This window comes from Azospirillum brasilense, assembly GCF_022023855.1.
Classification (GTDB): domain Bacteria; phylum Pseudomonadota; class Alphaproteobacteria; order Azospirillales; family Azospirillaceae; genus Azospirillum; species Azospirillum brasilense_F.
Genome location: NZ_CP059453.1, coordinates 577,501 through 634,696, shown reverse-complemented (window position 1 = coordinate 634,696; position 57,196 = coordinate 577,501). Strand labels below are relative to the sequence as shown.

The following is a 57,196-nucleotide window of genomic DNA, read 5'->3' as shown; positions in this document are numbered from 1 at the left end:
GGGTGAGGCGTTGCAGGCGTTACGCAATTGGGACGCCCGCGCTGCGCTCACCGGCCCGGTGCTGGCCCTGGCGGGAGCGCAGGACCCCATCGTCCCGCCGGCCATGACCGAACAGATGTTTCGCGGCCACTCTGCCCCTCGCCCCTCCGGGGAGAGGGGGGCGCCGAAGGCGCCGGGTGAGGGGGGTCTCGGGGAACCGGACGATCAGGCATTGCGCAACCCCCTCACCCTAACCCTCTCCGCGGAGGGGAGAGGAAATCGCGGATACCATGGGGTTTTGATCGAATGGCACGCCGAAGGCGGGCATCTGCTGCCGCTGACCGCGCCGGGCTGGTGCGCCGAGCGTATCGCCGCCTTCGCCGCCGGACTGACGGCATGACCGTCGACCCGCGCAAGGCCGCCATCGCCGCCGCCTTCGGCGAGGCCGCCCCCCGCTACGAGGAGCACGCCGCCGTGCAGCGCATCGCGGCGGAGCGTCTGGCGGAGCGCGTCGCCCGCCTCCCCTTGCCGCCCCGCCCCCGCGTGCTGGAGATCGGCTGTGGCACCGGCTTCCTCAGCCGCGCCCTGCGTGAGCGGATCGGACCGGCGGACTGGCTGCTCACCGACCTGTCGCCGGACATGCTGGCGCGCTGCCGCGCCACGTTGGGCGACCCGGCTGATTCCGCGTTCCGGATCGTGGACGGGGAACAGCCGGACCTCGACGGCCCCTTCGACCTGATCGTCTCCAGCCTCGCCCTGCAATGGTTCCGCGACCCCGCCGCCGCTCTGGCGCACTGGGTGGGGCTGCTGGCGCCGGGAGGGCGCATCGCCGTCGCAACGTTGGCCGCCGACAGCTTCCGCGAATGGCGGGAGGCCCACCATGCGCTCGGGCTGGAGGCTGGGATTCCCGCCTACCCCACCCGCCACGCCCTCGACCGGCTGTGGCCCGCCGGCGGCGCGGGATCGGTCGAGGAGGAGCGGCTGCTCCGCCGTCACGCCGACGGGCTGGAGTTCCTGGCCGAACTGAAGGGCATCGGCGCCCATCTGCCGGCGGAGGGCCGCCGCCCCCTGCCTCCGGGCGCCCTGCGCCGCGTGCTGCGCCGGCTGGAACGGCCGGAAGGACTGACCATGACCCATCACATCGCCTACGGCCTGTTCCGCAAGGACGGCGCCCAGCCCCGCGGGGTGTTTGTCACCGGCACCGACACCGGCGTCGGCAAGACGCTGGTCTCCGCCCTGCTCGCGCGGGCCTGGGACGCCGCCTATTGGAAGCCCCTGCAAACCGGCCTGAAGGACGAACCGGGCGACACCCCCACCGTCGCCTCCCTCGCCGCCCTGCCCGCGGAGCGCGTCCACCCGCCGGCTTGCGCACTGGCCGAGCCGCTGTCCCCGCACGCCGCGGCGGAGTTGGAGGGCGTCGCCATCGACGCCGGCACCCTGGCTCTGCCCGACACCGACCGCCCGCTGGTGGTGGAGGGGGCCGGCGGGCTGATGGTGCCGGTGACGGAGGACGTCTTCATCATCGACCTGATCGCCCGCTTCGGCCTGCCGGTGGTGCTGGTGGCGCGCAGCACGCTCGGAACCATCAACCACACGCTGCTCAGCCTGGAGGCGCTGCGGGCGCGCGGGCTGGCGGTGGCCGGAGTGGTGCTGAACGGCCTGCCCAACCCCGGCAACCGCGCCGCCATCGAGCGGTTCGGCAAGGTCCGCGTGCTGGCCGAGATTCCCACGCTCGACCGTCTCGACTCCGAAACCGTCACCGAGGCGGCGGCCCTCATTCCTTCCTTCGACAGCGTGTTTCCATGACCGACACCGTTTCTCTCGACCGGCGCCACGTCTGGCATCCCTTCACCCAGGCGCAGACCGCGCCGGAGCCGCTGGCCGTCACCCACGGCAAGGGGGTCAGCCTGTTCACCGAGGACGGGCGGGAAATCCTGGACCTCATCTCCTCCTGGTGGGTGAACCTGCACGGCCACGCCCACCCGGCCATCGCCGGGGCCATCGCGGAGCAGGCGCACCGGCTGGAGCAGGTGATCTTCGCCGACTTCACCCACAGCCCCGCCGCGCGCCTCGCCGCCCGGCTGGCCGAGGTGCTGCCGGGAAATCTCGACCGCGTCTTCTACTCCGACAACGGCTCGACCGCGGTGGAGGTGGCGCTGAAGCTCGCTTGGCAGTACTGGCGTAACAAGGGCGAGGGCCAGCGCCGCCGCTTCCTCGCCTTCGAGGGCAGCTACCACGGCGACACCTTTGGCGCGATGGCGGCGGGGGTCGGCTCCGGCTTCTACGAGCCGTTCCAGGAGTTGCTGTTCGCCGTCGACCGCATGCCCTACCCGGCCACCTGGGACGACGACCCGGAGGTCGAGGCGAAGGAGGCCGCGGCGCTGGCCTGGCTCGACCGCTGGCTGGCTGCCAACGGGACGGAGATGGTCGCCGTCATCATCGAACCGCTGGTCCAGGGCGCGTCGGGCATGCGCTTCTGCCGTCCGGAGTTCCTGCGGGCCATGGCGGCGCGGGTGCGGGCGGCGGCCGGTCTGGTGATCTTCGACGAGGTGATGACCGGCTTCGGCCGCACCGGCGCCCTGTTCGCCAGCCAGAAGGCCGGGGTCGCGCCGGACCTGATCTGCCTGTCCAAAGGGCTGACCGGCGGTTTCCTGCCGCTGTCGGTCACCGCCTGCGGCGCTTCGATCTACGAGGCGTTCCTCGGCGCCGGCTTCGACCGGGCCTTCGCCCACGGCCACAGCTTCACCGCCAACCCGCTGGGCTGCGCCGCGGCCCTGGCCTCGCTCGACCTGACCACCTCGGCGGAGACCGCAGCGAACCTCGCGCGCATCGAGGCGCGGCACCGCGCCGCCATCGCCGATCTGTCCGGCCACCCGAAGCTGTCGCGCGGGCGCGTCATGGGCACCATCGCCGCCATCGAGGTGACCGACGCCCAGGGCTACACCGCCGCGGTCGGGCAGACGCTGAAGCGCTTCTTCCTGGAGCGGGGATTGCTGCTGCGCCCGCTCGGCCCCGTGATATACCTGCTGCCGCCCTACTGCGTGACGGACGGGCAGCTGGACCGCGCCTACGCCGCGATCCGCGACGCCGCCGATACCCTTCTCTGATTCGCTTTTCCCGAGGACCGACCATGCCCGACACCGCCATGCAGACCGCGGATCCCACTGCCGCCTCCACCACCGCCCGGCGCTGGACCCGCGAGGACATCCTGGCCCTGTTCGAGCTGCCTTTCATGGAGCTGCTGCATCGCGCCCACGAGACGCACCGCCAGCATCACGACCCGAACAAGGTCCAGCTCTCCACCCTGCTGAACATCAAGACCGGCGGCTGTCAGGAGGACTGCAAGTACTGCGCGCAGAGCGTGAAGTACGACACCGGCGTCGAGGCGGAGAAGCTGCTGGACCGCGCCCAGGTGCGCGCCGCCGCGGAGAAGGCCAAGCAGGCGGGCGCCGGCCGCTTCTGCATGGGTGCTGCGTGGCGCGAGCTGAAGGACCGCGACGTCGAGAAGCTGGCGAACATCGTCCGCGACGTGAAGGATCTGGGGCTGGAAGCCTGCATGACGCTGGGCATGCTGACCCGCCCGCAGGCCGACGCGCTGAAGGACGCGGGCCTCGACTACTACAACCACAACCTCGACACGTCGGAGGAGTTCTACGAGCAGATCGTCTCCACCCACAGCTACCGTGACCGGCTGGACACGCTGGCCAACGTCCGCGACGCCGGGCTGAAGGTCTGTTCCGGCGGCATCGTCGGGCTGGGGGAGAGCCGGGTGGACCGCGCCGGCCTGCTGGAGACTCTGGCGAACCTGTCGCCGCAGCCGGAAAGCGTGCCGATCAACAAGCTGGTGTCGGTCGCCGGCACCCCGCTGGGCGGCGTCGACGCGCTGGACGCCTTCGAGTTCATCCGCACCATCGCGGTCGCCCGCATCCTGATGCCGCGCTCCTACGTCCGCCTGTCGGCGGGCCGCCGCTCGCTCAGCGACGAGGGGCAGGCGCTCTGTTTCTACGCCGGCGCGAACTCCATCTTCTATGGGGACAAGCTGCTGACCACCGGCAACCCGGAGCATGAGGCCGACCGGCGGCTGTTCGACCGGCTGGGGCTGGAGGCCGACGGCGGCGCCCACTGACGCGCCGGCGTCCCCGGCCCCTGCGCAAGAAAAAGCCAGGGGGAGGACGCCGAGCATGGACGACATCGCCGCCAAAGCACCCAAGACCCACTACACCTCGGCGGAGGTCACGGCCCTGTCGCATCTCTACAGGGCCGAGATCTACCGCAGCACCGTCTGGCGCACCCGGCTGGACGCCACCACCAACTGGGCGGTGGTGACCACCGGGATCGCCCTGTCGCTGACCTTCAGCAGCGCCACCGCCTCCCCCCTGCCGCTGGTGCTGGTGGGGCTTCTGGTCGCCGTGTTCCTCTACATCGAGGCGCGGCGCTACCGCTTCTTCGACTTCTGGCGAATCCGCGCCCATGTGCTGGAGCTGTACTTTCTCGGCCCCATCCTGCGCGGCCAGGGCGACCAGTTCGCCCGGGGCTGGAACGAGACGCTGTTCCAGGACTATCAGAACCCCAACCTGCACATCACCTACCTGGAGGCGGTGGGCCGCCGGCTGCGGCGGAACTACGGCTGGATCTTCCTGATCCAGGTGGTGGCCTATCTGGGAAAGCTGATGATCCACCCGGTCCCGCTGTCGAGCCTGGACGAGCTGTTCGCGCGGGCGACCATCGGGCCGGTACCGGGGGAGATCGTCCTGCTCTGCGGCCTCGCCTTCCACGGCACTTGGATGGCCATCGCCTTCCGGACCTTCCGCAGCCGCCGCGGCGCCGATCGCGAACGCCCGCCCCCGCCCACCACCGACGCCGTGCTCGATCTGGCCCGCGGTCCATGAGGGCCAGGGCGAATTTCCCTTTTCGCGCAAGGGATAAGGGGTAGTTTTCCGTCTGGCCTGCCCCTTTCGCGCGCCGTGGCATAAATGGGATCAGCACCGTCGCGCTCACGCTATGCAACGGATCGTCTTGTGTTCTCCTTCCGCGGGGGGCTAGAAGGGGCTCCATCGGATGCGGTTGCGCGGTCATACCAGAAGGACACCCGTTCGCAGGGCTGATCTTCACCGGTTCCCCGCACAGCCGACGGCCGGACGACCATAGAGGTGAACGAGGATTTCACGATGGCGAGCCAGGGCGAGAACAAGTGGGTTTACTGCTTCGGTGCCGATGCCACCGAAGGCCGGGCGGACATGAAGAACCTGCTCGGCGGCAAGGGAGCCAATCTGGCCGAGATGGCCAATCTGGGCCTCCCGGTTCCTCCGGGTTTCACCATCACAACCGAGGTCTGCACCTATTTCTATGCCAACGGCCGCAACTATCCGCCGGAGCTGAAGGCCCAGGTGGACGCCGCGGTCAAGCAGCTGGAGCAGGCCATGGGCGCCACCTTCGGCGATCCGGCCAACCCACTGCTGGTCTCGGTGCGCTCCGGCGCCCGCGCCTCCATGCCGGGCATGATGGACACGGTGCTGAATCTCGGCCTGAACGACGCGACCGCCGCCGGCCTCGCCAAGCGCTCGGGCGACGCCCGATTCGCCTACGACAGCTACCGCCGCTTCATCCAGATGTACTCGAACGTGGTGCTGGACGTTGACCACCACCACTTCGAGGAGATCCTGGACAACCACAAGCGCGACAAGAACCACAACCTCGACACCGATCTGAGCGCCGCCGACTGGCAGGCCGTCATCGAGGACTATAAGAAGGCCGTCGAGCACGAACTCGGCAAGCCCTTCCCGCAGGACGTGCAGGAGCAGCTGTGGGGTGCCGTCGGCGCCGTGTTCGGCTCCTGGATGAACGCCCGCGCGATTACCTACCGCAAGCTGCACGACATCCCCGCCGACTGGGGCACCGCCGTCAACGTGCAGTGCATGGTGTTCGGCAACATGGGCAACGACTGCGCCACCGGCGTGGCCTTCACCCGCAACCCGTCCACCGGCGAGAACGCCTTCTACGGCGAATACCTCGTCAACGCCCAGGGCGAGGACGTGGTGGCCGGCATCCGCACGCCGCAGCACCTGACCATCGCCGGCAAGGAGGCCAACAAGTCCGACCTGCCCGCCATGGAAGAGGTCATGCCGGAGGTCTTCAACCAGCTCAATGAGGTCCGCCTCACGCTGGAGAAGCACTACCGCGACATGCAGGACATCGAGTTCACGGTCCAGCAGAACAAGCTGTTCATGCTGCAGACCCGCAACGGCAAGCGCACCGCCCCGGCGGCGCTGAAGATCGCCGTCGATCTGGCCGACGAAGGCCTGATCGACAAGGCCGAGGCCGTGCGCCGCATCGATCCGGCCTCGCTCGACCAGCTCCTCCACCCGACGCTGGACCCGAAGGCGGAGCGCAAGGTCATCGCCAAGGGCCTGCCGTCGTCGCCGGGTGCGGCCTCGGGCAAGGTCGTCTTCACCGCCGACGAGGCGGAGACGCTGGCCGGCCAGGGCGAGGCGGTCATCCTCTGCCGCGTGGAGACCTCTCCGGAGGACATCCACGGCATGCACGCCGCCCGCGGCATCCTGACCACCCGCGGCGGCATGACCAGCCACGCCGCCGTGGTGGCCCGCGGCATGGGCCGCGCCTGCGTGTCGGGCGCCGGTGACCTGCGCGTGGACTACAAGTCCAGGACCATGTCGGTCCGCGGCGTCACCATCAAGGAAGGCGACATCGTCACCATCGACGGTTCGACCGGCGAGGTGATGCTGGGCGAGGTGCCGACGATCCAGCCGGAGCTGTCGGGCGACTTCGCCACGCTGATGGGCTGGGCCGATTCGCTGCGCCGCATGAAGATCCGCACCAACGCGGAGACCCCGCTGGACGCCCGCACCGCGCGGAAGTTCGGCGCGGAGGGCATCGGCCTGTCGCGCACCGAGCACATGTTCTTCGACCCGGACCGCATCCTGGCGGTGCGCGAGATGATCCTGGCGGAGAGCGAGGCCGGCCGCCGCGCCGCGCTTGCCAAGCTGGAGCCCTTCCAGAAGAAGGACTTCGCCGAGCTGTTCACGATCATGTCGGGCCTGCCGGTGACCATCCGCCTGCTCGATCCGCCGCTGCACGAGTTCCTGCCCAACACCGAGGCGGAGATGGCGGAGGTCGCCAAGGCCACCGGCACCGACCAGCTCAAGGTAAACCACCGCGTGGTGCAGCTCCACGAGGCCAACCCGATGCTCGGCCATCGCGGCTGCCGCCTCGGCATCACCTACCCCGAGATCTACGAGATGCAGGCCCGCGCCATCTTCAGCGCGGTCGCCGAGGTCTCCCAGACCACGGGCGAGACGGTGATGCCGGAGGTCATGATCCCGCTCATCGGCACCAAGAAGGAGCTGGACATCCTCAAGGCCGTCGTCGACCGCGTCGCCAAGGAGGTCATGGAGCAGACCGGCGTCACGTTCGAGTACATGGTCGGCACGATGATCGAGCTGCCGCGCGCCGCGCTGAAGGCCGGTGAGATCGCCGAGACGGCGGAGTTCTTCTCCTACGGCACGAACGACCTGACCCAGACGACCTTCGGCCTGTCGCGCGACGACGCCGGCGCCTTCCTGCCGGAGTACCAGCGCCAGGGCATCCTGGAGCACGACCCGTTCCAGACGCTGGATCAGGACGGCGTGGGCGAGCTGATCGCCATCGCCACGGAGCGCGGCCGCAAGGTCCGTCCGAACATCAAGCTCGGCATCTGCGGCGAGCATGGCGGCGACCCGGCCTCCATCTCCTTCTGCGAGAAGGTCGGGCTGGATTACGTGTCCTGTTCGCCTTACCGCGTGCCGATCGCCCGTCTGGCCGCCGCCCAGGCGGCGCTCGACGCCGACACGGTGAAGCGCGACTGACCGGTACCCGACGACGCGAAGGCCCCCACCCCTGGGGGCCTTCGTTTTTTGAGGGATGGTTCCGTGGACACTGACCCCGCCCTTCCGACCTCACACATCGACCGGTTGACCGACCGTCTCGTCGCCTGCCTCGACGAGGGCGACGGCCCCGCCGCGGCCCACGCCGCGGTGGTGGCCGTCCGTTCGGGTCCGCGTTCCTGGACCGCCGGCCTCGCCCGCGGCGGCGCGGCGCCTCCGCCGGTCACGGCCCGCTTTCTCGTCTACAGCATCACCAAGACCCTGACCGCCGCCGCCCTGCTGCGGCTGTGCGAGCGGGGCCTGATCGACCTCGACGCTCCGCTGGATCGCTGGTTGCCGGACTTCGCGGCGGCCGACCGGATCACCCTGGCCCAGCTTCTGGCCCACCGCGCCGGGCTGCGCAATTACGGCGGCAGCCCCGCCTACCACGCCGCTGTGCGGGCAGGCGAGGAGCCGTGGAGCGAGGATGGCTTCCTGGAGCGCTGCCGCGCCGCCGACTTGTTCGCCGCGCCGGGGCGGGAATTCTCCTATTCCAACATCGGCTATCTGCTGGCGAAGCGGGTGCTGGAGCGAACCTCCGGCCTGCCCTTCGCACAGACCCTCGACCGCGAGCTGTTCCGCCCGCTCGGCTTGACCGGCTGGTCGGTGCCGACGGAACGCGACGACCTGTCCGGCCTATGGACCGGTCCCAGCCCCTATCTCGGCGGCAAGGACGGTCCGCCCGCCGATGTGGCCGCCCTCTACCATCCCGGCTGGGTGGCCCATGGCGTCGTGGCCGCGACGGCGCAGGACATCGCCGGCCTTCTCCACGCGCTGTTCGCCGACGGCCTGCTGCCCAACGCCATGGCGGCGCGCATGCTCGACTCCGCCCCGGTGCCGGGAACCATGCGCGGGCGCCCCTGGGTGGAACCGGGCTACGGCCTCGGCCTGATGGTGGAGCGCGACGGGCAGGCTGGGCCCTATTGGGGACACACCGGCGGCGGGCCTGGCGGGTCGGCCTGCGCCTATCACTTCCCCGCCCGCAAGCCGGGGGAGGAAGCGGTGACCGTCGCCCTCTTCACCGATGGCGAGGACAACGACCAAGCGGAATGGATGACCGTGGAGGCCGCGGAAATCCTGCGCGAGTGATTTCCGTCAGCGCCGCTCGAACAGCTCCATCTCTCCCTCCACGGGGGTGCGCCGCAGCGCCTGGAGATAGTCCATCTCCTGATGAACCGTCTCCCGCTCCGCCTCGGGGCGCAGCAGACGGCGGAAGGCCCGCCCGGTGGTCGGGAAGAAATGGACGCGCCGCCCCTTGTCCCCGCCCAGATCCTGCACGGCCAGCGCCAGCCCCTCCCGCCGCACATAGTCCACCGCGAAGGCGGCGTTGGCGGCACCGACGTCCAGGCTGGTGTCGATGACGCGCGCCGCCCCGAACAGCTTGACCTCCATCCGCTCGCGCCGGGCGCCGCGTGTCAGCAGGTCGTTGATCAGCCATTCCATCGCAACGCTGCCGTAGCGGGTCGCCACGCCGAAGCCCTCGCCGCCGGACGGAGAGCCGGGCAGCAGGAAGTGGTTCATGCCGCCGACCTGGGCCTCCGGATCGTTGATGCAGGCGGCGACGCAGGAGCCGAGCGTGGTCACCAGCATGTCGTCGTCACGGCTGGAGATCCGATGATGACCCAGCACCACCGGCACCACGTAGGCCCCGAACTCGCGGTCCAGATAGCTGCCGTCCGCGCGCGGCCCGTCGACATCCACGCTGCGGCGCTCGATTCCGGCGGAGGATTGGAAGTGAAGCGGTCCGGACAGGGGCATCACCGTCAGCCTGAATAAGGCAGAAGCGTCGACGATGGTATCCCGTGGCACTTAAAGAAAATACAACAAGTCCGTATGCCCCGCCGTCCGACCCGACGCCGGGAGGATGTCACAGCAGAACGACCCAGGAGGCCTCCCGCCCCTTCGGCGCGGCGCGCGCCCGCAGCAGCACCCGCTGGCCGGAGTCCAGTCCGGTCAGGTTGCAGCGGCGCAGAACGCTCTTGTGGACGAAGACGTCCTTGCCCCCGTCGTCCGCCGTGACGAACCCGAAGCCCTGCTCCGGCTTGAACCACTTCACGGTACCCGTCAGCTCCTCCTCGGGGCCGGACGCTGGGTCGCGGCGCGGGGCGCGGCTTTCGGCGGGCGTGCCGGTGCTCAGCACCTCCAGGATGTCGGCCACCTGCGGCCCCTTGGCCCCCGGAACCAGCCGGCACAGAAGCTCCGCCCCCTCGCCGACCTCGTGCAGCCCGATCCGGTTCAGGACGGAGACGTGCAGGAAGGCGTCGGTCGTCCCGTCCTGCGGCGCCACGAAGCCGAAGCCCTTGCCCGGATCGAACCATTTCACCAGGGTCCGGACTTGGACGCCCTCGCCCGAAAAAGGAGCGTCCAGTACACCGCTGGAGTGCGAATCGGCTGTAGACACGAGTCCGAACCTTTCGGTCGAGGCGCCGGGCGCGGTGGAACAAGCTCGGCGCCGCCCAGCATCGCCGGTCCGTCCGCCGGGCATGAATTTAGCCACACGGAAAATAGGGTTTCCAGCGTAATTTTTTCTTCACACCCGCCCTTTGCCTCTGGCGGCGGCCCCGTCACAAGGACCATTTCTCCGGATGACGGGTTACAAAAAGGGCTACAATGAGCCAAAGGCTCCCCGAACAAGATCGAAAACAAGCCCGAACGGGCACCGGGGCCGATCAAAAACCGAATAAGAACCGAACATGGGAGGGATAACGATGATGGGGGATGCGGCCCGTACACTACCGGACCAGAGCTGGACCCTGGGCTACCCACCCGATGTGGACTGGAACGCGCCGATTCCGGTGAAACCGCTGACCGCGCTGCTGGAAGACGCGGCGGCCCGTTTCGCCGAGCGTCCCTTCCTGGACTTCATGGGCAAGCGCTCGACCTACGCGGAGGTGGCGCGGATGGTGGACCGGGCCGCCCGCGGCTTCCAGGCGATCGGCGTCGGCAAGGGCGTGCGCGTCGGGCTGTTCCTGCCCAACACGCCTTATTTCGTGATCTGCTACTTCGCGATCCTGAAGGCCGGCGGGACGGTGGTGAACTTCAACCCCCTCTACGCCGAGCGGGAGCTGCACCACCAGATCACCGACAGCGGCGTCGAGCTGATGGTCACGCTCGACCTCACGGTGCTTTATGGCAAGATGGCGCGGATGCTCGCCGAATCGGGGCTGAAGCGGCTGGTGATCTGCCCGATGGCCGACATCCTGCCCTTCCCCAAGAACTGGCTGTTCCCTATCGTCAAGCGGGGGGAGCTGGCGCGCATCCCCGCGGACGACCGCCACCTGTCCTTCCGCCGGCTCGTCGCCAACGACGGCGTCCCGAAGCCGGTCGCCATCGACCCGGCGGAGGACGTGGCTGTGCTGCAATACACCGGCGGGACCACCGGCGTGCCCAAGGGCGCCATGCTGACCCACGCCAACCTCTACGCCAACACCGAGCAGTGCAGCCTGTGGTTCGTCGGCGCGCGGCAGGGGGAGGAGCGGATGCTGGGCGTTTTGCCCTTCTTCCACGTCTTCGCCATGACGGTGGTGATGAACTTCAGCATCCGCATCGGGGCGGAGATCGTGATGCTGCCCCGCTTCGAGCTGGATCAGGTGATGGAGACCATCCACGCCAGGAAGCCGACGCTGTTCCCGGCGGTGCCGACCATCTACACGGCGATCAACCACCACAGGCATCTGGAGAAATACGACCTCTCCTCGATCCGCTACTGCCTGTCGGGCGGCGCCCCCTTGCCGGTGGAGGTCAAGGAGGCGTTCGAGCGGAACACCGGCTGCGTCCTGGTGGAGGGCTACGGCCTGTCCGAATCCTCCCCCGTTGCCACCGCGAATCCGATAACCGGGCTGAACAAGGCCGGCTCCATCGGCCTGCCCCTGCCCGGCACGCTGATCGAGATCGTCAGCCTGGAGGAGCCGCGCCGCGTCCTGCCCGTCGGCGAGAAGGGCGAGGTGTGCATCCGCGGCCCGCAGGTGATGAAGGGCTATTGGAACAAGCCGTCCGAAACGGCGCTGACCCTGGTGGACGGGCGCCTGCACACCGGCGACGTCGGCTACATGGACGAGGACGGCTACACCCACATCGTCGACCGCATCAAGGACATGATCCTGTGCAGCGGCTTCAACGTCTACCCGCGCAACGTGGAGGAGGCGATCTACCTGCACCCCGCCGTCGCGGAATGCGTGGTCGCCGGGCTGCCCGACGAGTACCGCGGCCAGACGGTGAAGGCCTACATCCGCGTCGACGACGGCAAGACCCTGACGCGGGAGGAGCTGATCGACTTCCTCAAGGACAAGCTCTCCCCCATCGAGATGCCCAAGGCGGTCGAGTTCCGCGGTGAGCTGCCCAAGACGATGATCGGCAAGCTGTCGCGCAAGGCCCTGCTGGACGAGGAGGAGGAGCGGCGGAAGGGCGCATGAGGGGCAGCGCGCCCTTCCGGAACCGCAGGGTGGCCATACGCCCCACCCCACCTTGCGGCCCCGCCCCCCGGACCCTATAAGGACGCTCGTCCTTTCTTTCGGTCCGGCGGCAAGGAAAAGCGCATGATCGTGGTCACCGGTGGGGCCGGTTTCATCGGCTCGAACCTCGTGGCGGCCCTGGCCGCGCGCGGAATCACCAACGTCGCGGTGATCGACCGCTTCGGCGACGGGGAGAAGTGGCAGAATCTCGCCAAGCGGGAACTCGCCACCCTCGTCGCTCCGGAGAACGCGCTCGCCTTCCTCGACCAGCACGCCGCCGAGATCGACGTGATCTTCCACCTCGGCGCCATCTCGGCGACGACGGAGCGCGACGTGGACAAGATCGTCGCCAACAACGTGGCGCTGACGCTGGACCTCTGGCGCTGGTCCTCCTGGCGGGGGGCGCGGCTGATCTACGCCTCCTCCGCCGCGACCTACGGCGACGGCTCCGCCGGCTTCGACGACGACGGGTCGCCGGAGGCGCTGGCGGCCCTGCGCCCGCTCAACGCCTATGGCTGGTCCAAGCATCTGATCGACCGCCGCGTCGCCCGCGTGGTGACGGAGGGCGACATCGTGCCGCCGCAGTGGGCGGGCCTGAAGTTCTTCAACGTCTACGGCCCGAACGAGCGGCACAAGGACGACATGATGAGCGTCGTCGCCAAGCTGCACCCCAAGCTCAAGGCCGGGGAGCCGGCGCGGCTGTTCAAGTCGCACCGTCCGGAGTTCGAGGACGGCGGGCAGCTCCGCGACTTCATCTTCGTGGACGACTGCGTGGCGGTGATGCTCTGGCTGTACGACAACCCGCAGGTCAGCGGGTTGTTCAACGTCGGCACCGGCAAGGCCCGCAGCTTCAAGGATCTGGCGCTCGCCACCTTCGCCGCTCTGGGGCTGGAGCCGCGCGTCGAGTATTTCGACATGCCGGCTGAGCTTCAGGGCAAATACCAGTATTTCACCGAGGCGCGCACCGAACGCCTGCGCGCCGCCGGATTCGACCAGCCCTTCACCGAGCTGGAAGAGGGCGTGCGCCGCTACGTCCAGGATTTCCTGTCGCAGCCCGACCCCTACCGCTGACGGTCCCGCCTCCCCCGCCGAGAGGGGGGCGCCGATACACCAGCCCAAACAACATAAGGCACCCGCCGCGCATGCTCGCCATCGCCTTTCCCGCCATCGACCCCGTGGCGTTCGAACTCGGGCCGATCGTCATCCGCTGGTACGCGCTGGCCTATCTGGCGGGCTTCGTGCTCGGCTGGCGCTACTGCCTGGCGCTGGCCCGCAGCACGCCGGGCCGCCCCTCGGCGGAGGATTACGACGACTTCCTGACCTGGGCCGTGGTCGGCGTCATCCTGGGCGGGCGGATCGGCTACGTGCTGTTCTACAACCTGCCCTTCTACCTCCAGAATCCACTCGACGCGCTGATGGTCTGGCACGGCGGCATGTCCTTCCACGGCGGGCTGATCGGCGTGTTGGGCGCGATCCTGCTGTTCTGCTGGAAGCGGGGCCTGTCGCCACTGGCCTTCGGCGACCTGATCGCCGCAGCGGCCCCCATCGGGCTGTTCTTCGGCCGCATCGCCAACTTCATCAACGGCGAGCTGTACGGCCGCCCGGCGCCCGACGTGTCCTGGGCCGTGGTGTTCCCGCGCGACCCGCTGCAGGTGCCGCGGCACCCCAGCCAGCTCTATGAAGCCTTCCTGGAAGGGGCGGTTCTGTTCGTCCTCCTGGCCATCCTGGTGCGGATGCCGGCCGTGCGCGGTCGGGCCGGCATGACGGCGGGCATCTTCTTCATCGGCTACGGCCTGTCGCGAATCATCGCGGAGTTCTTCCGCGAGCCGGATGCGCAGCTGGGCTTCCTCTACGCCGGGGCGACGATGGGACAACTTCTGTCGGTGCCGATGGTTCTGTTCGGTGTGTGGCTGGTCGCCCAGGCCCGCCGCCGCCCCGCCGCCGCCTGAGTTCGGAAGGTCCCGCCATGAGTGATGCCGCCCCGGACAGCCTCGCCCACCACCTCGCCCGCCGCATCCTGATGGACGGGCCGCTGTCGGTTGCCGCCTTCATGGCGGAGGCGCTGGGGCATCCGCGCTTCGGCTATTACATGCGCCAGGACCCCTTCGGCGTGTCGGGCGACTTCACCACCGCCCCGGAAATCAGCCAGATGTTCGGCGAGCTGGCCGGGCTGTGGTGCGTCGACACCTGGGCGCGGCTGGGCGGCCCCGCCCCCGTCCATCTGGTGGAGCTGGGGCCGGGCCGCGGCACGCTGATGCAGGACGCCCTGCGCGCCGCCGCGCTCGTCCCCGCCTTCCGCGAGGCCGCCCAGGTCCATCTCGTCGAGACCAGCCCGACGCTGCGCGGCCGCCAGAAGGAAACCCTGGCCGGCCTTCCGGTCGCTTGGCACGACCGGCTGGAGGACGTGCCCGAAGGCCCGACCCTGATCCTCGCCAACGAGTTCTTCGACGCGCTGCCCATCCGTCAGGTCCAGAAGACCAACCATGGCTGGTTCGAGCGGCTGATCGACCTCGACCCCGCCGCATCCGCCGACACGCCCCGCTTCCGCTTCGTCCTGGAGGCCTTCGGCAGCGCCGGCGCCCGGCTGATCCCGCCTGCCCTGCGCGACGCGCCGGAGGGCAGCGTGGTCGAGGTTTCCCCGGCGTCTCAGGCGGTGGCCCGGCTGATCGGGGAGCGTCTGGCGACCCATCCCGGCGCGGCGCTGGTCATCGACTACGGCTACCGCGGCGGACCGGCGGTCGGCGACACGCTCCAGGCGCTGCGCCGCCACGCCTACGCCCCGGTGCTGGACGCGCCGGGCGAGGCCGACCTGACCGCCCATGTGGACTTCGCCGCCATCGCCGCCGCCGCGCGCGACGGCGGGGCGGAGGGCTTCGGGCCGGTGGATCAGGGCGACTGGCTGGCCCGGCTGGGCATCCAGCCGCGCGCCGCCGCGCTGAAGCGCAGCGCCACGGCCAAGCAGGCCGCGGACATCGACTCCGCATTGGCCCGCTTGATCGCGCCCGACCAAATGGGCACCCTCTTCAAGGTTCTGGCCCTCGCCTCCCCCGGCCTCGGGCCTCCGGCGGGCTTTGAAAGCCCGGATTTGGCATCCTAACAAGAGATCGCGACAGCAAAGGGACGGGTTCGTGATTACGCTTGGCGCGCTGAACGACATCACCCACATCCGACATGCCTTCTTCACCCGCACCGGCGGCGTGTCGACGGGGCTGTACGCCTCGCTGAACGTCGGCTACGGGTCCGGGGACGCGCCCGCCGCCGTGGCGGAGAACCGCGCGCGCGCCGCGGCCCGCATGGACGTTCCGCCGGAGCGGCTCGTCACCTGCTACCAGGTGCACAGCCCGACCTGCGTCGCCGTCACCGAGCCCTGGACGCCCGATCAGGCGCCCCACGCCGACGCCATGGCGACCGACCGTCCGGGGATCGCGCTGGGCATCCTGACCGCCGACTGCGCCCCGGTGCTGTTCGCCGACGAGAAGTCCCGCGTCATCGGCGCCGCCCACGCCGGCTGGAAGGGCGCCAAGGGCGGCGTTCTGGAGGCGACCATCGCGCGCATGGAGGAGCTGGGCGCCAAGCGCAACCGCATCGTCGCCGCCATCGGCCCCTGCATCGCCCAGCGCTCCTACGAGGTCGGTCCGGAATTCCCCGCCCCCTTCCTGTCGGAAGACCCGCGCAACCGCGATTATTTCGCGCCGGCCCGCCGCCCGGACCATTTCCTGTTCGATCTGGCCGGCTACATCACCCGCCGCCTGGGCGACACCGGGGTGGAGATCATCCAGCGCTGCCCCAACGACACGGTGGTCGAGGAGGACCGCTTCTTCAGCTACCGCCGGTCCTGCCTGCGCGGCGAGAAGGACTATGGGCGCGGCCTGTCGGCCATCGTCCTTCAGGGCTGAGCACGATAGAAAAGTTCCGACCCGAAATTTGTTCTTACCTCTGACTGATTGCGATACGACCTATTTCAGGTAAGATCGATTCTCAAGGGTGAGGGCATTCCGGAGAGGGAGACGCCGGCATGACAATGGACGCGCACCGGGACGACACGCATCGGGGCGACGGGCGGGGCGGCGACGGGCGGGGCGATTGGCGCAGCGCGCGGATGGTGCTCGACAACGGCGGGCTGGACGCCGACCACCGGATGCAGCACGAGTTGATCCGCCGCTTCGTTGCCTTGCCGGGCGAGGAAGCGGAGCGCAAGCCGGCGCTGGCTCTGCTGAACGAGCTGCGCCGCGTCTCGGTCCGCCACTTCCTGCGGGAGGAGCGGGTCCAGGCCTCCATGCGCTACCCGCATCTGGAGGAGCACCGGGCGCAGCACCGCCGGCTGGCCACCCTGCTGGACGACATCATCGGGCAGGTGGACGCCGAGGAGTCGGCCTTCGAGTACGGCTATGTGAAGGCCAAGGCGGACGAGCTTCTGCAATTCTGGTTCTTCGACCATTTCGTGAAGGCCGACCTGCCCATGAAATCGCACCTTGCGAAGTTCGCTGTGCGGTGATGCGCAAGCGTCCTGCCGCCACGCTTGCGCCATGCGGGAATCGCAGGGCCGGCTGGCTGCGGCGTCTTGAACCGCCCGTCATGGAACGTTTACATAGGTCCGGCCCTTTGTTATGGTCCGCCGCGTTTTCAAGGGGCGGCGTCGGCAAGGGACTGACGGGCGCACCGGAACCTATTCCCTGCAGAGAGAGCCGACTGCGATGAAGGTGCTTGCCGGCAACAGCAACCGTCCGCTGGCCGAGGCCATCTCCACCTGTCTCGGCGTGCCGCTGACCAAAGCGAGCATCCGCCGTTTTTCGGACATGGAGGTGTTCGTCGAAATCCTGGAGAACGTGCGCGGCGAAGACGTGTTCGTGGTCCAGTCGACGTCGTTCCCGGCCAATGACAACCTGATGGAGCTGCTGGTCACCATCGACGCCCTGCGTCGCGGGTCGGCCCGGCGCATCACGGCGGTCCTCCCCTACTACGGCTATGCGCGCCAGGATCGCAAGACCGGCCCGCGCACGCCGATCTCGGCCAAGCTGGTCGCCAACCTGATCACCCAGGCCGGCGCCAACCGCGTGCTGACCATGGACCTGCATGCGGGCCAGATCCAGGGTTTCTTCGACATCCCGACCGACAACCTGATGGCCGCCCCGGTGTTCGAGAAGGACATCCGTGCGACCTTCGAGGACATCGGCGAGGTGACGATGGTGTCGCCCGACGTCGGCGGCGTGGTGCGCGCCCGCTCGCTGGCCAAGCGGCTGGACGCCGATCTCGCCATTATCGACAAGCGGCGTGAGCGCGCCGGCGTGTCGGAGGTGATGAACATCATCGGCGACGTCAAGAACCGCCGCTGCATCCTGCTCGACGACATCGTGGATTCGGGCGGCACACTGTGCAACGCCGCGGTCGCCCTGATGGACGCCGGTGCGAAGTCGGTCCACGCCTATTGCACCCACGGCGTCCTTTCCGGCGGTGCGGTGGCCCGCGTCGCCGTGTCGCCGCTGGAGCAGCTGGTCACCACCGACAGCATCCAGGCGACCGAGGCCGTGCGCGTGTCCCGCAACATCCGCCAGCTCACCATCGCCCCGCTGCTGGCCGACGCGATCACCCGCATCAGCGAGGAGCGTTCGGTGTCGAGCCTGTTCTCGTAACGGCGCCGGACCACACGCGAAAAGCCCTTCCCCTTCGCGGGGGAAGGGCTTTTTTCATGGGCGCCATCTTTTCATAAGGGCCATCCGGGAGTTTCCGGACTCTTTCCTTGACGCCGCGCCCCGCATGGCTTAATCACCGCGCCCACGCGTCAGCACCCCTGGAGGCTGGCGCTTTTTTCCGTTCAAGGAGTTCTTCCGATGACGCAGATCGTTCCGCTCAGCGCCGAAGCGCGCGACCGGGCCGGCAAGGGGACCGCCCGCCAGACCCGTCGTGATGGCCGTATCCCGGCCGTGATCTACGGTGGCAAGCAGGCCCCCATCATGATTTCGCTGGAGAAGTTCGCGTTCACCCGCGTTCTGAACCAGGCGGGCTTCTTCACGCACCTGTTCGACGTCACCGTCGATGGCGCCACCCACCGGGTCCTGCCGCGCGACGTGCAGTTCCATCCGGTCACCGACGTCCCGCTGCACGTCGACTTCCTGCGCGTCTCCGCCGAAACCCGCACCACCGTGCAGGTTCCGGTCGAATTCGTCGACCAGGAGAAGTCGCCGGGCCTGAAGCGCGGCGGCGTGCTGAACATCGTCCGCCACGAGCTGGACGTGACCGTCTCCGCCGGCAACATCCCGGAGCAGATCACGATCTCCTGCGAGGGCTACGACGTCGGCGATTCGATCCACATTTCTTCGGTGAAGCTGCCGGAGGGTGTTGCCTCGACCATCACCGACCGCGACTTCACGATCGCCACGATCGTCGCCCCGTCGGGCCTGAAGTCCGAAGAGGCCGAGGGCACCGAGGCCGCCGCTTCCTGATCGGAGGCCGCCTTTGGGGTTGCGACAGGGGGCTTCGGCCCCCTGTTTCGTTTCCGGCCTACGCTGTTTCGAGATGAGGAGAATGCGCCATGCTGCTGCTGGTGGGATTGGGCAACCCTGGCGCCGAATACGCGCGCAACCGGCACAACATCGGCTTCATGGCGGTGGAGGAGATCGCCCGCCGCCACGGCTTCGGCCCCTGGCGCAAGCGCTTTCAAGGCCAGACCGCCGAGGGCACGATCGGCGGCGAGAAGGTGATCGCGCTGGAGCCGCTGACCTTCATGAACCTGTCCGGCCAATCGGTCACCGCGGCCGTCCAGTTCTTCAAGCTGAAGCCCGAGGACGTCGTCGTCATCCATGACGAGCTGGACCTCCCGCCCGGCAAGATCCGGGTGAAGAAGGGCGGAGGGCATGGCGGGCACAACGGCCTGCGCTCCATCGACGCGCATCTCGGCAAGGAATACTGGCGCATCCGCCTGGGCATCGGGCATCCGGGCGACAAGGACCGGGTCAGTGGCTATGTGCTGCACGACTTCGCCAAGGCCGAGCAGAGCTGGCTCGACCCGCTGATCGACGCCGTCGCCGACGCCTTCCCGCTGGTCGTCAAGGGGCAGGCGGAGAACTTCATGAACAAGGTCACCCTGGCGACCGCACCCGCCAAGTAAACGGGACTACGCCTCCGCCGGGGCGCCGCCGCGGCCGGTCCAGACCGCCAGCAGGCCCTTCTGCAGCAGGATGAAGACGAACAGCAGGACCCCGATGGCGATCTTCGTCCACCAACTGCTGAGGCTGCCGTCGAAAGTGATGTAGGTCTGGATCAGACCCTGGATCAGCACGCCGATGAAGGTGCCGATCACGTAGCCGTAGCCCCCGGTCAACTGCGTGCCGCCGATCACCACCGCGGTGATGGTGTCCAGCTCCACCCCCGTCGCCGCCAGCGAATAGCCGGCCCCGGTGTAAAGCGAGAAGACGATCCCCGCCAGCCCGGCCAGCAGCCCCGACAGGGCGTAGACCGCCACCGTGGTGCGCCCCACCGGCACGCCCATCAGCTCCGCCGACTGCCGGTTGCCGCCAAGCGCGTAGAGGTTGGCGCCGAAGCGCGTCCAATGGGCGCACACCACCGCAGCCGCCACCACCCCCAGCATCAACAGCGCCGGCAGGGTCAGCTTGCCCCCACCATCGAAGCGCAGCGCGAGTTCGCCCAGCTCGGCGTAGAGCGGGTGGTTGATCGGAATTGAATCGGTGCTCAGCACGAAGCCGAGGCCGCGGGCGACGAACATGCCGGCCAGCGTGACGATGAAGGGCGGCATCTGGAAGACGTGGATGACGGCGCCCATCGCCGCGCCGAAGCCACCGGCCACCGCCAGCGCCACGGCGAAGGCGGAGAAGGGGTGCCAGCCGCCCTGTTCGATCAGCACGGCCAGCAGCACGGTGGTGAAGCCGATCACCGCCCCCACCGACAGGTCGATGCCGCCCGACAGGATCACGAAGGTCATGCCGACCGCCGTGATGCCGAGGAAGGCGTTGTCGGTCAGCAGGTTGCCGACGACCCGCAGCGAGGCGAAGTTGGGGAACTGCGCGGCGCAGAGCAGGAAGCCGACCACCAGGACGGCGCTGGTCACCAGCAGGGGAAGGAAGCGGTGAATCATGGCGTCACGCTCCCGCGCTCGGGCTTGGACTCTCGGGCTTGGCCCGTGGCGGGGCCGGCGGCTGGGCGGGCCGGGGGCTGGCCGGGCGCGGCAGGAACAGCATCAGGGTCGGCGATTGCAGCAGCAGGACGACCATCAGGACGCCCGCCTTGACGATCAGGTTGAACTCCGGCTTGAAGCCGCTCAGCAGGATGCCGGTGTTCATCGCCTGGATGGTCAGCGCGCCCACCACCGACAGCAGCAGCCCGAACCGGCCGCCGAGCAGGGAGGTGCCGCCGACCACCACCGCCAGGATGGCGTCCAGCTCCAGCCACAGGCCGGCGTTGTTGGCGTCGGCGCCGCGGATGTCGGCGGCGACCACCAGACCGGCGACCGCGGCGCACAGGCCGCACCAGACATAGACGGCGATCAGCACGACCGGCGTGTTGACGCCCGCCCCGGCGCTGGACAGCCGGTTGACCCCGACCGCCTCGATCATCAGCCCCAGCGCGGTCATCCGGACCAGCAGCGCGGTCACCCCCAGCAGGACGGCGGTGATGACCACCGGCATCGGCACGGTCAGGAACGACCCGCTGCCGATGAAGGCGAGGCCGGGGCTGGTGAAGGTGACGATCTGCCCTTCGGTGACGAGCTGGGCAATGCCGCGCCCGGCGACCATCAGGATCAGGGTGGCGACGATCGGCTGGATGCGCAGGACCGCCACCAGAAGCCCGTTCCACAGGCCGCAGAGCAGGCCGGCCGCCAGCGACGCCGCCAGCACCGGGGCGAGCCCCCAGCCCGCCTGGGTCAGGGTGGCGGCGACCGCGCCGGAGATCGCCATCACCGCGCCGACCGACAGGTCGACGCCGCGGGTGGCGATGACCATGGTCATGCCGATGGCGAGCAGCGCCACCGGGGCGCCGCGGTTCAGCACGTCGATCAGGCTGCCGAACAGCCGGCCGTCCTGCAGGCGGATGGAAAAGAAGTCGGGGAAGAGCAGCCAGTTGGCCAGCAGCACGGCGGCCAGCGCGCCGTATTGCGGCAGGTTGCGCGACGGGCCGGGAAGCGGCCGCGTCATGGGCGCGCCTCCCCGTGAACGGGCTCCGACGCGATGGCGGCGACGATGCGGTCCACGGCGACCTCCCCTCCCCTCAGCTCCGCCACATGGCGGCGGTCGCGCAGCACGACGACGCGGCGGCTGTAGGCGACGATCTCCTCAAGCTCCGACGAGACGACCAGCAGGGCCATGCCGTCGGCGCACAGCTGCTCGATCAGGCGGATGATCTCGGCGTGGGCGCCCACGTCGATGCCGCGCGTCGGCTCGTCGAGGATCAGAAGGCGCGGCTCGGTCGCCAGCCAGCGGGCGAGCAGCGCCTTCTGCTGGTTGCCGCCGGACAGGAGCTGGATCGGCTGCTCCGCGTGCGGCGTGCGGATGTCGAGAAGCCGGATGAAGCGGTCGGCGATCTCCTCCTGGCGGCGGCGCGGGATCGGCCGCAGCCAGCCCTGCCGCGCCTGGAGCGCCAGGATGATGTTCTCGCGCACCGAGAGCGCGCCGACGATGCCCTCTTTCTTGCGGTCCTCCGGGCAGAATCCGAAGCCGAGCCGGATGGCGTCGCGCGGCCCGCGCAGCCGCACCGCTTGGCCGTCCACCGCCACCTCGCCCCGGTCGGCGCGGTCCATGCCGAAGACCAGCCGCGCCGTCTCCGTCCGGCCGGAGCCGAGCAGCCCGGCGAGCCCCACCACCTCGCCGGGGCGGATGGCGAGGTCGAAGGGCTCGACGCTGCGCGCCTTGCCGTAGCCGCGGAAGCGGACCAGCGGCGGCCGGGCGTCCTCTTCCCCGTCATCCGCCGGCGGGGCGATGCGGTGGGCCGCCGCCTCCAGCTCCCGCCCGAGCATCATGGCGACGAGGTCGAGGCGCGGCAGCTCCGCGGTGCGCCGCTCCCCCACCAGGCGGCCGTTGCGCAGCACGGTGATGCGGTCGCATAGCGCGTAGACCTGATCGAGGAAATGGGTGACGAAGACGATGCCGATGCCACGCGAGCGCAGGGTCCGCATCACCTTGAAGAGAACCGCCACCTCCTGCGCGTCGAGGCTGGCCGTCGGCTCGTCGAGGATCAGCACCTTGGCCGACATGTCCACCGCGCGGGCGATGGCGACGATCTGCTGCGTCGCCACCGAGAAGCGGCCGAGCGGCGCCGTCACGTCGAGGGACAGGCCGTAGGGGATCAGCACCGCCCGCGCCCGCCGCCGCATGGCGCCGCGGTCGACCAGACCGAAACGCATGGGTTGCCGGCCGAGGAACAGGTTCTCCGCCACCGACAGGTTCGGCAGCAGATTCACCTCTTGATAGACGGTGCCGATGTGCAGGCGCTGCGCCTCCTCCACGCCGCGGGGGGCGATGGCCCGCCCCTCCAGCGTCACGGTGCCGGCGTCGCGCTGGTAGACACCGGTCAGCGTCTTGATCAGCGTCGACTTGCCGGCGCCGTTCTCGCCGAGGAGGGCGTGGATCTCGCCATGGCGCACGGTGAAATCCACGCCGTCCAGCGCCTGGACGCCCAGGAAGGCCTTGGACAGGCCGCGGATCGCCAGAAGCGGCGGGGACGCGGTGGGGGTGGGGTCCGTCATGCGGGGGGCCTCGCCGGCGGTGCCGTGGGACGGCCGGGTCAGTAGGCGTCCTTGCGGCGTTCGTACTCGGCCTTGGCGGTGTCGGGGGTGAACAGCGCCGATTCCGTCTGGATCCACTTCGGCGGCGCCTTGCCATCCTTCTTGAAGGCGATCAGCGCGTCGAAGGCCGGGCCGGCCATGTTCGGCGTCAGTTCCACGGTCGCGTTGGCCTCGCCGTCGGCCATCGCCTTGAAGATGTCGGGCACGCCGTCGATGGACACGACCAGGATGTCCTTGCCCGGCTTCAGCCCGGCCTCCTTGATCGCCTGGATGGCGCCGACCGCCATGTCGTCGTTGTGGGCGTAGACCGCGCAGATGCCCTTGCCACCGTTCTCCGCCTTGATGAAGCTCTCCATCACCTCCTTGCCCTTGGCGCGGGTGAAATCGCCGGACTGGGTGCGGACGATCTTCATGCCGGGATTCTTGGCGACGACCTCGTCGAAGCCCTTCTTGCGGTTGATGGCGGGGGAGGAGCCGACGGTGCCCTGGAGTTCGACCACGTTGCAGGTGCCGCCGGTCTGCTTGGCCAGCCACTCGCCGGCGACCCGGCCCTCCAGCACCGTGTCGGAGGTGACGGCGGTCATGTAGAGGCCGGGGTCCCGGGTCTCGATCTGGCGGTCGAGCAGGACGACCGGGATCTTCGCCTCCTTCGCCTCCTTCAGCACCGAATCCCAGCCGGTCGCCACCACGGGGGCGATGAAGATGGCGTCCACGCCCTGGGCGACGAAGGAACGCACGGCCTTGATCTGGTTTTCCTGCTTCTGCTGGGCGTCGGAGATCTTCAGGTCGATCCCGCGCTTCTCGGCCTCCGCCTTGGCGGTCTTGGTCTCGGCGGCGCGCCAGCCCGATTCCGAGCCGATCTGCGAGAAGCCGACCACCAGCTTCCCGTCGGCGGCCTGCGCGCCGCCGAGCCCGATCAACAAGGCCGCGGCGGCAGCGGCGGAGATCAGCCATGTCCTGGACATACCGTTTCACTCCCCTGGGTGTCTTGTCATCGATCCGGGCGGCGCCCGCTCGCATCTGTTCGTTGCACCAACATTAGGCATCGAAAACCATATCTGTCCAATACGATTCTCGACCGAAGCGATACCGAAACCGGCATGATCGCCCGATGCGGGCAAAGCGTTGCCGGTCCTTCCCTCAGACCTGTCCGGGCACACCGTCGATCCACCGCCACAGGCCGAGCGGATTGCCGTCGCGCAGCGCCTCCGGCAGCAGGGCGGCGGGAATGTCCTGGTAGCAGACCGGGCGCAGGAAGCGCCGGATCGCCAAGGTGCCGACCGAGGTGGTCCGGCTGTCCGAGGTCGCCGGAAAGGGGCCGCCATGGACCATGGCGTGGCAGACCTCGACGCCGGTCGGCCAGCCGTTGGCCAGGATGCGGCCCGCCTTGCGCTCCAGGGTCGGCAGCAGCGCGGCCACAGCATCGCCGTCCGCCGGCTCCATCTGCACGGTCGCGGTGAGCTGGCCCTCCAGCCGCTCGGCGACGGTCCGCATCGCCGCGACGTCCGGGCAACGGATCAGCAGCGACGCCGCCCCGAACACCTCGTCCTGCAAGGCCGTGTCGGCGAGGAAGGCGTCGGCCGTCGTGCCGAACAGGGCGGCTTGCGCCTGGTTGGGGCCGCTGCACGCCAAGCCGCGGGCGAGCGTCGCCACGGCGGCGCTGCCGGACAGACGCCCCACTCCCGAATCGTAGGCGGCGCGGATGGCCGGGGTCAGCATGGTCGAGGCGGCGCTGCCACCCAGCGCCTCCACCGCGGCGGCGATGAAGCGGTCGAGGTCCGGCCCGTCGACGCCCAGCAGAATGCCGGGGTTGGTGCAAAATTGGCCGGCGCCCATGGTCAGCGACGCCACGAAGCCCTTGCCCAGCGCCTCGGCCCGCGCGGCGAGCGCCGCCGGCATCAGGAAGACCGGGTTGACGCTGCTCATCTCCGCATAGACCGGAATCGGCTCGGGCCGGCGGGCCGCCGCTTCCATCAAAGCCAAGCCGCCGCCACGCGAGCCGGTGAAGCCCACCGCCTTGATGCGCGGGTCGGTGACGAGCGCCGTTCCGATGGGGTTGCCGACGCCGAACAGCAGCGAGAAGACGCCCTCGGGCAGTCCGCAGGAAGCCACCGCCGCCCGGATGGCCCGGCCGACCAGCTCCGACGTGCCGGGATGGGCGGAGTGGCCCTTGACCACCACCGGGCAGCCGGCGGCCAGCGCCGACGCGGTGTCGCCCCCGGCCACCGAGAAGGCCAGCGGGAAATTCGACGCGCCGAACACCGCGACCGGGCCGAGCGCGATGTGGCGCTGCCGCACATCGGGGCGCGGCAGCGGCTTGCGCTCCGGCTGGGCCGGGTCGATGCGGGCCTCCAGCCAGCCGCCCTCGCGCACCGTCTGGGCGAACAGGCGGAGCTGGCCGACGGTGCGCCCGCGCTCCCCTTCCAGCCGAGGGCGCGGCAGGCCGCTCTCGGCCATGGCGCGGAGGATCAGCTCGTCGCCGAGGTCGAGGATGTTCGCCGCGATGGTCTCCAGGAAGGCGGCCCGCGCCTCCAGCCCGGTCTCGCGGAAGGCGTCGAAGGCGGCCCAGGCCAGCGCGCAGGCGCGCTCGACCTCCGCCGCCGCGCCGCCGCCGAAGACCGGCTCCAGTTCCGCGCCGGTGGCGGGGTCGACGGCGCGGAACGCGCCGTCGGAGCCGCGGTGGCTCTCGGCGCCGATCAGCATCTCGCCGGTGATGGTCATCAAAGGTCTCCCGGTTGGGCGAGGGGTGGCGCCGTCCTCAGCGCGCCCAGCGCAGGACCAGCGGGTCGAGGCGACGGGCGGCGTCGAGCAGGCCGGCGCGGCTGGCCGGGTGCGGGTCGGTCAGCGGGTGGCGCACGGCGTCGCAGGCGATGATGCCACCCTCCTTCATCAGGATCTTGGCGGTGGCAAGCCCGCACTGGCGGTTCTCGTGGTTGATCAGCGGCAGCCAGCGCCCGTAGGCGGCCACCGCCGCCTCGCGGTCGCCGGCCAGGAAGGGATCGATGATCCGGCGGATGCCGTCGGGATAGCCGCCGCCCGTCATGGCTCCGGTGGCGCCGGCGTCGAGATCGGCCAGCAGGGTGATCGCCTCCTCGCCGTCCCACGGTCCCTCGATGGCGTCGCCGCCCAGCTCGATCAGCCGGCGCAGCTTGGCGGCGGCCTGCGGCACCTCGACCTTGAAGTAGGCGACGTTGGCGATCTCCCGCGCCATGCGGGCCAGCAGTTCCGCCGACAGCGCGGTGCCGCTGACCGGGGCGTCCTGGATCATGATCGGGATGTCGATGGCGTCGGACACCCGCTGGAAGAAGGAGACGATGCCTGCCTCGGGCACGCGGATGGTGGCGCCGTGGTAGGGCGGCATGACCATCACCATGGCGGCCCCCAGCTCCTGGGCGCGGCGGCTGCGCGCGGCGCAGGCGGCGGTGCTGAAATGGGTGGTGGTGACGATGACCGGCACCCGGCCGGCGACATGGCCGAGGATGGTCTCCATCAGCACGTCGCGCTCGGCGTCGGTCAGCACGAACTGCTCGGAGAAGTTGGCGAGGATGCACAGGCCGTCGGAGCCGGCGTCGATCATGAAATCGACGCAACGCGTCTGCCCGGCGAGATCGAGGTCCCCCGTCTCGGTGAAGATGGTGGGAACGACGGGGAACACTCCCCGGTAGGGGCGGGCGCTGGGGGCCATGGCCGTTGGGGTCCTTCTGTCGGGTAAATTGCGGGCCGGGTCGGTTTGCGGAGGAGCCGGTCAGCCCGGCGGATGCCCGAAGCGGCCGGGCGGCAGACCGCGCACGCCGGGATCGCACTCGAACAGCGCGCCGGCCAGCGGTTCGTCGGGGCGGCCGTCGCGGCCGATGCCGTGCGCCGCGGTGGTCACGAACAGCCGGTCGAGGGCGGAGCCGGCGAAGACACAGGAGGTGACCCGCGACACCGGCAGCGCGATCGTACGCTCCAGCGTGCCGTCGGGCCGGAATCGACTGACCCGCCCGCCGTCCCAATGGGCGACCCACAGGCCGCCCTCGGCATCGCAGGTCATGCCGTCGGGATAGCCGTCGGCCTCAGCGAAGCGGATGTGGGCGCGCTTGCCGGACAGCCGTCCCGCGCCGTCCAGATTGAAGGCGTGGATCGTCCGCGCCGCGCTGTCGGTGTGGTAGAGCGTCCGCCCGTCCGGCGACAGGGCCGGGCCGTTGGCGACGGTGTAGCCCTCATCCAAGCAGGTGATCGACCCGTCGGGGTCGAGCCGGTGGAAGGCGCCGGATTGTGTTTCCTCCCCGTCGTCCATGCTGCCGATCCACAGGCGCCCCTGCGCGTCGGCCTTGGCGTCGTTCAGCCGGTTGCCCGGTCGGTCGGGGTCGATCCGCGCCAGTTCCCCGGCGATCACCACGCGGCCCGGCTCCAGCCGCAACCGCACCACCCGGCGCGAGCGCAGCCCGGCGATGAAGCCGTCGCCATCGGCGCATTCCACCAGCCAGCAGGCTGCGTCCTCCAGCGCCCAGTGCGTTTGGCTGCCGTCGTCGAGCCCGTGGCGCAGAATCCGCGATCCGTGGATGTCGACGAAGAAGACGGCGCCCTGCGTCGGCGACCACAGCGGGCCTTCGCCCAGGAGCGCCCGGACGGGCCAGACACAACGAACCTCCTGCGGCATGCCGTGTGGCCTCCCCCTCGCTGTCCCGTTCTGAATTTTGTTGACCATACGAACAATAGAGAGCGTTCTGATAATCGTCCAATACGAATATCGGCGCCGGCGATACGAGATTTCGTATGTTGGCGCTATCGCCAGACCGGAGGCCCCCGCCCGTGACCCCGCACCGTTTCCCGGCCAACTGGTTCCTCAAGGCCCGGCTGAAGCTGCGCCATCTCCAGCTGTTCGTGGCCCTGGACGAGCACCGCAACCTGCACCGCGCCGCCGCCAGCCTCACCATGTCGCAGCCGGCCGCCTCGAAGCTGCTGGGCGATCTGGAAGACTCTCTGGGCGTCACCTTGTTCGAGCGCCATGGCCGCGGCGTCGAACCGAACTGGTACGGCAGCCTGATGATCCGCCACGCGCGGACGATCCTCAGCGGCTTGCAGGAGGCGGGGGAGGAGCTGAACGACCTGCTGGCCGGCCACAGCGGCAGCGTTTCCATCGGCACGGTGATGGCCCCGGCGGTGGAGCTGGTGGTGCCGGTGATCACCACGCTGACCCACGATCACCCCGACCTGAAGATCGCCGTGGCGGTGGAGACCAGCGACGTGCTGGCCGAGCGGGTGCAGCAGGGCGTCATGGATTTCGCGGTTGGGCGCCTGCCCGGCCATGTCGACGCCGCGTGCTTCGAGTATCAGGAGATCAGCAGCGAGGAGCTGTGCTTCGTCTGCCGCGACGGCCACCCGCTGCTGCGGCTCGGCCGTCCGCTGACCGCGGCCGATCTGGTGGACGCCACCTGGATTCTCCAGCCCCTGGGCAGCCTGCTGCGCAGCCGGGTCGAGGCCCTGTTCCGCGCCGAGGGGGTTCCGCCGCCGCGCAAGGTGATCGAAAGCGCCTCGCCCGTCATTTCCCTGGCGATGGTCGCCGAAAACGATTCGGTCACCGTCTTCGCCCGCGCGCTCGCCCAGGTGTTCTCGCCCACCGGCAGCTGCACCATCGTGCCCTTCCACAAGCGCTTCAGCGTCGAGCCGTACGGCATCTTCTGGCTGAAGGACCGTCCGCTGTCGCCGGGCGCCCGCACCGCCCTGACCGCCTTGCGGGAGGCGTCCGACGCCAAGATGCGCCGCGCGCAGGAAACGCCCCAGCCCAGCCCTGCAAGCGATACCGAAATGTGTATGGATTCCGCCAATAATCGTATTTGACAGTTATGGTTTTTCGGCCGATTGCTAGCCTTACAAACATTGCGCCACCCGACACCCGTTCAAGAGCCGCGGGTGTGGCCAACCCGGTGCCGCAGAAGGGGGAGGAAATCGGCCCATGTCTTCTTCATTCACGACCACACTGGCCGGAATGGCCGTCGGCGTGCTGGCCCTCACCGTTGCCGCCGCGCCGACGCTGGCGCAGGACAAGCCCACCGTCGGCATCGCGATGCCCACCAAGTCCTCGGCCCGCTGGATCGACGACGGCAACAACATGGTCAAGCAGTTCCAGGCCAAGGGCTACAAGACCGACCTGCAATACGCCGAGGACGATATCCCCAACCAGCTCGCCCAGATCGAGACTATGGTCGCCAAGAACAGCAAGGTTCTGGTGATCGCCGCCATCGACGGCACGACGTTGACCGACGTGCTTCAGCAGGCCAAGGATCGCGGGGTCAAGGTCATCGCCTACGACCGGCTGATCCGCGGGTCGGAGAATGTCGACTATTACGCGACCTTCGACAATTTCCAGGTCGGCGTGCTCCAGGGCAGCTACATCGTCGACGCGCTGGGCCTGAAGGACGGCAAGGGCCCCTTCACCATCGAGCTGTTCGGCGGCTCGCCCGACGACAACAACGCCTATTTCTTCTACAACGGCGCCATGTCGGTGCTGCAGCCCCACATCGACAGCGGCAAGCTGAAGGTGGGCAGCGGTCAGGTGGGTATGGACAAGGTGTCCACCCTGCGCTGGGACGGCGCCACCGCCCAGGCCCGCATGGACAATCTGCTGAGCGCCTTCTACGGCAACCGCCGCGTCGACGCCGTGCTGTCGCCCTACGACGGGATCAGCATCGGCATCATCTCCTCGCTGAAGGGGGTCGGCTACGGCTCGCCGTCGCAGCCGATGCCGGTGGTGACCGGCCAGGACGCCGAGGTGCCCTCGATCAAGTCGATCCTGGCGGGCGAGCAGCGCGCCACCGTCTTCAAGGACACCCGCGAACTGGCCCGGATCACGGTCGAGATGGTCGACGCGGTGCTCGGTGGCGGCACGCCGCCGGTCAACGACACCAAGACCTACGACAACGGCAAGAAGGTCGTCCCGGCCTACCTGCTGAAGCCGGTCAGCGTGGACGCGTCGAACTGGAAGAGCACGCTGGTCGGCAGCGGCTACTACACCGAAGCGCAGTTCAAGTGACGAAGCGGCGCGGGGCGGGCGCCGACCGGCGCCCCCCGCCATCAGCCTGAGGTTCGACCGGGCGATCGGAGGATTCTCATGAACTCCATCCTGGAGCGGTCCAGTCTGGCGATGCCGATCCTGGAAATGAAGGGCATCACCAAAACGTTTCCCGGCGTGAAGGCGCTGGACGACGTCAACCTGTCGGTCCGCGAGGGTGAGATCCACGCGCTGATCGGCGAGAACGGCGCCGGCAAGTCGACGCTGATGAAGGTGCTGAGCGGGGTCTACCCGCAAGGCAGCTTCGACGGCGAGATCCGCTTCCGCGGCCAGCCTCAGGCCTTCCGCGGCATCGCCGACAGCGAGCGGCTGGGCATCATCATCATCCACCAGGAGCTGGCGCTCGTACCCCTGCTGTCGATCACCGAGAACCTGTTCCTCGGCAACGAGCAGGCGAGCCGTGGGGTGATCGACTGGGACGCGGCCACCCTGCGGGCGCGGGAGCTGCTGCGCTTGGTCGGGCTGCACGACCCGCCGGAGACCCTGATCACCGACATCGGCGTCGGCAAGCAGCAGCTCGTGGAGATCGCCAAGGCGCTGTCCAAGGAGGTCAAGCTGCTCATCCTGGACGAGCCGACCGCCAGCCTGAACGAGAGCGACAGCGACGCCCTGCTGGACCTGCTGCTGCAGTTCAAGGCGCGCGGCATCGCCTCCATCCTCATCTCGCACAAGCTGAACGAGATCGCCAAGGTCGCCGACCGGGTGACCATCCTGCGCGACGGCACGACGGTGGAGACGCTGGACTGCCGCGAGGCGGTGGTCAGCCAAGACCGCATCATCCGCGGCATGGTCGGGCGCGCCCTGTCGGACCGCTACCCCCGGCGGACCACCGTGCCCGGCGAGGTGCTGTTCGAGGTCAAGGGATGGAGCGCCGACCACCCGGCCCATCCCGGCCGGCGCGTCGTCCGCGACGTGAACCTGACCGTCCGCCGCGGCGAGGTGGTGGGCATCGCCGGGCTGATGGGCGCCGGCCGCACCGAATTCGCGATGAGCCTGTTCGGCCGCTCCTACGGCCGCAACATCCGCGGGCAAGCCTTCCTCGACGGGCGGGAGATCGACGTCTCCACCATCAGCCGGGCCATGGCGAACGGCCTCGCCTACGCGACGGAGGACCGCAAGCATCTCGGCCTCGTGCTCGACAACGACATCCGCCACAACGTCACGCTGGCGAACCTCAGGGGGGTGGCGAAACGCTGGGTCATCGACCATGAGCGCGAGGTCCAGGTGGCGGAGGAGTTCCGGCGCCGGCTGCGCATCCGCTGCCCCGACGTGTTCCAGGAGACGGTCAACCTGTCGGGCGGCAACCAGCAGAAGGTCGTGCTCAGCAAATGGCTGTTCGCCGACCCGCAGGTGCTGATCCTCGACGAACCGACCCGCGGCATCGACGTCGGCGCCAAGTACGAGATCTACACCATCATCAACCAGCTGGTCGCCGAGGGCCGGGGCGTCCTCCTGATCTCCTCCGAAATGCCGGAACTGCTGGGCGTCGCCGACCGCATCTGCGTGATGAACGCCGGCGAAATGGTCGCTGAGATGCCGGCGGCCGAGGCCAGCCAGGAGAAAATCATGGGAGCGATCATGCGCTCCGGCGAGACGCTGATGTGCGGGGAGGCTCTGCCATGAGTGCCGAACTCAACCTTCCGGCGCGCGGGCCGCGGGTGTCCATGGGACGGTTCGTGAAGGCGCACATGCGCGAGTACGGCATGCTGCTGTCGCTGGTCGCGATCGTCCTGTTCTTCCAATACATGACCGACGGCACGCTGCTGCAGCCGCTGAACCTGACCAACCTCGTGCTGCAGAACAGCTACATCGTCATCATGGCGCTGGGCATGCTTCTGGTGATCGTCGCCGGGCACATCGACCTGTCGGTGGGCTCGGTCGTCGCCCTCATCGGGGCGCTGGCGGCGACGCTGATGGTGCGGCTCCACCTGGACTTCGTCACCACGACGCTGCTGTGCCTGCTGGCCGGGGCGGCGATCGGGGCGGTGCAGGGCTTCTGGGTCGCCTATCTGCGCATCCCCTCCTTCATCGTGACGCTGGCCGGCATGCTGGTCTTCCGCGGCCTATGCCTGATCCTGCTGGCCGGCCAGTCGGTCGGTCCCTTCCCGGTGGAGTTCCAGCGCCTCAGCTCCGGCTTCATCCCCGACTTCCTGGCGCTGGACGCCCTCAACCTGGGCAAGTTCCACCTGACCAGCCTGCTGCTCTGCGCGGCCGTGGCCGCCGCGATGGTGGCGATGAACACCAGGGCGCGCCTGCGCCGGCAGAGCGTCGCCATCGAGCAGGAGCCGCTGCCGCTGTTTGTGGCGAAGAACGTCGCGCTGGCCGCCGTGCTGATCTATGTCGGGCAGTTGATGGCCTCCTACCGCGGCCTGCCCAACGTGCTGATCATCATGAGCGTGCTGATCGCGCTCTACAGCTTCGTCACCCGCAACACCACGGTGGGGCGGCGCGTCTATGCGCTGGGCGGCAACGAGAAGGCGGCCAAGCTGTCCGGCATCGACACCCGGCGGCTCAGCTTCTACACCTTCGTCAACATGGGGGTGCTGGCGGCGCTGGCCGGGCTGATCTTCGCCGCAAGGCTGAACACCGCCACGCCGAAGGCCGGCGTTTCGTTCGAGCTGGACGTGATCGCCGCCTGCTTCATCGGCGGCGCCTCGGCCTCGGGCGGGGTCGGGCGGGTGACCGGCGCGGTGATCGGCGCCTTCATCATGGGCGTGATGAACAACGGCATGTCGATCCTGGGCATCGGCATCGACTGGCAGCAGGTCATCAAGGGCATGGTGCTGCTCGCCGCCGTCACCATCGACGTCTACAACAAGAACAAGGCGTGAGGACCGTCATGACCCGTCCCGCCCCGCTCACCCTCGGCATCGTCGGCTTCGGCAAGATCGCCCGCGACCAGCATGTCCCGGCCATCGCCGCCACCGGCCTGTTCCGGCTCGCCGCGGTGGTCAGCCCGCACGGCGCAGCCCCGGAGGAAACCGGGCTCGGCGACGTGCCGGTCTTCCGCAGCCAGACGGAGATGCTGGCCGCCCTGCCCGACCTCGACGCCGTGGCGATCTGCACGCCGCCCGCGGTCCGCCACGCCCTGACGGTGGAGGCGCTGCGCGCCGGCAAGCATGTCCTGATCGAGAAGCCGCCGGCCGCCACCCTGACGGAGCTGCGCCTGCTGCTCGACGCGGCGGAGGGGGCCGGGCGCACGCTGTTCGCCGCTTGGCATTCCCGCTTCAACGCGGCGGTGGAGGAGACGCGGCGGCGGCTGGCCGGCGCCACCGTCCGCCACGCCGCTATCACCTGGAAGGAGGACGTGCGGCGCTGGCATCCCGGCCAGGACTGGATTTTCGCGGCCGGCGGCTTCGGCGTCTTCGATCCCGGCATCAACGCCCTGTCGATCCTGACCGAAATCCTGCCGGCCCCTGTCGTCGTCCGCGACGCCGAGCTGCGGGTCCCCGCCAACCGCGACACGCCCATCGCCGCGACCCTGAGGATGGAAGGTGCGGCGGGCTCCGCCGTCGGGGCGGTGACCGCCGCGTTCGACTTCCTCCAGGAAGGCGAGCAGACCTGGACCATTGCCATCGAGACGGACGGCATAGGGGCGGAGGGTGGGCGGCTCGACCTGACCCACGGCGGCACGCGGCTGAGCGTGGACGGCGTGCCCGTGCTGGCCGAGCCCGACGCCGAGTACCAGGGCATCTACCGCCGCTTCCACCATCTGATCGCGGACACGGCCGGCGATGTCGACGCCCGTCCGCTGCAACTGGTCGCCGACGCCTGTCTGATCGGGCGCTGGCGCACCACCGACGCCTTTCACTGGTAAAGCGCCGGGCGCACCGCCCGGCCGACCCCCGACGACGCCCCGAACGAGGCTCCGAACGACCCCGGCGCCGGCCGACCCCGGTCCGCGCCCCCAACCCGAATTGGTGCCGACATGTCCGATACGAAGCCCTCTCCCCAGCACCCGGAAATCGGCTCCGGCCGGCGGCTGCGGTCGCGCGCGTGGTTCGACAACCCCGACAACCCCGACATGACTGCGCTCTATCTGGAGCGCTACCTGAACTTCGGGCTGACGCGGGAGGAGTTGCAGTCGGGCGCGCCGATCATCGGCATCGCGCAGACCGGCTCCGACCTCAGCCCCTGCAACCGGCACCATCTGGTGCTGGCCGAACGCCTGCGCGAGGGCATCCGCACCGCCGGCGGCATCGCCATCGAGTTCCCCGTCCACCCGATCCAGGAGACCGGCAAGCGGCCGACCGCCTCGATCGACCGCAACCTCGCCTATCTCGGGCTGGTCGAGGTGCTGCACGGCTACCCGCTCGACGGGGTGGTGCTGACGATCGGCTGCGACAAGACCACCCCCGCCTGTTTGATGGCGGCGGCCACCGTGAACATCCCGGCCATCGCCCTGTCGGTCGGCCCGATGCTGAACGGCTGGTTCCGCGGCGAGCGCACCGGCTCGGGCACCATCGTGTGGAAAGCCCGGCAGATGATGGCGGCGGGCGAGATCGACTATCAGGGCTTCATCGAGCTGGTGGCGTCGTCGGCCCCCTCGACCGGCTATTGCAACACGATGGGCACGGCCTCCACGATGAATTCGCTGGCCGAGGTGCTGGGCATGCAGCTCCCCGGCTCCGCCGCCATCCCTGCCCCCTACCGCGAGCGCCAGCAGGCCGCCTACGAGACCGGCAAGCGGATCGTCGCGATGGTCCGCGAGGACCTCAAGCCGTCCGACATCCTGACCCGCGACGCCTTCCTCAACGCCATCGTCGTCAACTCCGCCATCGGCGGCTCGACCAACGCACCGATCCACATCAACGCCATCGCCAAGCACATCGGCGTGCCGCTGACGGTGGAGGACTGGCAGACCCACGGGCACGACGTGCCGCTTCTGGTCAACCTCCAGCCGGCCGGCGAGTATCTAGGCGAGGATTTCCACCGCGCCGGCGGCGTGCCCGCGGTCGTCGCCCAGCTGATGGGCAAGGGGCTGATCCGCGAGGAAGCGCCCACCGTCAACGGCCGGACCATCGGCGAGAACTGCCGCCAGCAGCCGATCCTCGACACGCGGGTGATCCATCCCATCGACGAGCCGCTGATGCCCAACGCCGGCTTCGTGGTGCTGCGCGGCAACCTGTTCGGCGCCGCCATCATGAAGACCAGCGTCATCTCCGACGAGTTCCGCGAACGCTACCTGTCCAACCCGCAGGACCCGGAGGCGTTCGAAGGCAAGGTCGTCGTCTTCGACGGGCCGGAGGACTACCATCACCGCATCGACGACCCCGGCCTGGGCATCGACGCCTACACCATCCTGGTCATCCGCGGCACCGGCCCCATCGGCTATCCGGGAGCGGCGGAGGTGGTCAACATGCGGCCCCCCGCCACGCTGATCAAACAGGGCGTCCATTCCCTTCCCTGCATCGGCGACGGCCGCCAGTCCGGCACCTCGGGATCGCCCTCCATCCTCAACGCGTCCCCGGAGGCAGCGGCGGGCGGCGGGTTGGCCCTGCTGCGCAGCGGCGACCGGGTGCGCATCGACCTGCGCCGCGGCAGCGCCGACATCCTGATCTCGGACGGCGAACTGGCCGACCGCCGCGCCGCTCTGGAGGCCGCGGGGGGCTACCCGATCCCGCCGTCGCAGACCCCCTGGCAGGAGATCCAGCGCGGCATCGTCGACCAGCTCGACGAGGGCATGGTGCTGAAGCCCGCCGTCAAGTACCAGCGCGTCGCCCAGACCATGGGCATCCCGCGCGACAACCACTGACGGAAAGGCCGTGCGGCGCGTCAGCCCCCCACCTTGAACCGGTCATCCAGCCAATCGAGGACGCGGAGGTTCAGGAGGGAGCGGTTGCCCATCTCGCAATGCCCGTCGGCACCTTCGGCGGCGGTGAAGCGCATCAGCGTCTTCGGTCCGGTGAGCGCGTCGAAGAAGGCGCCCGCACCGGCCGACAGGGCGTCACCCTCCGCCTGGGTGATCAGGGTGGGGCATGCGATGAGATGCGCCCGCCCCCGCATGGTGAACAGCTCCGCGGAGACGAGGTAGGAGCGCAGGTCCGCGACGCCATGCACCCAGAAACCGCGCTGCACGACCTTCCAGTTCAGTTGGCGGTGGCTGCGGATGAAGGCGTCCATGCGGTCGATGACGGTTTGGTCCAGGGCGCCGAGATCGGCCGCCGCCTCCGGCACGACGCCGAGCTTGTGCACCACCACGTCACGGAAGCCGTCGGCGATGCTCCAGGTGCCGGGATCGGCGATCAGCGCCGCGATGCGCGGCTCGCCCGACGCGGCGCGCGGGGCGAGATGCCCGCCGAGGCTCCATCCGCTGAGCGCGATGCGCGCCGCATCGACGAGCGGCAGGGTTTCGGCGAAATCGACCACCGCCGCGATCACCGTTTCCCAGTCCGGCCGCAGCGGCACGCCGTGCTCGTAGAGCATGGCCCCCTGGCCGGGGCCGTCGAACAGCAGGCTGTGATAGCCCCGCCGGGAGGCCGCCACCGCCGACGCGAAATACATGTCGGTGATGGTGCCGTCGTAGCCGTTGGTGAAGACGATCAGCGGGCGGACGCGGGTCTCGAAGCCCTCCGCCGGGATGAAGCGTCCGGGCATCGCCATCCCGCCGAAGGGAATGGCCAGCGGGATGGCCGGACGCGGTCCGAGCGAGAGCCCCTTGTCGAGCGCCGCCGTCCCCTTGCGGAAGGCGGCGGTCAGGCGCGGATCGACGGGCGCGCCGTAGAGTGGATGGAAGGAGGCGTTGTGGAAGGCGCTCGCCCGCAGATAGAGGGCGCGGGCGGTCGCCTTGTGGCCCTTCGCCAGGGCGATATCGGCCTCGTGCGCCAGCCGGTCGCCCGCCGCGGTCCAGGCGTCGTAATAGGCGCCGTCGTCGCCATCGCCGATGGCCTCGGCGACCGCCTTGATCTCACCGAACTCCGCCCCGCCATAGGGGATGTAGGCGATGGGCCAGGTGCCGAAATCCTCGTGCAGAGCGTCGTGAAAGAGGGTGGTCACGGCTGTCCTCCCCGATCCCGCCGGCCGGTTCGCGGCGCCCCGGCAACCCTCGAGTGTCGCGTCGCCTTCATCATCACACCACCACGCAGAAGGTGAGACGCCCGAACGGACGTGACTCCGATCATCGACGACCCTCGGGTTGCGGCGATCCGACACAGCCCGGGAGCGTGAAAGAACGTCGCACACTCCCGCAATTCGTGCACCGTTCCAGCCGAGGGTGTTTATGACCGCTCCGCCCGCATTCGAAATACTTCCCTTCGACCCGCACAGTGCTTCGCCGGAGTTGTGGGCGGAGCGGCATGTTTTCCGCCGGGCGCGGCACGCCCAGTCCGGCGCGGATGAACCTCCGCCCTCGGACGCCTGGTTCGAAGCGATCGAACGCCAGCCGAGCGCTTTCGGACGCAATGTCCATTGGGTGGCACGGACAGAGGGGCGGATCGTCGGCATCGTCGGCGCCTTCCTGCCCAACCCGGACCAGCCGGACATCCAGGCGGCGCTGCCCCATCTGCACGCCGACGGCTTCGTGCTGAAGGAATGGCGGCGCCAGGGGATCGGCCGACGGCTTCTGACGGAAATCCACGGCCTGATGGCCGTGCATGGGAAGACCGTGCTGACCCTGGTCACCGACGACCCGGACGGCCACGCCTTCCTGGGCGCCATCGGGGCTGACGAACGGCTGCGGTCGGTGGACAGCCGGCTGGCGCTGGACGGCGTCGATTGGGCGATGGTGGAGGGCTGGCACGCGGCGATGCACCACGCGGTTCCCGGCCTGACGGTAACCATCCATGCCGGCGAGGTCCCGGACGCGGAATTCGATGCGATCCTGCCGCTGCACAACGCCCTGCTGCCCGACCTGCCGCGCGACCGGCTGGACCAGCCGCTGATCCCGGTGACCATGGCGATGGTCCTGGAATGGAAGCACAACATCCAGTTCCAGCAGGTGGAGCATCACATGGTCGTGCTGCGCGACGCCGACGGGTCAGTGATCGGCTTCAGCGACGTTTTCTGGCACCCGGAGATGACGGACCGGGTCCATCAGATCGTCACCGGCGTGCGCCGCGACAAGCGCGGGCTGGGGGTGGGCAAGGGGCTGAAGGCCGCACTGCTGCGGCATGTCCGCTCCGCCCGGCCCTCCGTCCGGCTGATGATCACCCGCAACGCGGCGACGAACGGGCCGATGCTGGCGATCAACCGCCGCCTCGGCTACGCGGAGCACAAGGTTCTCGGAACCCACCAGATCGGCGTCGAGGATCTCGGCGCAGCCCTGGCCCGCTGACGCTTTCAAACCTTCGGCGTGCGGCAAAAACGCCCGCTCCGGCGGCGGGCGCTTTTCTCCTTCCGCCTTTCATAACTGATATATTAATATATTCAATATCCTTCCGGTCCAAGGGGCACCGACGCCATGACGCCTTATGCCGACCTCCGGCGCGAGGATTTCCGCGCCACCATCGACGGCACGCCGACCGACCTATTCACCCTGCGAAACCGCCGGGGCATGGCCGTCCGCATCACCAATTACGGCTGCAAGATTGTCCAGATCCTGGCGCCCGACCGCGACGGAGCCCTCGGCGACGTGGTGCAGGGCTACGAGACGCTGGAGCAAACGATGGCCGGCCAGCCCTCCATGGGCTCCTTCATCGGGCGCTATTGCGGGCGCATCGGCGGCGGACGCTTCACGCTGGACGGGGTGGAGCACCGCACCGCCGTCAACGCGCCGCCCAACACGCTGCACGGCGGCCAGCGCGGCTCGCGCTTCCGCACCTTCGCCGCGCGTCCGCTGGATGAAACGAGCCTGGAGTTGACCTACGTCTTCCAGGACGGGGAGGAAGGCTTTCCCGGCACCCTCCCCATCCGGCTGGTCTATGCGCTGGACGAGGACAACGCCCTGACCATCGCCTGGACCGCCGTGGCGGCGGACAAGGCGACCGCGGCAAACTTCACCGACCACACCTTCTTCAACCTGTCGGGCGACGCCGGGTCCTCCATCCTCGACCATGTGGCGACGGTCAACGGCAGCCGCTATCTGGCGCTGGACGCCACCGCCGTCCCCACCGGGGAACTGGTGGACGTGACCGGCACCCCCCTCGACTTCCGCTGCCCCGCCGCCTTCGGCGCGCGGATCGGCGCCGACCATCCGATGCTGGCGCTCGGCAAGGGCTACGACCTGCATTACGCGGTGGACAAGCCGGAGGGCGCGCTGGGGCTGCACGCCCGCGTCGTCCACCCCGGCAGCGGGCGGGTGCTGGAGGTTCTCTCCACCGAACCCGGCCTGCAGGTCTACACCGGCAATTTCCTTGACGGCCAGACGCCGCGCGACCTGGGCAAGGGCGGCACGCTCTACACCCGGCACAGCGCCTTCTGCCTGGAGCCGTCGCACTTCCCCAACGCCGTCAACATCCCGTCCTTCCCCTCCACCGCGCTGGCCCCCGGCCAGTGGTGCACGGGCCGCATCATCTACCGCTTCGGCGTCGCCTGAATCCCCTGTCAGCGCATTCCGATCCTCAAAGGACCTTCCGTCATGCCTCATCTTTCCCGTGAATCGCTCGCCACCGGCGCCTTTGACGTGGCGCACACGGCGGGCGCCCCGCGGCTGCCCGTCACCATCCTTCAGATCGGCGACGGCAACTTCCTGCGCGGCTTCGTCGATTGGATGGTCGACGTCGCCAACGGCGCCGGGCTAATGAGCGCCGGGGTCGCTGTCGCCCAACCGCTGGATCAAGGCGTCGCCGGCCTGCTGAACGCGCAGGAGGGGCTCTACACCGTCCTGCTGCGCGGCATCGAGCAAGGCAAGGAGGTCGAATCCCGCCGGGTGGTGAGCTGCGTGTCCGACGCGCTGAACCCCTATGCGGCGTGGGACCGCATGCTGGCCCTCGCCACCGCCCCGGCGCTGCGCTTCCTGGTGTCCAACACGACGGAGGCCGGCATCGCCGACGTGGCGGAGCCCTACACCCCCGGCGCCTGTCCGCAGAGCTTCCCGGCCAAGGTCGCGGCGCTGCTGCACGCCCGATTCACCGCGCTGGGCGGCACGCCGGAGAGCGGCCTCGTCCTGCTGCCCTGCGAGCTGATCGAGGCCAACGGCGCCAAGCTGAAGCGGATCGTCTTGGCCCACGCCAAGCGCTGGGGCCTGGAATCCGGCTTCGCCGCCTGGGTCGAGGCGCACAACCACTTCCTGAACACGCTGGTCGACCGCATCGTCCCCGGCTACCCGCGCGACGAGGCTGAGGCACTCGCCGCAACGTGGGGCTATGAGGACCCGCTGGCCGTGGCCGGTGAGCCGTTCCATGTCTGGGTCATCGAAGGCCCGGCGGCCCTGGCCGAGGAGTTCCCGCTGCACAAGGCCGGGCTGAACGTGGTCTGGACCGACGACCTGCAGCCCTACCGCACGCGCAAGGTGCGCATCCTGAACGGCGCCCACACCGCCAGCGCGCTCGCCGCCTTCGTGGCGGGGGTGGACACGGTGAAGGGCATGATGGACGACGCGACCCTGTCCGCCTACCTGAACACGGTGATGTTCGGCGAGATCGTGCCCTTCGTGCCCCTGCCGGACGCCAAGCGCCAGGATTACGCCCGCACCATCATGGAGCGCTTCGGCAACCCCCACATCCGTCACGAGCTGATCGCCATCGCGCTGAACTCGGTGTCGAAGTGGCAGGTGCGCGTGCTGCCCAGCCTAAAGGACTACGCCGCCGCCCATGGCGAGGCGCCGGACGGCCTGTCCTTCTCGCTGGCCGCCCTGCTGCGCTTCTACAAGGGCACACTGGCGGCGGACGGCGCCTGCACCGGCAGCCGCGACGCCGGCCCCTACCCGATCCGCGACGACGCGGCGGTGCTTGCGGCGCTCTCCGGCGCCTGGGCCGCCCATGCCGGCGACCCGGCGGCGCTGGTGGACGCCGTGCTGTCCAACACCGCATTGTGGGGCGAGGACCTGACCCGCATCCCCGGTCTGGCCCACCGCACCGCCGCCCATCTGGCGGTGATCGAGGAGCGCGGCATGCGTGGGGCTTTGGAAGCGTTGATGAGCTGATTTAACCCTCTCCGGGGAGAGGGTGGCCCGGAGGGCCGGTGAAGGGGGATGCGCGTGGCGGTACGTCCGACATGAGCGCAACCCCCTCACCCTAGCCCTCTCCCCAGAGGGGAGAGGGGAACGCACAATGTCCCGCAACCGCTATATACCTTCGCGTACAACGGCCTGTTGACAGCGCCCCTCCAGCGCAGTATCCGAATCGATACAGCGTCGGGCGAGCCACCATTCCGCAACGAACTGAAGGAACTGTGTCCATGCGCTTGAAAGCCCTCGCCCTCGCCTTCGGGCTGTTGGCCCTCCAGACCGCCGCCCAGACAGCCGCGGTGGCGGCCCAGGACCTCCACGCCTATGTCGGCGCCGGCCTCCGCCCGCCGGTCGACGCGCTGATCGAGGACTTCCGCAAGGAGACCGGGATCACCGTGACGGCCGAGTATGGCGGGTCGGGCCAGCTTCTCGCCCGCTTCGCCGAGACGAGGACCGGCGACCTGTTCATCCCTGGGACGACCTTCTACACCGACAAGCTGAAGGAGCTGGACGCCGTCGCCGACCTGACGGTGCTGGTGGTGCACGGCCCCGTGCTAGCCGTGGCGCTGGGCAAGGCCGAGGCGATCAGCAGCGTCGCCGACCTCGCCAAGCCGGGCGTCCGCGTCGGGCTGGGCGACCCGCAGGCCATGGCTCTGGGCCGCACCGCGGAAGACATCCTGGACAAGTCCGGCCAGGGCGAGGCGATCCGCCGCAACGTCACCGTCCGCGCAGCGACCGTGAAGCAGCTCGCCCTCTATGTGCTGGACGGCAACGTGGACGCCGCCATCATCGGCGCGTCGGAAGCCGCGCAGAATCCCGGCAAGCTGTCCGTCATCGCCATTCCGCCGGCGTGGTACGAGGCCGAATACGCCCCCGTCGCCGTCCTGAAGACCAGCGCCGCGCCGGACGCCGCCAAGCGCTTCGCCGACTTCTTGGCCTCGGACGCCGGCCTCGCCACCTTCCAGCGCTTCGGCTTCCCGCCCGCCCCGAAGAGGTGACCAATGGGCTTCGCCGCCCTGCTGGCCCTGCCGCTCGCCATCGTCGCGCTGACGATCGCGGGCGTGCTGGGCGCCCTGCTGGCCCGCCTGCCCCCGAGCGATCTGTGGACCGCCCTGGGCGCGGCGGAGACTCTGTTCGCGTTGCGGCTGTCGGCGCTGACCTCCGTCGCGGCGCTGGGGATCGCGCTGGCCCTCGGCCTGCCGGCGGCCTACCTGATGGCGCGGCGGCGCTTTCCGGGGAAGCTTCTGCTCGACACGCTGCTCGACGTCCCGCTGGTCATGCCGCCGCTGGTCGCCGGGCTGGGGCTTCTGTTCCTGCTCGGGCGCAACGGGCCGGTTCCCGCGCTGGGGATGGAGTTGCTGTTCTCCCCCGCGGGCGTGGTGGTGGCCTTGGCCTTCGTGTCCACCGCGGTGGTGGTGCGCACCGCCACCGCGGCCTTCCGATCCGTCGACCGGAGCTACGCCGTGGCGGCGCAGTCGCTGGGCGCCGCCCCCTGGACGGTGTTCTGGCGGGTGGAGCTGCCGCTGGCCGCCAAGGGCATCGCGGCGGGAGCCGTATTGGCCTGGGCGCGGGCGCTGGGGGAGTTCGGCGCCACGCTAATGGTCGCCGGGGCAACCCGCCTGAAGACCGAGACGCTGCCCATGGCCGTCTTCCTCAATATCGCGACCGGCGAAACCGGCATCGCCGTGGCCTGCGCCCTCCTGCTTCTGGTGGCGGCTCTGCTGATGCTGATGGCGATGCGGCTGCTCGGCGCGCGGCGGAACGACCGGTTCAGCCGCGGGTCCGCAGCCGGTTGCGGACCCGCTTGAGCGGCTGCTTCAGTTCCATGGCGTCGAGCAATCCCACCGCCGCCTGCCGCAGCGACGCGGCGGCGCCCTTCATCGCCCGGACAGGACGGGGTTCGGGACGGCCGGAGTCGGATTGCCCAAGGTCCGGCTGGATGGCGCGCACCCGCTCCTTCAGCCGCTCCAGCCACTCCCCCTCCACCGCGTGCTGGCGGGCGTAGTCGAGGATGGAGCGGAGTTCCGCCGCCTGCGGCTCGTTGCGTACGGGGATGCCGGCGATGCGCGCGGGGTCGAGCGGCCCTTCGAAGCAGTCCGGGGCGGCCAAACCGGCAGCGGCGAAGTTCATCCGGGTGCGCACGCATTTCTCGCAGACGCCGCAGTTCCGGAACTGCTCCGCACCCTCCCAGCAGACGCGCAGGGAACGCACCGCCTCCGGATAGGCGGCGACCGCCGCGGCCTTCTCCGTTCGGGAATAGGCGGCCCCGTCATGGACGATGGAGAAGCCGTCGCCGGACAGCAGATGGTCGGCGATGGGCGTGGTGCCGTAGGGAATGACCAGCGCGTCGTAGGGCTTGGTGCTGCCGATCAGCCCGAACTCGAACTCCCCTTCGTGGAGGTGCAGGCAGGCCGCCAGTTCCGCTGCGTGGGAATCCTGCCAGTTCTGGAGATGCAGCTCCTTGCTGTTGGTGCGCACCACGCGCAGGTCCAGCCCGACCAACTCGCGGAAGGGCCGGGTCCGCTCGACCAACCGCTCGAAATCCTCGGGGCGGTCCAGTTCCACGTCGAAACCATGCACCATCAGCAGCGCGCCGACATGGCGGCGGCGCTCCGGCGGCAGGAGAAGCCGGTGGCGCAGGATGGTGAAGGTGCTGTCCAGCCCGCTGGAATAGGCGGCGATGGCCCGGCGCCCCGGCTTGGGCGCGTTGCGGTCGACGACCGTCTCCGGGATGATCTCCACCGTCCGGTAGCGGTCGGGCCGCCAGCGCCGCCACACCCCTTGGAGCGCGTCGATGTTGTGCAGCGCCGTGCGGGTCAGCGGCCCGTGGACATGGACGGGAAGGCCCCGCTGCATGGCATGGAACAGGACAGCCATGACCGCCCCGTCCATCGGCCGGTCCGCCGAGGCTCCGGCCGGGTCTTCGAACTCGTAGACCACGCGGTGCCGGCGGCGGGCGCCGTCCTCGGACAGCAGGACGGTGCGGCGGACCAGACCGCCGCTCGCCGTCTCCTCGAATCCGATGTGCAGCCCCTTGCCCGCCATACCCGCCGACGCCCTCTTCAGCCCATGTTCCGGGATGACAGACGGATGCGGGGCGCAAACGTTCCCAGGGTCCTCACCGTTTCCAATCCGCGAGCCAGCTGTCGATGTAGTTGGTCAGCTTGCCGTAGGAGTTGTCGCGCACCTGCACCGGCAGCCCCATCATCAGGGCCAGCAGCATCCCGTGCAGGCGGTTGGTGACCACGGCGTTGGCCGCGCCGAAATGGGCGACGGCCTTGCGGACCAGCCGGTCGCGGATGGGATACCAGCCGCGCAGCGGATCGGCGGGCAGCGGCACCGCGTCGTCCAGCCGGATCAGCCGGGCGGCCAAGGCGAAGCCGGCGAAATCCTCCGGCCCGCACAGGTCCTCCCAGTCGAAGACCGGCGAGTCCTGGCGCAGCCAGTGGCGCCCCGCGCATTCCTGGTCGCGCCGGGCCATGACGAGCAGGGTCGTGTCGTGGGCCGGGCGCACCGGCGTCAGCCGCGTGGGATAGCGCGTCAGGTAATGGGCGAGGTCCGGCACCTGGATTGCCCGCTCCCCCAGAAAGGGCCGCACCAGATCGAGCGACGGCGCGTCGCGCGCCATGAAGACCAGATTGCGGTGGGCCGCCCAGCGCTTCATGTCGTGGCGCAGCCGGTCGTGGTCGCGGTAGTAGACGGTCTGCGGCAGAAGCACGACGCGGCTGGACGGAAAGTTCTCCAGCACCTTCTGCCGGAACGTCTCGTGATGGGGATAGAGGTCTCCGAAATTGCCGCCGCCATGCAGCAGGATCGCCGCCTGCCCGTCGCGCTGGCGGCGCAGCAGGCGCCGGGCGTTGCCCAGCGTCACCCGCTCGCGGATCTCCACGCCGCCGTCGGCGAACAGCGCCTCCGCCCCCTGGTTGATCAGCAGATCCCCGACGTTCAGATGGACCGGGATGTCCGCATAGACGGCCGGCCCGCTGCCCAGATGCGGAAGCACCAGGTCCCGCACCCGCAGCGACAGCGCCTCCAGGGCCGCAAGGTCCGGGTCCAGCCACAGGTCCGCCGCACCGGCGGCACCGCCGGCAGACCCACCACCAGACCCGGCGGCCGAGCGCCCCCCGGCACCGCCGTCATAACACCACGTATCCATGGCCAATGGCCGCCCCCGCAGAAGATTGGTTCCGGAACATTGGTCGCCGCCCCCGGAGATGGAAGAGAAGTGACACGTCCCCGTCCAATGTGAATGGGAGTGATGCGTGAAAGTTCGCTTCCAAAGGAATGCGCCTGGATTTGCCGGTTTCATCCGTCCGAACCGGCGCGGGGCTTTTGCGGTACCCGTTCCGGCGCGGTCGGGCCGCGCCGGAATGTTCGTGTTCATATGGTTTGTTCACACACCAATTCGGTCATCATCCCCGTCGCCATGTGCAGAAGATTGTGGCAGTGCAGCGGCCAGCGCCCTGGGTTGTCGGCGTCGAAGGCGATGGTGGCGGAACCGTTCATCGGCACCAGCACGGTGTCCCGCACCGCCCCGGCCAGCGCCGTCCCGTTGAGCGCGGTCACCTGGAAATGCTGGCCGTGCAGGTGCATCGGGTGGGCCATCGGGCTTTCGTTGACCATGGTGACGGTCACCCGCTGCCCCTTGCGAACGCTCAGCGGCCGGTGCTCGCCGAAGGGACGGTCGTCGATGGTCCAGACATAGGGGGCCATGCCGCCGGTCAGACGGATGGTGAAGGCCGAATCCGTGGGGCGCGGCGCCAGGGGGGCGAGCGCCGTCAGCCGCCGCTCCAGCGACAGGTCCACCGGGCCGGCGGCGCCGTCCGCGAGGCCGGCGGACTTGCCCACCGTGGCGCCGGGGGTGGCGAGGATGATACCGGTGCGCTGACGCTCCCCTTCCCGTTGCGCCAGGACGGGGAAGACGCCGCCTTCGGCAGGAAGCTGGAGGAGGATGTCCAGCCGCTGTCCCATGACCATGCCGAAGCGCCGCCCGGTCACCGGCTGCACCGGGTTGCCGTCCGCCGCGACCACCGTGCCGTCGAGGGCGCCGAGGTCGATGTGGAAAGCCGTCGAGGTCGCCCCGTTGATCAGCCGCAGCCGGACCCGACCGCCGCGTTCCACCCGCACCACCTCCGGGTCGTCGAGCGTGCGGTCGTTGGCGAGGTAGGCGTCATACTCCACGTCGTTCAGGTCCATGGCGGTCATGGTCATGCCGCCCATGCCCTTCATGGTCGAGTGGTCCATCATCGGCATGGCGCCGCCATGCCCGCCGCCATGGCCTCCGTGGCCGCTTCCATGCCCGCCACCGTGATCCATGCCACCATGATTCATGGTCCCGCCGGTCAGCCCGGCGAGGACCTCGGCGGGATCCTTGAAGGTGAAATCGTGCAGCAGCACGGTGACCTCCTGCGCGTCCTCGCGCCGGTCTTCGACGGTGCGGACGATCAGGGGGGCCGCCATCAGCCGCTGCTCCTGAAGGCCATGGTGTGAGTGCATCCAGTGCGTGCCCGGCCGCGGCTCGAAGTCGTAACCCTGGCTGGCGCCGTCGCGGATCAGCGGGCGGTTCGCGTCGGCCACACCGTCCTGGGCGTAGGGCGGGGTCATGCCGTGCCAGTGGATGACCGCGTCCTCCCCGGCCCGGTTCGCCAGATCGACCAGGAAACGCTGCCCCGGATCGAGGAACAGGCCGGAGGTGCCATCCGGCTGGCGGATGCCGAAGACGGAGGCGGGCTTGCCCATCACCTCCAGCACGCGCCGCTCGACGGCGAGACGGAGGGGCGCCGCGGCCCATGCGGGGCGTACGGCTGCAGGAAGAAGGGTGGAAAGGCCGCCCAGCGCAGCGACCGAAGCCGCGGACGCCAGGAACCGGCGGCGGGTCTGAAAAATCGTCATGATGCGATGGTCCGTTTTTGCGATATGCCGGCCCAGAGCGCGCGGTGAAGGCGCAACTCGGGCATGGAGTCCGGTCAAACGGCCATGCGCGGTGGTCTGAGGACCGGCGGCGGGCCGATTCCCTCCGGTAGCAACCCGGCGGGCCTGAAGGGCGCGGCGGCACGGGGCGGCGGCGGCGGAAAGGCCGCCGTGGTGGCGATGCCCGACAGCATCATCGGACAGGCGCCGCCGCAGGACAGCCCGTTCCTGCCCGCACAGGCGTCGTCCGCCGGTGGCGCGTGGTCGGCATCGCCCACCCAGACGCTCCCGGCCGGCGTTGGAGCCGAGGATGCGGCATGGCCTTGAGAATGGGCGCCGGAATGGACATGCGCCTGCGCGGGGGACGGAGCGAACAGCGCCAGCGCGGCCAGCATCAGCAGCCCCGTCAGCAGCAGCCTGATCGACATCATCCCGCCAAGGGTGCACCCACCCCGCGCCATCACCGTTTCCCGTTCCTGCATCGGCATTACGGCTCACAGTCTCCACCTTCCAGCGGCGGGAAGGTCAAGCGCAAATTCGCACTGACGCCACTGGTTGTAGGGAACCCGCTCTGGACAGCCTGACCGCGCCGTGATATCTCCGGCCCAGCAAGGTGAGTTAGTGCTCACTTATGGAATAGGGTTAATCATGGGACGGCTGGACAACTCGGCCCGGCGCGCGGCGATCATCGACGCGGCCCTGCCGCTGTTCGCGCGCAAGGGATTCGCCGCCACCACGACGAAGGAGATCGCGCAGGCCGCCGGCGTGTCGGAGGCGCTGATCTTCAAGCATTTCCCCAGCAAGGCCGCCCTCTACGAGGCGATCTTCCGCTCCTGCGTGGATGGGGACGAGGATCTCGCGAAGCTCCTGGCGATGCCGCCGAGCACGGAGACGCTCGCCGCCTACGTCCAGGCGATGGTGAGCTGCTACGTCAGCGAACTGCCCAGCGACCGCGACATCATGCTTCCCCGCTACCGTCTCTATTTCATGAGCCTGCTGGAGGACGGGGAATTCGCCCATATGGTGCGCCGCTGGATGTCGGAGCACATCGCCCCGCCCTTCGTAGCCTCGCTGCGCGCCGCCCGCGACGCCGGAGACCTCATCCCCTCGGCCCCGGTGACGGAAAACGCCTTCTGGCTGGCGGAGATGCTGGGCTCCACCCTGGCCACCATTCACCTGCCGCCGACGCCGCTCGTCCCTTCCCTGGCCGAGCCGCGGCGCACCATTCGCGACGCGGTCGCCTTCATCCTGCGCGGCCTCGGCCTGCGGGAGGAAGCGGTGGCTCTTCACACGCCATCATTGCATTTTACCCAATCAACAGAACCAGAACCGACCTGTTCGAGAGAGGCTGATCGTGACGAGTGACATCGACCATTCCGCTCACGCGCCAGAGCGGACCACCGCACGCCGTCCGGTCACCCGCGGGCGGCTGGCGTTCCGCATCATCATCATGGCCGTCATCCTGGCTGTGCTGTTCGGCGGCCTGTACGCCTTCAACAACTTCCGCAACAAGGCCATTGCCGACTTCTTCGCCGGCAACAAGCCGCCGCCGACTCCCGTCTCGGTCGCCGAGGCGACGGCGCAGTCCGTTCCCAAATACACCACCGCCATCGGCACCCTGACCGCCAGCCGGCAGGTCACCGTGGCGCCGGAGGTGGTCGGGCGCGTGACCCAGATCTTCTTCGAATCGGGCGCCACCGTGAAGGCCGGCGCGCCGCTGGTGCAGCTCAACGACGCTCCGGATCAGGCCGACCTGCTGGCCTACCGCGCCCAGGCGAAGCTGGCCGAGAACAACCTGCAGCGCGCCCGCAACCTGCTGCGCAACCAGGCCGGCCCGCAGGTCACCGTCGACCAGAACCAGGCCCAGCTCGATGAGGCCAACGCCAACATCAAGAAGACCGAGGCGCTGATCGCCCAGAAGCTGATCCGCGCGCCCTTCGATGGTGAACTCGGCATCCGGCAGGTGAATGTCGGCGAGTATGTCAGCGCCGGCGGCCCCGTCGTCACGCTGACCGACCTCGCCAACCTGTTCGTCGACTTCACCCTGCCCGAGCAGGCGCTGAGCCAGATCCGCGTCGGGCAGCCGGTGCTGATCTCCGCCGACGCCGCCCCCGGCGCCAACTTCGACGCGGCGATCTCGACCATCGAGCCACAGGTCAGCCCGGACACCCGCGCCATCAAGGTGCGCGCCACGCTGCAGAACCCCGAGCGCAAGCTGCTGCCCGGCATGTTCGCCAACATCCGCGTCGTCCAGCCGCCGGCCCACAACCGCATCGTCGTTCCGGAAACCGCGGTGGACTACACGGTCTACGGCGACAGCGTCTTCGTCGTCGCGGCTCAGAAGGACGCCGAGGGCAAGGACGGCCATGTCGCCAAGCGCGTTCCGGTGAAGACCGGCGACCGCTTCGACGGCAAGGTGGAGATCCTCGACGGGGTGAAGCCCGGCGACCGGCTGGTCTCCTCCGGCCAGCTCAAGCTGAACAACGGCGCCGCCGTGGTGCCGACGGAAGCGAGCGCGCTGGTGCCGCCGCAGACCGTTCCGCGCAACTGAGGATCCGGCCATGTCATTCACCGACATCTTCATCCGACGGCCGGTCCTGGCGCTGGTGGTCAGCCTGCTGATCCTGCTGGTCGGCGTCCGGTCGCTGACGGATCTGCCGATCCGGCAGTATCCGGAGCTGCAGAACACCGTCATCACCATCACCACCTCCTACGCCGGCGCCTCTCCCGACCTGATGCAGGGCTTCATCACGACGCCCATCGAGCAGGCGGTGGCGACGGCGGAAGGCATCGACTACATCACCTCCTCCTCCACCCAGGGGGTGAGCCTCGTCACCGCCTACATCCGGCTGAACTTCAACCCCAACGTCGCGATGACCGACGTGATGTCGAAGGTGCAGCAGGTCAAATACCAGCTTCCGCGCGAGGCCAACGACCCCGTGATCCTGAAATCCACGGGCGAGACGACCTCCATCCTCTACATGGGCTTCGCCAGCCCGGAGCTGTCCGGGGCGGCCATCTCCGACTACCTGACGCGCGTGGTGCAGCCGCTGCTGTCCACCGTGTCCGGCGTCGCCGAGGCGCAGATCCTGGGCGGCCAGACCTTCGCCATGCGCGTCTGGCTCGACCCCGACCGGATGGCCGCGCGCAACATCGCCGCCGCCGACGTGCGGGCGGCGATCCAGGCCAACAACTACCAGTCCGCCCCCGGGCAATCGAAAGGCGTCTTCGTCGTCTCCAACATCACCACCAACACCGGCCTGACCGACGTCGAGCAGTTCCGGCAGATGGTGGTGAAGTCCAAGGACGGCGCGCTGGTGCGCATGAAGGACATCGCCGAGATCGAGCTGGGCGCGCAAAGCTCCAACGCCAGCGTGTCGATGAACGGCCAGCAGGCGATCTTCATCGGCATCAACTCCACGCCGACCGGCAACCCGCTGACCATCGTGGAGGACATCCGCAAGCTGGTGCCGGAGTTGGAGCGCAACCTGCCGCCGTCGCTGAAGATGGAGATTGTCTACGACTCCACCCGCTTCATCCAGGCCTCCATCGACGAGGTGCAGAAGACGCTGCTGGAGGCGGTCGGCATCGTCATCGTGGTGATCTTCCTGTTCCTGGGCTCCTTCCGCTCGGTGCTGATCCCCATCGTGACCATCCCGCTGTCCATCGTGGGTGCCGCGACGATCATGCTGGCGATGGGCTTCAGCCTGAACCTGCTGACGCTGCTCGCCATGGTGCTCGCCATCGGCCTCGTGGTGGATGACGCCATCGTGGTGGTGGAGAACGTCCACCGCCACCTGGAGGAGGGAAAGTCGCCCGTCGAATCCGCGCTGATCGGCGCACGGGAGATCATCGGGCCGATCATTTCCATGACCATCACGCTGGCCGCCGTGTACGCCCCCATCGGCTTCCTCGGCGGGCTGACCGGCGCGCTGTTCCGCGAGTTCGCCTTCACGCTGGCGGGATCGGTCATCATTTCCGGCGTGGTGGCGCTGACGCTGTCGCCGATGATGTGCTCGCTCCTGCTGACCCGCGACATGAACGAGGGCCGCTTCGCCCGCTTCGTCGACCGGACCTTCGAGAAACTGTCCGGCTGGTACGGGCGGCGTCTGGGCGGCGCGCTGGACTACCGGGCGGCGACCCTGCTGTTCGGCTTCGGCGTGCTGCTCAGCGTCGGCTTCCTCTTCGCCAACACCATGTCGGAGCTGGCGCCTGAGGAGGACCAGGGCATCCTGTTCGGCATCACCAAGGGGCCGCAGTACGCCAACCTCGATTACATGGACGCCTACGGGCGCGAGATGGACGAGGTGTTCACCCACTATCCGGAGACCGACACCCGCTTCGTGCTGAACGGCCTGCCGACCCTGACCCAGGGCTTCGCCGGCATGATCCTGAAGCCGTGGGACGAGCGCACCCGCAGCGCCAAGGAGCTTCAGCCGCTGGTCCAGGCCGATCTCGGCAAGGTGGCCGGCACGCAGGTGTTCCTGGTGTCGCCACCGGCCCTGCCCGGCTCCACCGGCGGCCTGCCGGTGCAGATGGTCATCAACAGCCCCGGCGACTACCAGACCATCTTCAACGCCATGGAGCGCATCAAGACCGCCGCCATGGAAAGCGGCATGTTCATCGTCACCGACAGCGACCTGCAGTTCAACAGCCCAGTCGTCCGGCTGCATGTCGACCGCTCCAAGGCGGCGGACCTCGGCCTGTCGATGCAGTCGATCGGCGACACGCTGGCGGTCCTGGTCGGCGGCAACTACGTCAACCGCTTCAACCTGAACGGCCGCTCCTACGAGGTCATCCCGCAGGTGCCGCGCGACAAGCGCCTGACGCCGGAGACGCTGACCCGCTATTACGTGACCGCGGGCAACGGCGCGCAGATCCCGCTGTCCACCGTCGTCTCGATCGAGATGGCGACGGAGCCGAACGCCCTGACCAAGTACAACCAGCTTCCCTCCGCGACCTTCTCCGCGGTGCCGATGCCGGGCGTGACGATGGGTCAGGCCGTGGAATTCCTGGAGCGGCAGGCCCGCGAGATCCTGCCCGCCGGCTTCGGCCACTCCTACCTGTCGGAATCTCGCCAGTACGTGACCGAAGGCAGCCAGCTCATGGTCACCTTCGTCTTCGCGCTGGTGGTCATCTATCTGGTGCTGGCCGCGCAGTTCGAATCGCTGCGCGACCCGCTGGTGATCCTGATCTCGGTGCCGATGTCGATCTGCGGGGCGCTGCTGCCGCTGTTCTTCGGCCTGTCCACCATGAACATCTACACACAGGTGGGTCTGGTGACGCTGATCGGCCTGATCAGCAAGCACGGCATCCTGATGGTGGAATTCGCCCGCGAGATGCAGATCAACGAGCGGGTGGACCGTCGCACCGCCATCGAGCACGCGGCCCGCGTCCGTCTGCGCCCGATCCTGATGACCACGGCGGCGATGGTGGTGGGCCTCCTACCGCTGCTGACCGCCGCCGGCGCCGGTGCGGCCAGCCGCTTCTCCATCGGTCTGGTGATCGTGTCGGGCATGCTGATCGGCACGCTGTTCACGCTGTTCGTCCTGCCGGCGGTCTACACCGTGCTGGCCAAGGACCACTACGCGGCGTCGGTCTCCCGCCGCGCGCGGGAGATCGCGGCGGCTTCGCAGTAAGCGTCGTCAGACCGTAGCCTCTCACAAAAAGACCCCCTCGCCTTGCACGGGCGAGGGGGTCTTTTTCTTTGCCGGCCCGCCCTTATCGGGGCAAGGCGGCGGCCACGGCGGCGGACAGCGGCGTGGTCGGACGCCCGATCAGCGCCGACAGCTGGCGCCCGTCGTCGAACAGCGCGCCCTTCGACGCATCGGCATCCCAGGAGGCGATGCCCTTCGCGAAGGCCTCGGGAAGGCCGAAGCCGGCGAGAATGGCGGCGTAGTCCGCCTCCGGCAGGTTCCGGTAGGGGATGTCCTTGCCGGATTGGCGGGAAATCTCCGCGGCGAGGTCGGCCAGCGTCACCGCGTCGTCCCCGGCTAGCTCGTAGGTCTTGCCCTCATGGCCGGTGCCGGTCAGCACCGCCACCGCCGCGTCGGCGTAATCGGCGCGCGTGGCGGAGGAAATCCGCCCGTCGCCGGCGCTGCCGATAAAGGCACCCCCGGCTAGCGCCGCGCCGACCGAACCGGTGTGGTTCTCCGTGTACCAGCCGTTGCGCAGGATGGTGAAGGGGATGCCCGACGCCTTCAGTTCCTCCTCCGTCTCCCGGTGCTCCCCGGCGAGGCTCAGCGGCGAGCGGTCGGCGTGGAGCAGGCTGGTGTAGACGATCCGCCCGACGCCCGCCGCCTTCGCGGCGTTGACGACGTTGCGGTGCTGCGCCGCCCGCTGCCCGATCTCGTTCGAGGAGATCAGCAGCAGCGTGTCGACGCCGGCCAGCGCGCGGGCGAGCGCGCCGGGGTTGCCGTAATCGGCTTCGCGGGCCTCGACCCCCAGGTCGGCGGCCTTGGCGGGGGAGCGCACCAGGGCGACGATGCCGGAGGCCGGAACCGTCTCCTTCAGGCGGGCGATGACGAGGCGGCCAAGCTGGCCGGTGGCACCGGTGACGGCGATGGTCATGGTCGGGTGTCCCGTTTGCGGTTGGGTGGTGACCACCTACCTAATCCACTTGCTTACTTTTCGTAAGTACGTACATAAATGTAAGTGTGAAGATTTTTCCTGCGGGAGAACGGCGATGCCGGAACCAGACGATGACTACACTCCGCTGCCGCTGTCGGAGCGGATGCAGCGCGGCGACCTGATGGCCGCGGCCTGCCCATCGCGGGAGGTGCTGAAGCACGTCACCAGCCGTTGGGGGGTCCTGGTTCTGATCGCCCTGGAAAGCGGAACGCTCCGCTTCAGCGAACTCCGCCGCACCATCGGCGGGGTCAGCGAGCGGATGCTGGCCCAGACGCTGCAATGGCTGGAGGGCGACGGGCTGGTCAAGCGCACCGCCCACGACGTGGTGCCGCCGCATGTGGACTACAGCCTGACGCCGCTGGGGCGGGAGGCCGCGGAGAAGGTGCGCCTCCTCGCCGACTGGATCGAATTCAACCTGCCGCGGATCGCCGAGGGCTGGACGAACCGGCAAAACGCCGCCGCCAACTGACCCGTCCCACAAAAAGCCGCCGGACGCGAGGGGGTGCGTCCGGCGGTGCCGAGTGTTCAAGAGTTGGGCTCAGCCGGCCACGGCCGCCTCTTCGGTCACCGCGGCTGCCGTCACTCCCAGCCGCTTAGCAATGCCCGCGCCATAGGCGGGGTCCGCCGCGAAGAAGTGCCTCAACTGGCGCCGCTGGATGAAGCCCGGCGCCTCCCCCAGCGAGTTGGCGATGGTGTCCATCAGCCGCTCCTGCGCCTCCGCCCCGATCAGGCGGAACAGAGCGCCGGCCTGGGCGTAATCGTCGTTGCCCTCGCGGTGGTCGTAGCGGGCGGCATCGCCGGAGATGCGCAGCGGCGGTTCAGCCACCGCGCGGTTCTGCACCGGCCCGCCGAAGCTGTTGGGCTCGTAGTTCGGGCTGCCGCCGCCGTTGCCGTCGAAGCGCATGGCACCGTCGCGCTGGTGGTTGCGGACCTCCGCGGCGTGCGGGCGGTTGACCGGCAACGCCTGATGGTTGGCGCCTAGCCGGTAGCGGTGCGCATCGGCGTAGGCGAACAGCCGGCCCTGCAGCATCTTGTCCGGGCTGAAGGCAATACCGGGCACCATGTTGGCCGGGCTGAAGGCGGCCTGCTCGACCTCCGCGAAGAAGTTCTCCGGGTTGCGGTTCAGCTCCAGCTCGCCGATCTCGACCAGCGGGTAGTCGGCGTGCGGCCACACCTTGGTCACGTCGAACGGGTTGATGCGGTAGGCGTCGGCCTCCAACTCCGGCATGATCTGCACCGAGACGGTCCAGGCCGGGAAATCGCCGTCGCGGATGGCGGCGAACAGGTCGCGGGTGGCGTGGTCGGGATCGACACCGGCCATGCGCACAGCCTGATCCGCCGTGAAGTTCTGGATGCCCTGGCGGGTCTTGAAATGATACTTGACCCAGAAGCGCTCGCCCGCCGCGTTGATCCACGAGAAGGTGTGGCTGGAGAAGCCGTCCATGTGGCGGTAGCCGCGCGGCGTGCCGCGGTCGCTGAACAGGATTGTCAGCTGGTGCATCGTCTCCGGCGACAGTGAGAAGAAATCCCAGACCGCGGTCGGGTCCTTCAGGTTGGTCGCCGGGTTGCGCTTCTGCGTGTGGATGAAGTCGGGGAACTTCAGCGGGTCGCGGATGAAGAAGACCGGCGTGTTGTTGCCGACCAGATCGTAGTTGCCGTCCTCGGTGTAGAATTTGACGGCGAAGCCGCGGGGGTCGCGCTCGGCATCGGCGGAGCCCTTCTCGCCGCCGACGGTGGAGAAGCGCAGGAACACCTCTGTCTCCTTGCCGATCTCCGACAGGAACCGTGCCGCGGTGTAGGGCGTCACGTCCCGGGTCACCCGGAAGACGCCGTAGGCGCCGGCCCCCTTGGCATGGACCACCCGTTCCGGGATGCGTTCACGGTTGAAGTGGGCCAGCTTCTCGATCAGGTGGAAATCCTGCATCAGCACCGGACCGCGCGGGCCGGCGGTTAGCGAATTCTGGTTGTCGGCGACGGGGATGCCGGTAGCGGTGGTCAGGGTGCTCATGGCTCAACTCCTTGCGTTTCTTATCGGTTGGCTCGTCCGCTTTGCCCCCTGGTTATCCCGCCGCGTCGTTGATATATCCAAGACATCGTTTCGAATTCTTCGATAGCTTGATCCTATGAATCTCGCCGGTCTCTCCCTTCGCGATCTGGAATATGTGGTGGCGGTGGCCGAGCAGCGGCATTTCGGCAAGGCGGCGGAGCGCTGCTCGGTCAGCCAGCCGTCGCTGAGCGCGCAGATCCGCAAGCTTGAAGACCTTCTCGGCATCCCGCTGTTCGAGCGGACGAGCCGCCGCGTGCTGCCCACCCCGCAGGGCGAGGTGGTGATCCGCCAAGCCCGCGTCGTCCTGGAGGAGGCGCGCCGCCTGCTGGCGCTGGCCCGCGGGACGGCGGGAGCCCTGCACGGCCCGCTCTCCATCGCGGCGATTCAGACGCTGGGACCGTACCTGTTCCCCCATGTCCTGCCGGCGATGCGCCGGCACCTGCCCGACGTCCAGCTCGTGCTGTCCGAAGGCCGCACCGACGGCCTGCTGGAGGAGTTGCGAGAGGGGCGGCTCGACGCGGTCCTGCTCGCCCTGCCCGTCGAGGCGGAGGGGCTGACCTGCGACGCCCTGTTCTTCGAACCCTTCGTGCTGGCCCACCCCACCGGCCACCGGCTGGAAAGCCTGCCCTCCATCGCCCTGGCCGACCTCGACCCCGGCGAACTGGTGCTGCTGGAAGAGGGGCATTGCCTGCGCGATCAGGCGCTGGCTGCCTGCGGCGCCACCACCCGCGGCATGCGCCACGCCACCGGGCTGGAGACGCTGCGCCACATGGTCGCCAGCGGCACCGGCTACACCCTGATGCCGCGGCTCGCCACCGGCGACGGGGAGGCGGCGACGGTGGGCGGCTTGGTCGCCTACCGCGCTTTCCAGGGCGACCTGCCCGGCCGCATCATCGGGCTGGTCTGGCGGGCCAGCGACCCGCGCGCCGCCGGCTTCCGCGCGCTCGCCCAGAGCCTGCGCGACGCCACCCCGCCCGGCCTGCGCCGGATCGAAGACTCAGCCGGCTCCTGACTCCGGCTCCGCCATGAAGGCGAGGTGGTGCAGGACGATCCCGCTGGTCGTAGCGACGTTCAGGGAATCGAAATCCGGTGCCATGGGAATGCGCACCGTCCGTGTCCGCGCCAGGACGGCAGCCGGCAGGCCCGGCCCCTCCGACCCCAGGAGCAGCGCCGCGCGCTCCGGACGGCGCAGCCCCGCCAGGGTCACCGCACCCGCCGGGCTCAGCGAGAGGGCGGCAAAGCCGTGCCGCTCCAGCAGCGCGACCGGATCGGTTCCCGCCGGAATCCGCAAGAACGGCACCCGCAGCGCCGCCCCGACCGACACGCGGATCGCCTTGCGGTAGAGCGGGTCGCAGCAGCCGGAGTCGAGCAGCACCGCGTCCACCCCGAAGGCCGCCGCGTTGCGGAAGATGCCGCCCACATTGTCATGG

General features: G+C 69.2%; 49 protein-coding genes (2 of these 49 running past the window's edge). 32 read left to right on the top strand and 17 right to left on the bottom strand.

The window, feature by feature from the left end; translation table 11 throughout:
• From H1Q64_RS32650 to H1Q64_RS32620, 7 genes are all read left to right on the top strand, one after another.
• Positions 1-379: the final stretch of an alpha/beta fold hydrolase gene (locus H1Q64_RS32650; RefSeq protein ID WP_237907949.1), read on the top strand. The gene continues 410 nt to the left of window position 1, outside the view; only the last 379 of its 789 coding nucleotides appear in the window; its start codon lies beyond the left edge, outside the window; the stop codon is at positions 377-379.
• Positions 376-1,785 carry a dethiobiotin synthase gene (bioD, locus tag H1Q64_RS32645; RefSeq protein WP_237907948.1) on the top strand — a complete coding sequence of 470 codons (1,410 nt, stop codon included), beginning with the start codon at positions 376-378 and terminating at the stop codon, positions 1,783-1,785. Before H1Q64_RS32650 ends, bioD begins: the two co-directional genes overlap by 4 nt.
• Positions 1,782-3,086 (top strand): adenosylmethionine--8-amino-7-oxononanoate transaminase, encoded by a 1,305-nt coding sequence (gene bioA, locus H1Q64_RS32640; protein WP_237907947.1) that lies wholly within the window; start codon positions 1,782-1,784, stop codon positions 3,084-3,086. The genes bioD and bioA overlap by 4 nt, the downstream gene beginning before the upstream one ends.
• A gap of 23 nt (positions 3,087-3,109) precedes the next feature.
• Positions 3,110-4,105 carry a biotin synthase BioB gene (gene bioB / locus H1Q64_RS32635; protein ID WP_237907946.1) on the top strand — a complete coding sequence of 332 codons (996 nt, stop codon included), beginning with the start codon at positions 3,110-3,112 and terminating at the stop codon, positions 4,103-4,105.
• A gap of 55 nt (positions 4,106-4,160) precedes the next feature.
• Entirely contained in the window at positions 4,161-4,868 is a 708-nt protein-coding gene (locus H1Q64_RS32630) for a DUF2270 domain-containing protein (RefSeq protein WP_237907945.1), read from the top strand.
• 279 nt (positions 4,869-5,147) lie between these two features.
• The gene (gene ppdK / locus H1Q64_RS32625; RefSeq protein ID WP_237908192.1) at positions 5,148-7,841 is read left to right on the top strand and encodes a pyruvate, phosphate dikinase; all 2,694 of its coding nucleotides are present in this window, start codon (positions 5,148-5,150) and stop codon (positions 7,839-7,841) included.
• Between the two features lie 63 nt (positions 7,842-7,904).
• Positions 7,905-8,987 carry a serine hydrolase domain-containing protein gene (locus tag H1Q64_RS32620; RefSeq protein WP_237907944.1) on the top strand — a complete coding sequence of 361 codons (1,083 nt, stop codon included), beginning with the start codon at positions 7,905-7,907 and terminating at the stop codon, positions 8,985-8,987.
• Between the two features lie 6 nt (positions 8,988-8,993).
• Here H1Q64_RS32620 and H1Q64_RS32615 read toward each other — a convergent pair whose 3' ends face one another.
• Positions 8,994-9,656, bottom strand: coding sequence for a chemotaxis protein (locus H1Q64_RS32615; protein ID WP_237907943.1), 663 nt, complete (start codon positions 9,654-9,656; stop codon positions 8,994-8,996).
• Positions 9,657-9,765: 109 nt separating this feature from the next.
• Entirely contained in the window at positions 9,766-10,299 is a 534-nt protein-coding gene (locus H1Q64_RS34060; RefSeq protein ID WP_330874659.1) for a cold-shock protein, read from the bottom strand.
• Positions 10,300-10,609: 310 nt separating this feature from the next.
• Here H1Q64_RS34060 and H1Q64_RS32600 point away from each other — a divergent pair, with 310 nt between their 5' ends.
• From H1Q64_RS32600 to pth, 9 genes are all read left to right on the top strand, one after another.
• Positions 10,610-12,310 (top strand): long-chain-fatty-acid--CoA ligase, encoded by a 1,701-nt coding sequence (locus H1Q64_RS32600; RefSeq protein WP_237908190.1) that lies wholly within the window; start codon positions 10,610-10,612, stop codon positions 12,308-12,310.
• 123 nt (positions 12,311-12,433) lie between these two features.
• Positions 12,434-13,420, top strand: coding sequence for an ADP-glyceromanno-heptose 6-epimerase (gene rfaD, locus H1Q64_RS32595; protein ID WP_137107217.1), 987 nt, complete (start codon positions 12,434-12,436; stop codon positions 13,418-13,420).
• Between the two features lie 71 nt (positions 13,421-13,491).
• Positions 13,492-14,298: a prolipoprotein diacylglyceryl transferase gene (gene lgt, locus H1Q64_RS32590; protein WP_237907942.1), complete on the top strand. Its 807-nt coding sequence runs from the start codon at positions 13,492-13,494 to the stop codon at positions 14,296-14,298.
• Positions 14,299-14,315: 17 nt separating this feature from the next.
• A complete protein-coding gene (locus H1Q64_RS32585; protein ID WP_237907941.1) occupies positions 14,316-15,446 on the top strand; it encodes a class I SAM-dependent methyltransferase in 1,131 nt (376 codons plus the stop codon).
• A 31-nt stretch (positions 15,447-15,477) separates the two neighbouring features.
• The gene (pgeF, locus tag H1Q64_RS32580) at positions 15,478-16,245 is read left to right on the top strand and encodes a peptidoglycan editing factor PgeF (RefSeq protein ID WP_237907940.1); all 768 of its coding nucleotides are present in this window, start codon (positions 15,478-15,480) and stop codon (positions 16,243-16,245) included.
• Positions 16,246-16,364: 119 nt separating this feature from the next.
• Positions 16,365-16,844: a bacteriohemerythrin gene (locus H1Q64_RS32575; RefSeq protein ID WP_237907939.1), complete on the top strand. Its 480-nt coding sequence runs from the start codon at positions 16,365-16,367 to the stop codon at positions 16,842-16,844.
• 199 nt (positions 16,845-17,043) lie between these two features.
• Positions 17,044-17,979, top strand: a complete 936-nt coding sequence (locus H1Q64_RS32570; protein ID WP_014199935.1) for a ribose-phosphate pyrophosphokinase — start codon at positions 17,044-17,046, stop codon at positions 17,977-17,979.
• 198 nt (positions 17,980-18,177) lie between these two features.
• Entirely contained in the window at positions 18,178-18,789 is a 612-nt protein-coding gene (locus H1Q64_RS32565) for a 50S ribosomal protein L25/general stress protein Ctc (protein ID WP_145677922.1), read from the top strand.
• Positions 18,790-18,878: 89 nt separating this feature from the next.
• Positions 18,879-19,454, top strand: a complete 576-nt coding sequence (gene pth / locus H1Q64_RS32560) for an aminoacyl-tRNA hydrolase (RefSeq protein WP_094304061.1) — start codon at positions 18,879-18,881, stop codon at positions 19,452-19,454.
• A gap of 6 nt (positions 19,455-19,460) precedes the next feature.
• Here pth and yjfF read toward each other — a convergent pair whose 3' ends face one another.
• The 7 genes from yjfF to H1Q64_RS32525 all read right to left on the bottom strand — a co-directional run bounded on the left by yjfF (position 19,461) and on the right by H1Q64_RS32525 (position 27,723).
• A complete protein-coding gene (gene yjfF / locus H1Q64_RS32555; RefSeq protein ID WP_237907938.1) occupies positions 19,461-20,438 on the bottom strand; it encodes a galactofuranose ABC transporter, permease protein YjfF in 978 nt (325 codons plus the stop codon).
• Positions 20,439-20,442: 4 nt separating this feature from the next.
• Complete coding sequence (locus H1Q64_RS32550) at positions 20,443-21,495, bottom strand: ABC transporter permease (protein WP_237907937.1); 1,053 nt, start codon at positions 21,493-21,495, stop codon at positions 20,443-20,445.
• Positions 21,492-23,042, bottom strand: a complete 1,551-nt coding sequence (gene ytfR / locus H1Q64_RS32545) for a galactofuranose ABC transporter, ATP-binding protein YtfR (protein WP_237907936.1) — start codon at positions 23,040-23,042, stop codon at positions 21,492-21,494. The genes H1Q64_RS32550 and ytfR overlap by 4 nt, the downstream gene beginning before the upstream one ends.
• Positions 23,043-23,080: 38 nt before the next feature.
• Positions 23,081-24,046 (bottom strand): galactofuranose ABC transporter, galactofuranose-binding protein YtfQ, encoded by a 966-nt coding sequence (gene ytfQ / locus H1Q64_RS32540; RefSeq protein WP_237907935.1) that lies wholly within the window; start codon positions 24,044-24,046, stop codon positions 23,081-23,083.
• A gap of 175 nt (positions 24,047-24,221) precedes the next feature.
• Positions 24,222-25,802, bottom strand: a complete 1,581-nt coding sequence (locus tag H1Q64_RS32535; RefSeq protein ID WP_237907934.1) for an aldehyde dehydrogenase (NADP(+)) — start codon at positions 25,800-25,802, stop codon at positions 24,222-24,224.
• Between the two features lie 37 nt (positions 25,803-25,839).
• Positions 25,840-26,766 carry a dihydrodipicolinate synthase family protein gene (locus H1Q64_RS32530; protein WP_237907933.1) on the bottom strand — a complete coding sequence of 309 codons (927 nt, stop codon included), beginning with the start codon at positions 26,764-26,766 and terminating at the stop codon, positions 25,840-25,842.
• A 60-nt stretch (positions 26,767-26,826) separates the two neighbouring features.
• Complete coding sequence (locus H1Q64_RS32525) at positions 26,827-27,723, bottom strand: SMP-30/gluconolactonase/LRE family protein (RefSeq protein ID WP_237907932.1); 897 nt, start codon at positions 27,721-27,723, stop codon at positions 26,827-26,829.
• A 152-nt stretch (positions 27,724-27,875) separates the two neighbouring features.
• Here H1Q64_RS32525 and H1Q64_RS32520 point away from each other — a divergent pair, with 152 nt between their 5' ends.
• The 6 genes from H1Q64_RS32520 (at position 27,876) to H1Q64_RS32495 (ending at position 35,890) form a co-directional block, all read left to right on the top strand.
• The gene (locus H1Q64_RS32520; protein WP_237907931.1) at positions 27,876-28,904 is read left to right on the top strand and encodes a LysR family transcriptional regulator; all 1,029 of its coding nucleotides are present in this window, start codon (positions 27,876-27,878) and stop codon (positions 28,902-28,904) included.
• 115 nt (positions 28,905-29,019) lie between these two features.
• Positions 29,020-30,096 (top strand): multiple monosaccharide ABC transporter substrate-binding protein, encoded by a 1,077-nt coding sequence (gene chvE / locus H1Q64_RS32515; protein WP_330874657.1) that lies wholly within the window; start codon positions 29,020-29,022, stop codon positions 30,094-30,096.
• Positions 30,097-30,174: 78 nt separating this feature from the next.
• Positions 30,175-31,758, top strand: coding sequence for a multiple monosaccharide ABC transporter ATP-binding protein (gene mmsA, locus H1Q64_RS32510; protein ID WP_330874654.1), 1,584 nt, complete (start codon positions 30,175-30,177; stop codon positions 31,756-31,758).
• The gene (mmsB, locus tag H1Q64_RS32505) at positions 31,755-32,966 is read left to right on the top strand and encodes a multiple monosaccharide ABC transporter permease (protein WP_114858746.1); all 1,212 of its coding nucleotides are present in this window, start codon (positions 31,755-31,757) and stop codon (positions 32,964-32,966) included. Before mmsA ends, mmsB begins: the two co-directional genes overlap by 4 nt.
• 8 nt (positions 32,967-32,974) lie before the next feature.
• Entirely contained in the window at positions 32,975-33,952 is a 978-nt protein-coding gene (locus tag H1Q64_RS32500) for a Gfo/Idh/MocA family protein (RefSeq protein ID WP_237907930.1), read from the top strand.
• 111 nt (positions 33,953-34,063) lie between these two features.
• A complete protein-coding gene (locus H1Q64_RS32495) occupies positions 34,064-35,890 on the top strand; it encodes an IlvD/Edd family dehydratase (RefSeq protein ID WP_237907929.1) in 1,827 nt (608 codons plus the stop codon).
• A gap of 20 nt (positions 35,891-35,910) precedes the next feature.
• Here the strand turns inward: H1Q64_RS32495 and H1Q64_RS32490 are convergent, their stop codons facing one another.
• A complete protein-coding gene (locus H1Q64_RS32490; RefSeq protein ID WP_237907928.1) occupies positions 35,911-37,131 on the bottom strand; it encodes an alpha/beta hydrolase family protein in 1,221 nt (406 codons plus the stop codon).
• 223 nt (positions 37,132-37,354) lie between these two features.
• On the opposite strand from H1Q64_RS32490, the gene H1Q64_RS32485 reads away from it, so the two are divergent.
• From H1Q64_RS32485 to H1Q64_RS32465, 5 genes are all read left to right on the top strand, one after another.
• Positions 37,355-38,407, top strand: coding sequence for a GNAT family N-acetyltransferase (locus H1Q64_RS32485; RefSeq protein ID WP_237907927.1), 1,053 nt, complete (start codon positions 37,355-37,357; stop codon positions 38,405-38,407).
• Between the two features lie 126 nt (positions 38,408-38,533).
• The gene (locus H1Q64_RS32480; RefSeq protein ID WP_237907926.1) at positions 38,534-39,607 is read left to right on the top strand and encodes an aldose epimerase family protein; all 1,074 of its coding nucleotides are present in this window, start codon (positions 38,534-38,536) and stop codon (positions 39,605-39,607) included.
• Between the two features lie 42 nt (positions 39,608-39,649).
• Positions 39,650-41,155 carry a tagaturonate reductase gene (locus H1Q64_RS32475; RefSeq protein WP_237907925.1) on the top strand — a complete coding sequence of 502 codons (1,506 nt, stop codon included), beginning with the start codon at positions 39,650-39,652 and terminating at the stop codon, positions 41,153-41,155.
• A gap of 254 nt (positions 41,156-41,409) precedes the next feature.
• Entirely contained in the window at positions 41,410-42,177 is a 768-nt protein-coding gene (modA, locus tag H1Q64_RS32470) for a molybdate ABC transporter substrate-binding protein (protein WP_237907924.1), read from the top strand.
• A 3-nt stretch (positions 42,178-42,180) separates the two neighbouring features.
• Positions 42,181-42,987 (top strand): ABC transporter permease, encoded by an 807-nt coding sequence (locus tag H1Q64_RS32465; RefSeq protein ID WP_237907923.1) that lies wholly within the window; start codon positions 42,181-42,183, stop codon positions 42,985-42,987.
• On the opposite strand, the gene H1Q64_RS32460 is transcribed toward H1Q64_RS32465, so the two are convergent.
• From H1Q64_RS32460 to H1Q64_RS32445, 4 genes are all read right to left on the bottom strand, one after another.
• Positions 42,950-44,224, bottom strand: coding sequence for a hypothetical protein (locus H1Q64_RS32460; RefSeq protein ID WP_237907922.1), 1,275 nt, complete (start codon positions 44,222-44,224; stop codon positions 42,950-42,952). The genes H1Q64_RS32465 and H1Q64_RS32460 overlap by 38 nt on opposite strands.
• 73 nt (positions 44,225-44,297) lie before the next feature.
• Positions 44,298-45,335 carry a polysaccharide pyruvyl transferase family protein gene (locus H1Q64_RS32455; protein WP_237907921.1) on the bottom strand — a complete coding sequence of 346 codons (1,038 nt, stop codon included), beginning with the start codon at positions 45,333-45,335 and terminating at the stop codon, positions 44,298-44,300.
• A gap of 224 nt (positions 45,336-45,559) precedes the next feature.
• Complete coding sequence (locus tag H1Q64_RS32450; RefSeq protein WP_237907920.1) at positions 45,560-47,071, bottom strand: multicopper oxidase family protein; 1,512 nt, start codon at positions 47,069-47,071, stop codon at positions 45,560-45,562.
• Between the two features lie 74 nt (positions 47,072-47,145).
• Positions 47,146-47,520 carry a hypothetical protein gene (locus H1Q64_RS32445; protein WP_237907919.1) on the bottom strand — a complete coding sequence of 125 codons (375 nt, stop codon included), beginning with the start codon at positions 47,518-47,520 and terminating at the stop codon, positions 47,146-47,148.
• Between the two features lie 217 nt (positions 47,521-47,737).
• On the opposite strand from H1Q64_RS32445, the gene H1Q64_RS32440 reads away from it, so the two are divergent.
• The 3 genes from H1Q64_RS32440 to H1Q64_RS32430 are packed head-to-tail and all read left to right on the top strand — an operon-like array spanning position 47,738 to position 52,728.
• Entirely contained in the window at positions 47,738-48,454 is a 717-nt protein-coding gene (locus H1Q64_RS32440; RefSeq protein WP_237907918.1) for a TetR/AcrR family transcriptional regulator, read from the top strand.
• Positions 48,444-49,640, top strand: coding sequence for an efflux RND transporter periplasmic adaptor subunit (locus H1Q64_RS32435; RefSeq protein ID WP_237907917.1), 1,197 nt, complete (start codon positions 48,444-48,446; stop codon positions 49,638-49,640). The genes H1Q64_RS32440 and H1Q64_RS32435 overlap by 11 nt, the downstream gene beginning before the upstream one ends.
• 10 nt (positions 49,641-49,650) lie before the next feature.
• Positions 49,651-52,728, top strand: coding sequence for a MexW/MexI family multidrug efflux RND transporter permease subunit (locus tag H1Q64_RS32430; RefSeq protein ID WP_237907916.1), 3,078 nt, complete (start codon positions 49,651-49,653; stop codon positions 52,726-52,728).
• Between the two features lie 82 nt (positions 52,729-52,810).
• On the opposite strand, the gene H1Q64_RS32425 is transcribed toward H1Q64_RS32430, so the two are convergent.
• Entirely contained in the window at positions 52,811-53,659 is an 849-nt protein-coding gene (locus H1Q64_RS32425) for an SDR family oxidoreductase (protein ID WP_237907915.1), read from the bottom strand.
• A gap of 115 nt (positions 53,660-53,774) precedes the next feature.
• Between H1Q64_RS32425 and H1Q64_RS32420 the strand changes: the two genes are divergently transcribed.
• On the top strand, positions 53,775-54,188 hold the full coding sequence (locus tag H1Q64_RS32420) for a winged helix-turn-helix transcriptional regulator (protein WP_237907914.1): 414 nt from the start codon (positions 53,775-53,777) through the stop codon (positions 54,186-54,188).
• Positions 54,189-54,257: 69 nt separating this feature from the next.
• Here H1Q64_RS32420 and H1Q64_RS32415 read toward each other — a convergent pair whose 3' ends face one another.
• Entirely contained in the window at positions 54,258-55,727 is a 1,470-nt protein-coding gene (locus H1Q64_RS32415) for a catalase (RefSeq protein ID WP_237907913.1), read from the bottom strand.
• 115 nt (positions 55,728-55,842) lie between these two features.
• Between H1Q64_RS32415 and H1Q64_RS32410 the strand changes: the two genes are divergently transcribed.
• A complete protein-coding gene (locus tag H1Q64_RS32410; protein ID WP_237907912.1) occupies positions 55,843-56,778 on the top strand; it encodes a LysR substrate-binding domain-containing protein in 936 nt (311 codons plus the stop codon).
• Here the strand turns inward: H1Q64_RS32410 and H1Q64_RS32405 are convergent.
• A protein-coding gene (locus tag H1Q64_RS32405; protein WP_237907911.1) for a TrmH family RNA methyltransferase crosses the window boundary here: on the bottom strand, positions 56,764-57,196 show its 3' portion. The gene runs 407 nt beyond the window's last position; only the last 433 of its 840 coding nucleotides appear in the window; its start codon lies off the right edge, out of view — the gene reads right to left on this strand; it ends in the stop codon at positions 56,764-56,766. The two genes, H1Q64_RS32410 and H1Q64_RS32405, sit on opposite strands and share 15 nt — an antisense overlap.

Coding starts and splice junctions, on each gene's coding strand:
- bioD (WP_237907948.1), top strand. CDS start 376: ATGACCGTCGACCCGCGCAAGGCCGCCATCGCCGCCGCCTTCGGCGAG.
- bioA (WP_237907947.1), top strand. CDS start 1,782: ATGACCGACACCGTTTCTCTCGACCGGCGCCACGTCTGGCATCCCTTC.
- bioB (WP_237907946.1), top strand. CDS start 3,110: ATGCCCGACACCGCCATGCAGACCGCGGATCCCACTGCCGCCTCCACC.
- H1Q64_RS32630 (WP_237907945.1), top strand. CDS start 4,161: ATGGACGACATCGCCGCCAAAGCACCCAAGACCCACTACACCTCGGCG.
- ppdK (WP_237908192.1), top strand. CDS start 5,148: ATGGCGAGCCAGGGCGAGAACAAGTGGGTTTACTGCTTCGGTGCCGAT.
- H1Q64_RS32615 (WP_237907943.1), bottom strand. CDS start 9,656: ATGCCCCTGTCCGGACCGCTTCACTTCCAATCCTCCGCCGGAATCGAG.
- H1Q64_RS32600 (WP_237908190.1), top strand. CDS start 10,610: ATGGGGGATGCGGCCCGTACACTACCGGACCAGAGCTGGACCCTGGGC.
- rfaD (WP_137107217.1), top strand. CDS start 12,434: ATGATCGTGGTCACCGGTGGGGCCGGTTTCATCGGCTCGAACCTCGTG.
- lgt (WP_237907942.1), top strand. CDS start 13,492: ATGCTCGCCATCGCCTTTCCCGCCATCGACCCCGTGGCGTTCGAACTC.
- H1Q64_RS32585 (WP_237907941.1), top strand. CDS start 14,316: ATGAGTGATGCCGCCCCGGACAGCCTCGCCCACCACCTCGCCCGCCGC.
- H1Q64_RS32575 (WP_237907939.1), top strand. CDS start 16,365: ATGACAATGGACGCGCACCGGGACGACACGCATCGGGGCGACGGGCGG.
- H1Q64_RS32570 (WP_014199935.1), top strand. CDS start 17,044: ATGAAGGTGCTTGCCGGCAACAGCAACCGTCCGCTGGCCGAGGCCATC.
- H1Q64_RS32565 (WP_145677922.1), top strand. CDS start 18,178: ATGACGCAGATCGTTCCGCTCAGCGCCGAAGCGCGCGACCGGGCCGGC.
- pth (WP_094304061.1), top strand. CDS start 18,879: ATGCTGCTGCTGGTGGGATTGGGCAACCCTGGCGCCGAATACGCGCGC.
- yjfF (WP_237907938.1), bottom strand. CDS start 20,438: ATGATTCACCGCTTCCTTCCCCTGCTGGTGACCAGCGCCGTCCTGGTG.
- H1Q64_RS32550 (WP_237907937.1), bottom strand. CDS start 21,495: ATGACGCGGCCGCTTCCCGGCCCGTCGCGCAACCTGCCGCAATACGGC.
- ytfR (WP_237907936.1), bottom strand. CDS start 23,042: ATGACGGACCCCACCCCCACCGCGTCCCCGCCGCTTCTGGCGATCCGC.
- ytfQ (WP_237907935.1), bottom strand. CDS start 24,046: ATGTCCAGGACATGGCTGATCTCCGCCGCTGCCGCCGCGGCCTTGTTG.
- H1Q64_RS32535 (WP_237907934.1), bottom strand. CDS start 25,802: ATGACCATCACCGGCGAGATGCTGATCGGCGCCGAGAGCCACCGCGGC.
- H1Q64_RS32530 (WP_237907933.1), bottom strand. CDS start 26,766: ATGGCCCCCAGCGCCCGCCCCTACCGGGGAGTGTTCCCCGTCGTTCCC.
- H1Q64_RS32525 (WP_237907932.1), bottom strand. CDS start 27,723: ATGCCGCAGGAGGTTCGTTGTGTCTGGCCCGTCCGGGCGCTCCTGGGC.
- chvE (WP_330874657.1), top strand. CDS start 29,020: ATGTCTTCTTCATTCACGACCACACTGGCCGGAATGGCCGTCGGCGTG.
- mmsA (WP_330874654.1), top strand. CDS start 30,175: ATGAACTCCATCCTGGAGCGGTCCAGTCTGGCGATGCCGATCCTGGAA.
- mmsB (WP_114858746.1), top strand. CDS start 31,755: ATGAGTGCCGAACTCAACCTTCCGGCGCGCGGGCCGCGGGTGTCCATG.
- H1Q64_RS32500 (WP_237907930.1), top strand. CDS start 32,975: ATGACCCGTCCCGCCCCGCTCACCCTCGGCATCGTCGGCTTCGGCAAG.
- H1Q64_RS32495 (WP_237907929.1), top strand. CDS start 34,064: ATGTCCGATACGAAGCCCTCTCCCCAGCACCCGGAAATCGGCTCCGGC.
- H1Q64_RS32485 (WP_237907927.1), top strand. CDS start 37,355: ATGACCGCTCCGCCCGCATTCGAAATACTTCCCTTCGACCCGCACAGT.
- H1Q64_RS32480 (WP_237907926.1), top strand. CDS start 38,534: ATGACGCCTTATGCCGACCTCCGGCGCGAGGATTTCCGCGCCACCATC.
- H1Q64_RS32475 (WP_237907925.1), top strand. CDS start 39,650: ATGCCTCATCTTTCCCGTGAATCGCTCGCCACCGGCGCCTTTGACGTG.
- modA (WP_237907924.1), top strand. CDS start 41,410: ATGCGCTTGAAAGCCCTCGCCCTCGCCTTCGGGCTGTTGGCCCTCCAG.
- H1Q64_RS32465 (WP_237907923.1), top strand. CDS start 42,181: ATGGGCTTCGCCGCCCTGCTGGCCCTGCCGCTCGCCATCGTCGCGCTG.
- H1Q64_RS32460 (WP_237907922.1), bottom strand. CDS start 44,224: ATGGCGGGCAAGGGGCTGCACATCGGATTCGAGGAGACGGCGAGCGGC.
- H1Q64_RS32455 (WP_237907921.1), bottom strand. CDS start 45,335: ATGGATACGTGGTGTTATGACGGCGGTGCCGGGGGGCGCTCGGCCGCC.
- H1Q64_RS32450 (WP_237907920.1), bottom strand. CDS start 47,071: ATGACGATTTTTCAGACCCGCCGCCGGTTCCTGGCGTCCGCGGCTTCG.
- H1Q64_RS32445 (WP_237907919.1), bottom strand. CDS start 47,520: ATGATGTCGATCAGGCTGCTGCTGACGGGGCTGCTGATGCTGGCCGCG.
- H1Q64_RS32440 (WP_237907918.1), top strand. CDS start 47,738: ATGGGACGGCTGGACAACTCGGCCCGGCGCGCGGCGATCATCGACGCG.
- H1Q64_RS32430 (WP_237907916.1), top strand. CDS start 49,651: ATGTCATTCACCGACATCTTCATCCGACGGCCGGTCCTGGCGCTGGTG.
- H1Q64_RS32425 (WP_237907915.1), bottom strand. CDS start 53,659: ATGACCATCGCCGTCACCGGTGCCACCGGCCAGCTTGGCCGCCTCGTC.
- H1Q64_RS32420 (WP_237907914.1), top strand. CDS start 53,775: ATGCCGGAACCAGACGATGACTACACTCCGCTGCCGCTGTCGGAGCGG.
- H1Q64_RS32415 (WP_237907913.1), bottom strand. CDS start 55,727: ATGAGCACCCTGACCACCGCTACCGGCATCCCCGTCGCCGACAACCAG.
- H1Q64_RS32410 (WP_237907912.1), top strand. CDS start 55,843: ATGAATCTCGCCGGTCTCTCCCTTCGCGATCTGGAATATGTGGTGGCG.